Below are 57,137 nucleotides of genomic sequence, written 5' to 3'. Positions count from 1 at the left end.
TGACGCGGCCTGCGACCTCGTGACGGTGCCGGCCCGGCAGGGGCTGGAGGCGGTCGACATCCTGCGGCGCGGGGCAGGGGAGACGGTGGGGCCCGTACTGCACGACGACGGCTGCGACACCCTCGGCTTCCTGGTGCCGGCCGGCACGGCCGCCTGCTGGGACGTGCCGGGCAGCACCTGCACCGAGACGAACGGGCAGGGGCTGCGGCTGACCCCGGAGCCACCGGTGGAGGGCTCGGACTGGCTGCTGCCGCCCGGTGATGCCGACCTCGCGACCGACCCGGTGGTGCTGCGCCGGGCCCTGGGGGAGGCGGCCCGGCTGATCGAGGCCGCCGACAGCCGCCGGTGAAGCGCAGGCCCGCGGCACCTGCGAAAATGGACCGGTGGGCAGGTCCAGGAACAAAGGGCGCAGGTCGGCCGCCGTCGAGGCCGTGGTGGAAGCGGTCGACGGCGGGCTCGCACAGCTCATACCCGACCCGGAGCGCTCCCGGGCCTGGACGCTGCTGATCGACGGGGCGCCCCAGTCGCACGTCGACCTGGACGACCCGGCGTACCTCTCCTTCGAGTACCAGCGCCGCCTCGGCCATGTCATCGACCTCGTCGCCCCGCCCGGCAAGCCGGTGCAGGCCGTGCACCTCGGCGGCGGCGCCCTCACCCTCGCCCGCTACGTCGCCGCCACCCGCCCCCGCTCCACCCAGCAGGTCGTCGAGCGGGACGCCCGACTCGTCCAACTGGTCCGCCGCGAGCTGCCGTTGGACCCGAACGCCCGGATCCGGGTGCGGTCGGCGGACGCCCGCGAGGGGCTGGCCAAGGTGCCGGACGGCTGGGCCGACCTGGCCATCGCCGATGTCTTCAGCGGCGCCCGGACCCCCGCCCACCTCACCTCCACCGAGTTCCTGGACGAGGTCCGCCGAGCCCTGAAGCCCTCCGGCGTCTACGCCGCCAATCTCGCCGACGGCCCGCCGCTCGCCCATCTGCGTGGCCAGATCGCCACCGCCGCCGCCCGCTTCGCGGAACTCGCGCTGATCGCCGACCCGGCCGTACTGCGCGGCAAGCGATTCGGCAACGCCGTCCTGGTCGCCTCCGACCTCCCGCTCCCGCTCGCCGAACTCACCCGCCGTGCCGCCTCCGACCCGCACCCCGCCCGGGTCGAGCACGGCAGGCAGCTCCTCGACTTCACCGGCGGCGCCGTACCCGTGACGGACGAGGCAGCGGTGGCCTCCCCGGCCCCGCCACCCTCGGTGTTCCGTTAGCGCGGGCGGCTCAGTAGGTGCCGACCTCCACATGCGGCGGCCCGTCGTGCCAGGTGCAGAACACCGACACCCGGTCCGCGCCCCTGCTGAACTCCACCCGGATCCATGTCTCCGTCTTCCACACCTGCATCGACCAGCCCGTCCCCGGGGTCGCCGAGACGAGCGTGGCGCTTGCCGGTCCCAGGTCGAAGACCGCCCGGCCACCGTCGGTGTCGTAGCCCTTGACCCGACCGGGGGAGGTGGCCGTGGGGGAGGGGCTGGTGCCGGGGGCCGGTGTCCGGGAGGGGGTGGAGGCCGACGGCCCGGACGACGGGCTCTTCGACGGGGACGGCCGGGTGGCGGGCGGCGTATCCAGCGGCTTCGAGCCCTGCGCGGTCGCGTCGGCCGCCGTGATGGGCAGGGCGCGCGGCGGGTCGTACGCCGTCCCGGCCATCACCGTGTGCACGCCCCACCACGACAGCGTGACCGCCGCTCCCGTCGCGAGCAGCCACGCCAGTACGTGTACGAGTCCTCTGCGCATCGCGGGCCATACTGCCTCAGCGTGACCGCCGTGCGCACTTGCCCCGAGTTATCCACAGGCGCCGGACCGGGTTCCGCCGCATGGCGTACGGTGCGGCGCATGGCAAGTGTGCTCGTGGTCGAGGACGACCAGTTCGTACGCTCGGCGCTCATCCGGCATCTGACCGACGCCTCGCACACCGTGCGCAGCGTCGGTACGGCACTGGAGGCGCTGCGCGAGGTCGCCCATTTCCGTTTCGACCTGGTGATCCTGGACCTCGGACTGCCCGACCTGGACGGCTCCGAGGCGCTGAAGATGCTGCGCGGCATCACGGACGTACCCGTCATCATCGCCACCGCCAGGGACGACGAGACGGAGATCGTCCGGCTGCTGAACGCCGGGGCGGACGACTACCTGACCAAGCCGTTCTCGGTCGAGCACCTGTCCGCCCGCATCGCGGCCGTGCTGCGCCGGGCCCGCTCCAGCGGCGCGGAGGCCGCGCCGTCCGCCGTCATCCGTGTCGGCGGGCTGACCGTCGACCCGCTGCGCCGCCAGGCCGAGCTGGACGGCGTGCAGTTGGACCTCACCCGCAGGGAGTTCGACCTGCTGGCCTTCCTCGCCGGCCGCCCCGGTGTCGTCGTCCCGCGCAAGGAACTCCTCGCCGAGGTCTGGCAGCAGTCCTACGGCGACGACCAGACCATCGACGTCCATCTGTCCTGGCTCCGCCGGAAGTTGGGGGAGACGGCCGCCCGGCCCCGCTATCTGCACACCCTCAGGGGTGTCGGTGTGAAGTTGGAGCCGCCCGTGCCGGCCGACGGGGGAGGGGAACCGCCGCGATGAGATGGGCCCTGGTCAAGGTGTGCCTGGCGGTCACCACGATGGTCGTGGTCGCCTTCGCCGTTCCGCTCGGTCTCGTCGTCAAGGAGATGGCCCGCGACCGCGCCTTCTCCAACGCCGAGCGGGAGGCGGCCGCCGTCGCCCCCGCGCTGTCCATCACCACCGACCGGGACAAGCTGGAGCGGGTGGTGGCCTCCGCAGGAGCGGACTCCGGGATGGCCGTGCACCTGCCCGCCGGCGGCGCCCGCTCCGCGCTCGACCTCGGCCGGCAGCGCGCCGCCGACCGGGACATCCAGGCCGTACGGAAACTGGGCCGCGCCTCCACCACCTCGGTCGCCGGCGGCTCCACACTGCTGCAGCCGGTCGCGCTCAGCTCCGGTGCGATCGCGGTCGTCGAGGTGTATGTCCCCGAGTCCGAGACGAGCAACGGCGTCGGCACGGCCTGGGCGGTGCTCGCCGCCGTCGGCCTCGCGCTGATCGTCGGCTCGGTCGCCGTCGCCGACCGGCTCGGGGTGCGTATGGTGCGGCCCGCGCAGCGGCTGGTCGAGGGCGCGCACGAACTGGGCGAGGGCAAGCTGGGCGCCCGCGTGCCCGAGGACGGCCCGACCGAACTGAGACTCGCGGCGGTCGCGTTCAACTCCATGGCCGACCAGGTCGTCCAGCTCCTCGCGAACGAGAGAGAGCTGGCGGCCGACCTCTCGCACCGGCTGCGCACCCCGCTGACCGTGCTCCGGCTGAACGCCGCCTCCCTCGGCGCCGGGCCCGCCGCCGAGCAGACCCGGACCGCCGTCGCCCAGCTGGAGCGCGAGGTCGACACCATCATCCGCACCGCGCGCGAGGCCAAGCCGCAGACCGTGGCGGCCGGGCCCGGTGCCGGGTGCGACGCGGCCGAAGTGGTCCGCGAGCGCATGGAGTTCTGGTCCGCGCTCGCCGAGGACGAGGGCCGCAAGTGGCGGGTGGCCGGGGTCGAGCGACCGGTGCGCATACCCGTGGCCCGCGCCGACCTGGCAGCCGCCCTTGACGCGCTGCTCGGCAACGTCTTCCGGCACACCGCAGACGGCACCGCCTTCGCGCTCGACGTGCACAACGGCGAGGACGCGGTGATCGTGCTGGTCTCCGACGCGGGCCCCGGCATACCCGACCCCGAGGCGGCGATGGCCCGTGGCCGCGGCTCCGGCAGCGCGGGCTCGACCGGCCTCGGCCTCGACATCGTCCGCCGCCTCGCCGAGTCCACCGGCGGAGACGTCCGCATCGGCGCATCGGTACTGGGCGGAACCGAGGTACGGATCTGGTTCCAGCTGGACGGGCGCAAGCCGGGGGGCAGGGGGCACCGGGGGTCCGTACGCAGGAGACGGTCGGGCAAATTGGTCTCGACCTTTAACCGCCCCCGATCCCTTCCTTAAGCGCACCCTAAGGACTTCAACGGCCGTCCAGATCAGGCCGTTTGTCCGATTCTCGCTCGCTAGCGTGCTGCCGCACCTCACCCCCGTGATGAACGAAGGCAGGCACGCGCATGAGCACGCACCGGCGCAGGATCAGTGGCAGGAACAAGGCGATCGGTGGCCTGGTGGCCGCGGCCGTGGTCGGTGGTGGCGCGGTCCTGCTGACCGGCACCGCACACGCGGCCGGTGTCGGCGCCGCGTACACCAGGACCAGCGACTGGTCGACGGGCTACACCGCGCAGTACGTCGTCACCAACAACAGCGGTCAGACGGAGAAGACCTGGACGCTGGAGTTCGACCTCCCCGCGGGCGCGAAGCTCAGCTCGCTGTGGAACGGCGAGTCGAGCGTCAGCGGTCAGCACGTCACCGTGAAGCCCGCCAAGTGGGACACGGCGGGCCTCGCGCCGGGCAAGTCGGTCACCGTCGGCTTCGTGGTCAGCGGCACCGGCGCCCCGACGGGCTGCCGGATCGACGACGCACAGTGTTCCGCGGACGACGGCGCCACCCCCGAGCCGAGCGGCCGCCCGACCCGGACCCAGTCGCCGACCCCGACCGCCACCCCGACCAAGAGTGCGACCCCGACGCAGAGCGCCACCCCCAGCCAGAGCGCCACGCCCACCCCCACCGGCAGTACCGGCAGCGGCACCACCGCCTCCGCCGGTTTCGCGCCCTACGTCGACACCTCCCTCTACCCGGCCTTCGACCTGCCGGCCGCCGCGGACGCGACCGGCGTCAAGAACTTCAACCTCGCCTTCATCACCGACGGCGGCAGCTGCACCCCCAAGTGGGGCGGTGTCACGGACCTCACCGGCGACGGCGTGGCCGCCCAGATCGGCTCCCTGCGCGCCAAGGGCGGTGATGTCCGGGTCTCCTTCGGCGGTGCCTCCGGTTCGGAACTGGCCACCACCTGCTCCTCCGCCGACGCGCTGGCGGCGGCCTACGGCAAGGCCGTCGACGCCTTCAAGCTGACCAAGGTCGACTTCGACGTCGAGGGCGGCGCGCTGCCCGACACGGCCGCCAACACCCGCCGCGCCCAGGCCATCGCCAAGCTCCAGGCCCAGCACCCGAACCTGGACGTCTCCTTCACCCTCCCGGTGATGCCCGAGGGCCTGACCCAGGACGGCGTGAACCTCCTCTCCAACGCCAAGTCCAACGGCGTGAAGACCGACACCGTCAACATCATGGCGATGGACTACGGCGCCTCGTACAGCGGCGACATGGGCACCTATGCCGAGCAGGCCGCCACCGCCACGCAGGCCCAGGTCAAGAGCGTGCTGGGGCTGTCCGACTCCGCCGCCTGGAAGACGGTGGCGGTCACCCCGATGATCGGCGTCAACGACGTCGCCTCCGAGGTCTTCAAGGCCGACGACGCCACCCAGCTGGTGAACTTCGCCAAGTCCAAGGGCCTCGGCTGGCTCTCCATGTGGTCCGCGACCCGCGACAAGCAGTGCGACGGCGGCGCGAAGAACTCCGCCGACGCCACGTGCAGCTCGATCGTCCAGGACAGGTTCGCATTCTCGAAGGCGTTCGGGGCCTTCAACTGACCCGCCGGACACCGCGAGTCCGACACCAACTCGGCATGATCATGCCTATATAGTTCCGGCCCGGGTCGATCTTCGGCCCGGGCCGGCGCCGGTCGACACGATGACGCACGGCCCGTTTCGCACGCCATCACCCGGGCCGTCCAAGCCCGGGCGCATCACTTCGGGGGAATCGTGACATCCATCCGCCATGCCCTGGTCACCACCGTGCTCGCCTGCGCCGCGCTCACGCTGACCGCCTGCCAGCCTGAAGACACTGCCGACGCCGACGGCACCGTCACCCCTTCCGCCACCGCGAGCCACGCCGCCAAGGGCGGTGCCAAGAGCGACTGCCACACCCTCGCTCCGGGCCACAAGTACGTCCAGGTCGAGAGCGTCTCCGGCGCCATGAACACCCTCACCGTCAAGGACGCCACCCAGAACTGCAACCCCGACGAGGGCGCCTTCTACCAGGCGAACGGGAAGGAACACGAGTACACCGTCGCCTCCGACAGCACCCCCATCTACGTCCTGCACGTGAAGAAGAAGGGTCCGGCGAAGATGACCGCTGCCAACGGCGGCATCGAGCACGTCCGTGTCTGCGCCAACGGCACCGCACACGACACCGACACGGCCTCCGCCGACACCAGCGACTGCTATGGCGAGAACTTCTACGACGTGGCCGTGAACAGCAACGGCAAGGTCACCGAGATGACCGAGCTCTACGGCTCCTGACCGAAGGGGCGCGGCACTCCCCCGGGGGTGCCGCGCCCCTTCCCCCTAGTGGGCCTCCACCGCCGGCAGCGACCCCGTCCGTGCCACCTCGCTGTACCACCGCGCACTCGACTTCGGCGTCCGTTCCAGCGTGGCGTAGTCCACGTACACCGCCCCGAACCGCTTGCCGTAGCCGTACGCCCACTCGAAGTTGTCCAGCAGGGACCACAGGTAGTAGCCGCGGACGTCCGCGCCGTCGGTGAGGGCGCGGCGGACCGCCGAGAGGTGGCCGTGCAGGTAGGCGATGCGCTCGGGGTCGTGCACGCGGCCGTCGGGGTCGGGCTTGTCGTCGTAGGCCGCGCCGTTCTCCGTCACATACAGCGGCAGGCCGGGCGCCTCCCGCGTGTACCGCATGATCAGGTCGTACAGGCCCGTCGGGTCGATCGTCCAGCCCATCTCCGTGCGCTCGCCCGGGGTCTGGTGGAACAGCACGGTGTCGGCGCCCGGCCAGGGGGAGTGCTCGCTCGCGCCGTGGCCGTCCCGGCGCGGTCCCTTGAACTCGTCGGCGGCCGCCGAGACGAGCGTCGGGGTGTAGTAGTTCAGGCCCAGCGCGTCCAGCGGCACGTTGGCGGTGCGGACGTCGCCGTCGAGGACGTACGACCAGTCGGTGACCGAGGCCGTCGCCGAGAGGAGCGACTCGGGGTACGAGCCGTGCAGCATCGGGCCGTGGAAGATCCCGTTGGCCAGGTCGTCGATCCGGCGGGCCGCCGCCAGGTCGGCCGGGTCCTGCGAAAGGGGCCGCACCACCGAGGAGTTGAGGCTGACGGCGATCTGGTTGCGGGCCGGCATCGCCGAGCGCAGGGCCGCCGCGCCCAGGCCGTGGGCCAGGTTGAGGTGGTGGGCCGCGCGCAGGGTGGCCGCCGGGTCGGTACGGCCGGGGGCGTGCACGCCGGAGCCGTAGCCCAGGAAGGCGCTGCACCAGGGCTCGTTGAGGGTGATCCACTGCTCCACCCGGTCGCCCAGCGCCTCGCCGACCAGCTGTGCGTACTCGGCGAACCGGAAGGCGGTGTCCCGCTCCGGCCAGCCCCCCGCGTCCTCCAGCTCCTGCGGCAGATCCCAGTGGTAGAGGGTGATCGCCGGCTTGATGCCGTGCGCGAGGAGTTCGTCCACCAGGCGGCGGTAGAAGTCCAGGCCCACCTGGACGGCCGGTCCCCGGCCCGTCGGCTGCACCCGGGACCAGGAGACGGAGAAGCGGTAGGCGCTCAGGCCCAGCTCCGCCATCAGCGCCACGTCGTCGCGGTAGCGGTGGTAGTGGTCGACAGCGATGTCACCGGTCTCGCCGCCGGCCGTCCTGCCCGGCGTATGGCTGAAGGTGTCCCAGATCGAGGGGGTCCGGCCGCCCTCCCGCACCGCCCCCTCGATCTGGTAGGCGGAGGTCGCGGCGCCCCAGAGGAAGGCGTGCGGAAAGGTCACGGGGGAAGGGGAAACGGAGTCAGGCATGGAAGCGCTCCCATGAAGGTCGTAGGAGACCGAAGAAGGGGTGGGGAGGGGGGAAGAGGGGCCGGGACGGCGGTGGCCCGGCCCCTGGGAAGGGGAAGGTCAGCCCTTGATCGCGCCCTGCATGATCCCGCCCACGATCTGCTTGCCGAACAGCAGGAAGGCGATCAGCAGCGGCAGCGTGCCGAGCAGAGCGCCGGCCATGATCACCGCCTGGTCCGGGACATAGCCGGTGCCGAGGGAGTTCAGGGCCACCTGGACGGTCGGGTTCTGCTGGTTCAGGGCGATGATCGGCCACAGGAAGTCGTTCCAGGCGAACACGAAGGTCAGCAGGCCGAGAACCGCCATCGCGGGGCGTGCCGCGGGGAAGACGACGTGCCAGACGATCCGGAGGCTGCTCGCGCCGTCCACCCGGGCGGCCTCGATCAGCTCCGACGGCAGCGCCTGCACCAGGTACTGCCGCATGAAGAACGTACCGAAGGCGGTGACGAGACCCGGCAGGATCACCGTCTGCAGCTGGTTGGACCAGCCGAGGTCGGACATCCACAGGTACAGCGGGACGACGGCCAGTTGCGGCGGAATCATCATCGTGCCGATGGTCAGCAGCAACAGCAGGCCGGAGAAGCGGAACCGCAGCTTGGCGAAGGCGAAGCCGGCCAGCGTGGAGAACAGCACCGTGCTGACGGTGATCGTGCCCGCCACGATCAGCGAGTTGAACATCGCGGTGCCGAGTCCGGCCTGGTCCCAGGCGGTCTCAAGGTTCTTGAACAGGTTGCCGCCGAACCACAGCGGCGGCGGGGTCTCGTCCAGTCGGTGGGCGGTGCGCGAGGCCGCGATCGCCGTCCACACCAGCGGGGCCAGGGAGGCGAGGGCGAAAACGGTCAGCACGACATACGTCACCGGGCCCGCGTGCAGCTGCTTGCCCGCGCCCATCACCCGGCGACGGCCGGCCCTTGGAGGCTTCGTCGCGGGCAGCGTCAGTTCACTGGTCGTCATCGGGACTTCCTCAGCCGTCGGGTGAGCAGCAGGTTGACCGCGGCGATGAGCAGCAGGATCAGGAACATCGACCAGGCGATCGCGGACGCCTTGCCGAGATTGCCGATGATCCAGCCCTGGTCGTACATGTACAGACCGAGCGTCTGGTATTGGTGCTCGGAGCCGCCCTTGGACCCGCTGACCCCGCCGAACAGCAGCGGCTCACCGAACAGCTGGGTGGCGCCGATGGTGGAGACGACGATCGTGAACAGGATCGTGGGCCGCAGCTGCGGGATCGTCACATGCCAGAACTGCTGCCAGCGGTTGGCCCCGTCGATCGCCGCCGACTCGTACAGATCGCTCGGGATCGCCTGCATCGCGGCCAGGTAGATCAGCGCGTTGTACCCGGTCCACCGCCAGATCACGATCGACGACACCGCGAACTGTGAACCCCAGTCCGATTCACGCCAGTTGACCGCACCCACCCCGAAGAAGTGGAGGATCCAGTTGACCATGCCGCCGTCCCACGAGTACAGCAGCGTGAACACCAGGGTCGCGGCCGCCACCGAGGTGGCGTACGGGGTCAGCATCACGACCCGCCACACGGTCGAGCCGCGCAGCCGGTAGTTCAGCAGGTGGGCGAGGCCGAGCGCGGCCAGCAGCTGCGGAACCGTGGAGATCAGACCGATGGTGAACGTGTTCTCCAGGGCGTTCCAGAAGAAGTCCGAGGAGAGCAGGTTCCGGTAGTTGTCCAGGCCCGCCCAGGTCTGGTGGTCCAGGGCCGACAGCTGCACGTGGTGCAGCGAGTACCAGGCCGTGTAGAGCAGCGGGACCAGCGTGAAGGCCCCGAACAGGACGAAGAAGGGGGCGACGAACGCGTACGGCGACGCCTTCATGTCCCAGCGGTACAGCCGGCTGCGCCAGGAGTCGGCGCCCGCCGGCGCACCGCGACCGTGAGCGCCCCGGGCCGCGCCCGGCGGGGTGCCGGGCGCGGCGTCGGCGCTCGTCGCGGAGTGCGCGAGAGCCTGCTTGGAGCTGCTCACTGGCCGAGCACGTCCTTGATCTCCTTGGACGCGGCGTCCCAGCCCTGCGCGGGCGACTTGCCCTTCTGCTCGACCTGGAGGATGCCGATGTCGCTGATCGCGTTGTCGATCGGCTTGTCCTTGGGGCCGAGGGGCTGCGACGGGATGGTCTTCGCCGAGTCGGAGAAGATCTGGGTGAGCGGCGCGTCGGAGAAGTACGCCGTGGTGTCGGCCTGCGGCTTCAGGCTCGGGTACACCGACGGGATGGACGGGAAGCTGGCCTGCTTGGCGAAGACCTTCGCCTGCTGCTCGGGCGCGGTCAGCCACTTCGCCAGTGCGATGGCCTCCTTCTGGTGCCTGGTCGCGGTCGGCACGCCGAGGAAGGAGCCTCCCCAGTTGGACGGCGCCGGCGCCGACGCCACGTCCCATTTGCCCTTGCCGGAGTCACCGGACTTCTGCTCGATGTAGCCGATCATCCAGGCCGGGCAGGCGACGGAGGCGAAGGTGCCGTTGGCGAAGCCCTGGTCCCACGTCGGGTCGAACTGCTTCAGCTTCGCCGACATGGTGCTGGTCGCGACGCTCATGGCGGCGTCCCAGGCCTTCTTCACGCCCTCGGACTTGTCCCAGACGACGTTGCCGTCCTTGTCGTAGTACCGCTCGCTCGCACCGCCCAGCGCCGCGTTGTAGACGGAGGAGGCCGAGTCCACGAACTTGGTGCCCGTGGGCGCCTTCTTCATGTACTGCTTGCCCAGGTCGACGTACTTGCTCCAGTCGCCCTTCCACATCGCGGCGAGCTTGGTCCGGTCGGTCGGCAGCCCGGCCTTCTGGAACATGTCCTTGCGGTAGCAGATGGCCATCGGCCCGGTGTCGGTCCCGAGCCCGATGAGCTTGCCGTCCTTGGTAGTCGCCTGCGCGAGCTTCCAGTCCAGCCACTGCGACTTGTCGACGTCCTTGCCGATGTCGACGAACTTGTCCGCCTGCGTCTGCACGGCCTCGGTGATGTTGCCGATCTCGATGGCCTGGATGTCGTCGGTGCCGGAGCCGGCCTGGAGGCGGGTGAGCACCTTCGGCCAGTAGACGTCGGTACGAGTGGTGACGTTCTCCTTGATGTTGATGTCCGGATGGAGCTTCATGTACTCGTCGTAGAGGCCGGACTGCTTGTAGCCGAAGACACCGAAGGTCCCGATGGTCAGCGTGATCTTGCCCTTGCCACTGCCGTTGCCGCCGCCGTCCGAGTTGGACGAGCCGTCGTCCGAGTCGTTGGCGCAGCCGGCCAGCAGCCCTGTGGTCAGCGCGGCGACGGCCACGAAGGCCCCCAGCCTGTGGGACCGGCGGATGCTCGTGCGCATTGCGTCCTCCTGTTGCCTGACGTGCCGACCCCCCGGCCGACTGCATGGAATCGGGCCCGTTCGTACGCGCTGCGGCTCGGGCGGGGAACGTGCGGGACGTGTATGTGTCAGGTACTGTGGGAGCGCTCCCACGTGTGATGTGTTGAAGAGTCGTCGGTTCGGGGCGGGGTGTCAAGGGAGCCGACGACGGCAACCGCGTTCAGTTATCGGGCCGTTAACCGGACCCGCTCGGGGCCGGGCGGCGGCGACGGACGGGCCTGTTAGATTCCAGGCCAGCTGGGATGCTGGTGTCGAGAAAGGCGGAGCCCATGGCAGGCCACGGAGCGCGGAGCCGGAGCGGAGGGCGGCCCACGCTCGAGGAGGTTGCCGCCCGGGCCGGGGTCGGCCGGGGCACGGTCTCGCGCGTGATCAACGGCTCGCCCCGGGTCAGTGACACGACCCGCGCAGCGGTCCAGGCGGCGGTCGCCGAGCTCGGCTACGTCCCCAACACCGCGGCCCGCGCCCTTGCGGCCAACCGCACCGACGCCATCGCGCTGGTCGTCCCCGAGCCCGAGACCCGCTTCTTCGCGGAGCCGTACTTCTCGGACATGCTGCGCGGTGTCGGCAGCGAACTCTCCGACACGGAGATGCAGTTGCTGCTGATCTTCGCGGGCAGCGACCGGGAGCGGGAGCGCCTCGCCCAGTACCTGGCGGCCCACCGCGTCGACGGCGTCCTGCTGGTCTCGGTCCACGCCGACGACCCCCTCCCGGACCTGCTGGCCCAGCTGGAGATCCCGGCGGTGATCAGCGGTCCGCGTTCGGCCGCGGAGACGCTCACCTCGGTGGACTCGGACAACTACGGCGGTGCCCGCTCGGCCGTGGAGCACCTGCTGGCCCGGGGCCGTAACAGGATCGCCCACATCACCGGCCGCCTCGACGTCTACGGCGCCCAGCGCCGCGTCGACGGCTACCGCGACGCCCTGCTGGACGCGGGCCGGAAGCCGGACGAACTCCTCATCGAACCCGGCGACTTCACCGAGGAGGGTGGTCGCCGGGCCATGACGACGCTGCTGGAGCGGTACCCCGATCTGGACGCCGTCTTCGCCGGCTCCGACGTCACGGCGGCGGGCGCCCGGCAGGTGCTGCGCGAGGCGGGCCGCCGGATCCCCGACGACGTGGCCCTGGTCGGGTACGACGACTCGGCCATCGCCCGCCACATGGACCCGCCGCTGACCAGCGTCCGCCAGCCCATCGTGGAGATGGGCCGCGCGATGATCGACCTGCTGCTCGCCGAGATCGCCGACCGTCGCCCGGCCGTGTCCCGGGGGCTGGAGCGGCGGCATGCGGTACTGCGTACGGAACTGGTGGTGCGGGCGTCGTCGTAGAGCCGTACGGCGGCGTCACCGGACGTGGGCCCGCGCGCCGGTGCCTGTCAGTCCGGGAGGGTGAGCCGCCAGCGGGTCTCGCCGTCCTGGGCCTCCCCCGTCGGGGACAGTCCGGCGGCGGTGGCGACGGCGGCCGAGGCGCGGTGGTCCGGGTGGATGTGCGCGACGAGCGTGCGAACTCCTTGATCCCGCAGCCATTCCACGAGCCCCCGGGCTGCCTCGACGGCGTATCCGTTGCCCTGCCAGAGGGTGCCGACGACCCAGGCGATCTCGGCGTGGTCCCGGTGCGGGCCGGTGACGGTGGCCTGGACGGTGCCGACCAGGCGGCCCGCCTCCCGTCGGCGCAGCACCCAGTTGCACCAGGAGACGGTCGGGTCGGGGGAGCCGGCGGTGAGGCGTTCGTAGCGGGTGCGCAGGGCTTCGGGAGTGGCGGGGGAGCCGCCGATGAAGGTGTGCAGGGCGGGGTCGGCGAGGGCGGCGGCCATCTCCGTGGCATGACCGGGTCGGAGGGGGAGGAGATCCAGGCGGGCGGTGGTGATCGGCTCAGGGCGCACGCGGTGAGGGTACGGCGGCGGGCGCGGGTCAGGTACATGGACGGGTACGGGCTGGCCGCGGTGCGCGGGGAAGTGGGGGAAACGGGGGAAAACGAAATCAGCCGGTGACCCGTCTCTCGACGGAGTCACCGGCTGATTACTCAGGGTGAGTGACGGGACTCGAACCCGCGGCATCCTGGACCACAACCAGGTGCTCTACCAGCTGAGCTACACCCACCACGACCGGCGGTGAACTTGTCGTTTCCCCGACCGGCCGAGAAGAAGTCTACAGGGTCCGAAGGGGTGCTCGCGCACAGGTTTTCGCGCAGGTCCCCGAGCGGACCCTGCGGACCCTACTGAGCAGGCAGGACGTGCTTGGCCGCGATCGATTTGGCGGTGTCGGAATCCGGGCCGGGCTGCGGGACGAAGATGGCCTCGCGGTAGTAGCGCAGTTCGGCGATCGACTCGCGGATGTCGGCGAGGGCGCGGTGGTTGCCGTTCTTCTCCGGGCTGTTGAAGTACGCCCGCGGGTACCAGCGCCGCGCCAGTTCCTTGATGCTGGAGACGTCCACGATCCGGTAGTGGAGGTAGTCCTCCAGGGTCGGCATGTCCCGCACCAGGAAACCGCGGTCGGTGCCGACCGAATTGCCGCACAGCGGCGCCTTGCCGGGCTCCTTCACATGCTCCCGGACGTAGGCGAGGACCTGCTCCTCGGCGTCGGCCAGCGTGGTGCCGCCGGCCAGCTCGTCCAGCAGTCCGGACGCGGTGTGCATCTGACGCACCACCTCCGGCATCGTCTCCAGCGCCGAGTCCGGCGGGCGGATGACGATGTCCACCCCCTCGCCGAGTACGTTCAGCTCGGAGTCGGTGACGAGGGCGGCTACCTCGATGAGAGCGTCGTCGGACAGCGAGAGGCCGGTCATCTCGCAGTCGATCCACACCATGCGATCGTTCATGCGACCACCCTAAAGCTGGCGTCGGCATTTGGGTGCCCCGCGTCGGTGCCGTGCTCGCGGCCCGAGCACGGAAAGAGGGGAGCGGGTGTGGACCCGCCCCCCCCTCTGTTCGCCGTGCTCAGTCGCCGCTGTGTGCCTCGCTCAGCTGCCGCTGCGTGGCCCCGGCAGCAGGCTCACCGCGCCCGCGGCCTGGCGGCGGCTCTGCATCGGCACCGCGCTCTCCCGCTCCGGGTGCAGCAGGGCCGGTACGGGTCCCACCGGTCCGTGGCCGGGCAGGCCCGCCGGTGCGCTCGCCGGGCCGGAGTGGGACACCGGCGCCTCCGGGTCGCCCGGCCTTTCGCCCTGCGGCCGACGGGCCCGGTAGGCGGCCCGGTAGGCGGCGGGGGACGAGCCGAGCTGGCGCCGGAAGTGCCCGCGCAGCGCGACCGGTGAGCGGAAGCCGCAGCGGCCCGCCACCTCGTCCACGGAGTAGTCCGACGTCTCCAGCAGCCGCTGCGCCTGGAGCACCCGCTGTGTGATGAGCCACTGCAGCGGCGCGCTCCCGGTGAGCGAGCGGAACCGGCGGTCGAACGTACGGCGGCTCATGTAGGCGCGTGCCGCCAGCGTCTCCACGTCGAACTGCTCGTGGAGGTGTTCCAGCGCCCAGGCGACGACCTCGGCGAGCGGGTCGGCGCCGATCTCTTCTGGTAAAGACCTGTCGAGATAGCGCTCCTGACCGCCACTGCGGCGCGGCGGGACCACCAGGCGGCGGGCGAGCGCACCGGCCGCCTCGTTGCCGTGGTCCGTCCGCACGATGTGCAGACACAGGTCGATCCCCGCGGCCGTACCGGCCGAGGTCAGTACGTCGCCGTCGTCGACGAACAGTTCGCGCGGATCCACGTGCACCGACGGATAGCGCTTGGCCAGCGTCGGTGCGTACATCCAGTGTGTGGTCGCCGGACGGCTGTCCAGCAGGCCCGCCGCCGCGAGGACGAACGCGCCTGTGCACAGCCCGACGATGCGGGCCCCCTCCTCGTGCGCGCGGCGCAGTGCGTCGAGCGCTTCCTCCGGTGGCGGCGAGGTGATCGAGCGCCAGGCCGGTACGACGACCGTACCCGCGCGCGAGATCGCCTCGAGCCCATGCGGTGCGGTGAGTTCCAGGCCCCCCGTGGTCCGCAGCGGGCCTTCCTCGCCGGCGCACACCAGCAGTCGGTAGCGCGGCACGCCGGCGTCCTGGCGGTCGATCCCGAACACCGAAAGCGGTATGGAACTCTCGAAGATGGGGCCGCCGCTGAACAGCAGCACCGCGACGATCTCCTTGCGGCGTCGCCCGGACAGTTTCCGGGCTGCGGCTTCCGGCGCGGCGGTGGAGTCGTGGCTCATCCCTGCTAAGCCCCCCTCGGTGGTCGCGGCTCCTCGGTTGTGTCGCTCCTGCACGTTTCCCCTCGGTCCTGCACGAGTCCCCCGCCGTAAGACATCAAGATCGAATCTACTGGCTCCCGCGGTCTGTCGGTGGCCAGTTCCACACGCCGCAGATTGTCGACATGACAACTTGGCGTGAAGCATTCGATCACGAAGGGTTGCACTCGTGGAGCGTGCAGGGAAGTGCGCCTTGTCGCAGTGGCCAAACCGCGTAGGGTGCGCAGGGTCGCCCAGACCCTTTCCGTGCAGGTGGAACGGGGGTTGGGGGGTGGTTCAGACCCCTCCGCAGCGGTATCCGGAAGTTGGCCGAAAAGCAGCGTTCGAGGGTGCAAAAACCGGTCAGTCGACCGGTGTCTTCCTCTTGGTGTGACGTCCGCCTCTTTGCGCGGCGCAACGCTCGGAGCGCCGCAGCAGAACGCGGCAGGCCGCCGTGACGGCGGCCAGACCCAGGAAGGTGCCGGCGGCTCCGGCGAGCGAGGTGCCGTACCAGACGAGGACCACGGGTACGAGGACACAGCAGAAGGCCGCCCAGCGGATCACATCACTCGTCGTGTCCGAGGCGGGGTGCGGGTCGGGGGCGGATCGGGGTCCGGACATCTCGTACTCCCTGTGGCGGCGGCTCACCGGGTTCAACGCCTGTTCGATCGGTCGGTCACCGGCCGTGGCTCCGGGAATACCCCGGTGGCTCCGGGAATCCTGTGCAAACCGCCTGTACGGGGCAGCAACCATTGCGTTACGGGCGCTGCTCGTGCATGCTCCGGGGAACCCCTACGGACATCGGGGGGCCGCTTACAGAGCGTGTGCAGGAACTGGGCAGAGGAGGCGTGCCGCCGTACCCTTGGGGGTATGGGGTTGGGAAGACGTTTCCCGGACACAGCTCCGCTGCACGATGTCACCCCCCACCTAAAGGATCACAACGCCGAGACAGCCATGGCCGGTCACGAATTCTTCGAACCCGCGGACCGCAAGCGGCCGGTCGCCGATCCCACGGCGGCCGATCCCCTCGCGGCGCAAGAGCCACGCCCTTCCTGCGATCCCGCCTTCAAGCACGGCGTCGTCGTCGGCTTCGACGGCTCGACGTCCAGTGAGCGCGCCCTCGCCTACGCGATCGGCATGGCCCACCGCTCCCGCTCGGGCCTGATCATCGTCCACGTGGCCAACCGGCTGCCCACCACCGTGTGGGCCGGCTGCGAGCCGCCCGTCTTCGTCGACGTGCCGGACCACCGCACCGAGGTGCTCGGCCTGGAGCTGGCCTGCGCCGACTATCTGGCCGAGGTGCCCTGGATCCTGGTCGAGCGGGGCGGCGACATCTGCCACGAACTCGAAGAGGTCGGCAAGGAGTACGAGGCCGACGCGATCGTGGTCGGCTCGACGCACGGCATCGTCGGCCGGATCTTCGGCTCCGTGGCCGGGCGGCTGGCCAAGCGTGCCCAGCGGCCCGTGATCGTCGTTCCCTGAGCTTCCGACACCCCGTCAACTCCCTTTGTGCAGCGCGAAACTACTTGCGCGTAGAGGTGTTTGTGCCCTTGTGAAGGGCATATATCGGTCACCGCGCAACTGCACATGCATGAAGGGAGCCCGCCGTGGACAACGACGTCTCTGCGGGAAGCGGAACCACTACCGTGGTCGGCCGACTCGCCCTGGGTATCACCCTGTTGGCGTTCGGGCTCGGCACGACCGGCGTGATCGACGGCGTTCGGGCATCCGACGCCGTGTCACTGGCTCACTACGTGGGCGGCATAGCCCTTTACCTCGTCGGCCTGCTGGCCTTCCGGGACCGTGACACCGCCTCCGGCACGGGCTTCGTGGCCCTCGGCGCGCTGTGGTTCACCTGGGCCGTCGCAGGTCAGATGCCGGCCAACGCGGCCGGACTCTTCCTGCTGCTCTTCGCCCTCGTGGCTCTCTCGCTGACCCTTGCGGGCGGGGACGGTCTCGGGCAGGCCGTGTACGGGCTGCTGTTCCTGGCGATGCTGCTGCTCGCCGTCGGGCAGTTCGCCGACAGTTCCTCTCTCGCGAAGGCCGGCGGCTGGGCGGCCGTCGTCTCCGGTGCGGCGGCCTGGTATGCGGCGACGGCGGCGTTGGCTCACTGGCCGACGGCGCTTCCTGGGCGTGCTGCGGGCCGGGGGGTGACGGCCACCGGCTGAGTGTGAGCAGCACGGAAGGGACCCCCGCGTGTTTGGTGGCACACGTGGGGGTCCGTTCTGTTGTCCTGCCTGTGCAGGAGGCTCGTGGTTGCTCGCGCCCACGCGGCGGAGCCGCATGTCGATACAGCCCCGCGCCCCTCAGGGGCGCACTACTCCACCGTTACCGACTTGGCGAGGTTGCGCGGCTTGTCGATGTCCCGCCCGAGTGCCTTTGCCGTGTGGTACGCCAGCAGCTGGAGGGGGATGCCCATCAGGATCGGGTCCAGTTCGTCCTCGTTCTTCGGGACCACGATCGTCTGGTCGGCCTTCTCCTGGTGCCGGTGGGCCACCGCGAGGATCTTGCCGCTGCGGGCCTTGATCTCCTCCAGGGCCGCGCGGTTCTTCTCCAGGAGGTCGTCGTCGGGGACGATCGCGACCGTCGGGAGGGCCGGCTCGATGAGGGCCAGGGGGCCGTGCTTGAGCTCGGAGGCCGGGTAGGCCTCGGCGTGGATGTAGGAGACCTCCTTCAGCTTCAGGGAGGCCTCGCGGGCCACCGGGTAGCCCCGGACGCGGCCGACGAAGAGCATCGAGCGGGCCTCGGCGTACAGCTCGGCCAGCTTCTTGATCTCCTCCTCCTGCTGGAGGATCTCGGTGATCTGCTCCGGCAGCTTCCTGAGGCCCTCGATGATCCGCTTGCCGTCGCGGACCGAGAGGTCGCGGGTGCGGCCCAGGTGCAGCGCGAGCAGGGCGAAGGCGACCGTGGTGTTCGTGAAGCACTTCGTCGACACGACGCAGACCTCCGGGCCCGCGTGGACGTAGATCCCGGCGTCCGCCTCCCGCGCGATCGCCGAGCCGACGACGTTGACGACGCCGAAGACCCGGGCGCCCTTGCGCTTCAGCTCCTGGACGGCGGCGAGGACGTCGTACGTCTCACCGGACTGGGAGACCGCGACGTAGAGGGTGTCGGGGTCCACGACCGCGTTGCGGTAACGGAACTCGGAGGCCGGCTCGGCGTCGGCGGGGATGCGGGCCAGCTCCTCGATCATCTGGGCGCCGATCATGCCCGCGTGGTACGAGGTGCCGCAGCCGAGGATCTTCACGCGGCGGATCTGCCGGGCCTCGCGGGCGTCCAGGTTCAGGCCGCCGAGGTGCACGGTGGAGAAGCGGTCGTCGATGCGGCCGCGCAGCACGCGGTCCACGGCGTCGGCCTGCTCGTGGATCTCCTTGTGCATGTAGGTGTCGTGGCCGCCCATGTCGTAGGAGGCCGCCTCCCACTCCACGGTGGTCGGCTCGGCCGCGGTACGGGTGCCCTCGGTGGTGTAGGTGCGGAAGTCGTCGGCCTTGAGGGTGGCCATCTCGCCGTCGTCCAGCGTCACTATCTGCCGGGTGTGGGCGACCAGGGCGGCGATGTCCGAGGCGACGAACATCTCCTTCTCGCCGATGCCGAGGACCACCGGGGAGCCGTTTCGGGCCACCACGATGCGGTCGGAGAAGTCGGCGTGCATCACCGCGATGCCGTAGGTGCCCTCGACGACGCGGAGGGTCTCGCGGACCTTGTCCTCCAGCTTCTCGGCCTGCGAACGGGCGATCAGGTGGGTGAGCACCTCGGTGTCGGTCTCGGAGAGGAACTCGACGCCGTCCGCCTCCAGCTTGCGGCGCAGGTCGGCGGCGTTGTCGATGATGCCGTTGTGGACGACGGCGACCTTCTGGTCGGCCGACATGTGCGGGTGGGCGTTCACGTCGGAGGGGGCGCCGTGGGTGGCCCAGCGGGTGTGGGCGATTCCGGTGGTGCCCTTGAAGCGCGCCGGGACCTTTGCCTCCAGGTCGCGCACCCGGCCCTTGGCCTTGACCATCTTCAGGCCGGCCGTCTTCGGGGAGGTGACGACGATGCCCGCCGAGTCGTAGCCCCGGTACTCCAGGCGCTGCAGGCCCTCCAGGAGCAGGGGGGCCACGTCACGCTTCCCGATGTATCCGACAATTCCGCACATATATAGGTATTCCTCAGCCCGTAGTTCCCGGCAGGTTCTCAGCCGTAGACCATGCGGCGCAGCTGCCTGAGCGTCAGCTCCGGCGGCGCGACCGCCCGGTATTTCAGGTCCGCCTCGATCCGTTCGAAGATCGCCGTGTTCTGCAGGCCCTGGGCCTGCAGCTCGCGATGGCGGCGACGGACGTAGTCCTGCGTCGTCTCGTCGAAGTAGGCGAGCACGTCCTGCACCACCCGCAGCGCCTCGCCCCGGCTCAGGGGCGAGGACCGCGTCAGATGATCCACAAGTTCGTCGTGCACCCGGTAGATCCTGAGGTACCGGAGCCGGTTTCGCAAGAATCCTGCCCGATTCCGGGCACGTGGCTGTTGGCCGTCTTATGGCGTGCTGTTTACAAGCTGTCCATCCTGCGTCTTGTGCTGCGTCGCCCGGACGCACGAGTTTCAGACGTCATGGACATTCCTCGTATGGGAGTACCCGAGAAGCTGGCCGAGCGCATGAGCATGGCCGAGCAGCATGAGTACCTGCGCGCCAGATTCTCGCGGCGCACCATGATCAGAGGCGGCGCCGTCACCCTGGGCGCCGTCACGGGTGGCGCATTCATACCGGGTGCCACCGCCCAGGCCGCCGTGCCGACCCAGCGCACCGCCTCCGCCGCCGAGTCGGTCGACGGCGCGTACGTCGCCCCCTTCGGCCGCCACCTGGCCTGGGGCAACGACCCGCGCACCGAGATCACCGTCTCCTGGCAGGTCCCGGTCGCGGTGAAGGACCCGTTCATCCGCATCGGCGCCCACCCCTGCGACCTCTCCCGCAAGATCCCCGCCGAGGTCCGCGCCCTCTACACCCCGGCCGGCGTCGGCGCCAGCGGCGACCACACGCAGTACTACCTCCACGCCAAGCTCACCCACCTGCGCCCCGGCAAGACCTACTACTACGGCGTGGGCCACCAGGGCTTCGACCCGGCCGAGCCGCAGCTGCTGGGCACCCTGGGCACCTTCACCACCGCCCCCGCCCACAAGGCGCCGTTCACCTTCACGGCCTTCGGCGACCAGGGCGTCAGCTACCACGCCCTGGCCAACGACAGCCTGATCCTCGGCCAGAACCCGGCCTTCCACCTGCACGCCGGCGACATCGCCTACGGCGACCCGGCCGGCCAGGGCAAGACCACCGACACCGGGTTCGACTCGCGCACCTGGGACCAGTTCCTGTACCAGACCGAGTCGGTCGCCAAGCAGATCCCGTGGATGGTCTCGTTCGGCAACCACGACATGGAGGCCTGGTACTCGCCCAACGGCTACGGCGGCGAGGAGGCCCGCTGGACCCTGCCCGACAACGGTCCGGACAAGAAGAACCTCCCGGGCGTCTACTCCTTCGTCTACGGCAACACGGCGATCATCTCGCTGGACCCCAACGACGTCTCCTTCGAGATCCCGGCGAACCTGGGCATATCGGGTGGAACCCAGACGACATGGTTCGAGGGCCAGCTGAAGAAGTTCCGGGCCGCGAAGGACATCGACTTCATCGTCGTGTTCTTCCACCACTGCGCGTACTGCACCTCCACCGCGCACGCCTCGGAGGGGGGCGTGCGCCAGGAGTGGGTGCCGCTGTTCGACAAGTACCAGGTGGACCTGGTCATCAACGGCCACAACCACCAGTACGAGCGCACGGACGTCATCAAGGGCAACGAGGTCACCAAGAAGCTGCCGATCGGCGGCACGGCCTACCCCGAGACCGAGGGCGTCGTGTACGTCACGGCGGGTGCCGCGGGCCGCAGCCTGTACGCCTTCAGCGCCCCGGACTCGTACGAGGGTCACGAGCACGAGGTCGACTCCGTGGCCTCCTTCGTCAACCTCAAGGACGGCAAGCAGAACGAGACCGTCGCCTGGTCGCGCGTGCGCTACCTGAACTACTCCTTCCTGCGCGTGGACGTCACCCCCGCGCCGAAGGGGCAGTACACCACCCTGAACGTCCAGGGCATCGCCGAGACCGGTGACCGCATCGACCACTTCACGGTCGCGCGCAGGGCCAAGTAGGACGGCCTTCTGCGAGCAGGCGGTCCGTTACATGCGTCTGAGGACCGCCTGCTTGGCCAGCGTGAACTCCTCGTCCGTCAGCACCCCCGAGCGGTGCAGCTCGCCCAGCTCGCGCAGCCGCCGCAGCAGCGCGTCGTGGTCCTCCTCGGCCGCGGGCGCCTTCGTGAGCTGCGGCGGCCCGGGTCGTACGTCCGTCGCGGCGGCCGGGGCCGACGGGTGCGGCAGCCGGGCCTGTACGGCGGCCGCGACCAGGGCCATCAGCGGGTCCTTCTTGAACCCCCACAGCTCGACGGCGTTGGGATCGTACTTCGGCGGGGCGGTGACGGGCGCGCCGCGCACGGTGAAGCGCAGATGCCCGTTCTCCAGCCCGGCCGCCGGCTGCCACTCCACGGCGGTGATCTCCGTGACGGGGATCGAACGGGCTCCGGCGGCGGCCTTGGCGTCCTCCGTCTTCCAGTTCCACTCCAGCCGCACCTGCTCCCCGTCGAAGCTCGCCGTGCCGTCCCCGGCCGAGGCGGCGACCGGCACGGCCGGACCGGACAGCAGGTACTCGGCGACCGGGTCCGGTGAAACCCCGTCCAGCAGCAGGGCGTTGCGGACCTCGTCCGCGAAGTACTCGGCGACGCCGTACCGGTCGGACTCCACGGTCAGCTGGTAGGGGTCGTGGGGCTCGGCGAGCCGGCCGCCCGTCGCGTGCAGCAGCGGGTCGGCGCCGTCGCGCAGCCGCAGCCTCAGCCGCCCCGACTTCTTCCCCTGCTCGAAGGAGACACCGGCCAACGCACCCAGAGGTACGACGAGTTCACCCAGCGTCCTGCGCAGCACGCCGATGTTCTTGTCCCGGCCCGGGGTCAGCCTGACGGCATCCCCGTCGAAGGCCCAGGTGCCGTCCTTCTGGATGATTTCCGCCATGCGGGGATTGTTTCACCGGATCTGCGGGAGAGTGGTCTTTACCACTCCTGAAGGGAGCGCATGTGAGACGCAACCACAGCACGACTCCCCGACTGACCCGCATCCTCGGATCACTGCTGCTTCTGGCGGCGGCAGGCGTGTCCGCCGTCGGCGCCGCACCCGCAGCCCGGGCCGCGACGGCGACCCCGCTGGACCGGGTGGTCCCCGCGCCTGCCTCGGTCACGCCCGGCGGATCCCCCTACCGCATCACCCGCGCGACCCTCGTCCACGTCGACGGCTCGGCCGAGGTCCGCCGGATCGGCGAGTACCTCGCCGGCATCCTGCGGCCGTCCACCGGCTACCCGCTGCCGGTCACCGAGCACGGCACCGGCGGCATCCGGCTCCAGGTGGCCGAGGGCTCGTTCGGCGCCGAGGGCTATCGCCTGACCAGCACCCCCCTCGGTGTCTCCATCACCGCGAGCGCCCCCGCCGGCCTCTTCCACGGGGTCCAGACCCTGCGCCAGCTCCTTCCGGCGTCCATCGAGAAGAAGACCGTACAGACCGGCCCCTGGCGGATCGCCGGCGGCACCATCGAGGACAGCCCGCGCTACGGCTACCGCGGCGCCATGCTGGACGTCTCCCGGCACTTCTTCACGGTCGCCCAGGTCAAGCGCTACATCGACCAGTTGGCCCTCTACAAGATCAACACCCTGCACCTGCACCTCAGCGACGACCAGGGCTGGCGCATCGCCCTCGACTCCTGGCCGCGCCTGGCCACCTACGGCGGCTCCACCGAGGTCGGCGGCGGCCGGGGCGGCTACTTCACCAAGGCCGACTACCAGGACATCGTCGGCTACGCCGCCTCCCGCTATCTGGAGGTCGTCCCCGAGATCGACATGCCCGGCCACACCAACGCGGCCCTCGCCTCCTACGCGCAACTCAACTGCAACGGCACCGCGCCCCCGCTCTACACCGGCACGGAGGTCGGCTTCAGCTCGCTGTGCGTGCCCAACGAGGTGACGTACACCTTCGTGGACGACGTCATCCGCGAGCTGGCCGCCCTCACCCCCGGCCGCTATCTGCACATAGGGGGCGACGAGGCGCACTCCACCAGCCACGCCGACTACGTGACGTTCATGGACCGCGTCCAGCCGATCGTCGCCAAGTACGGCAAGACGGTCATCGGCTGGCACCAGCTGACCGGCGCCACCCCCGCCCCGGGCGCCCTCGCCCAGTACTGGGGCCTGGACGGCACCAGCGCGGCGGAGAAGGCCCAGGTGGCCAAGGCCGCCCAGAACGGCACCGGGCTGATCCTGTCCCCGGCCGACCGGATCTACCTCGACATGAAGTACACCCGGAACACCAGGCTGGGCCTGGACTGGGCGGGCCTGGTGGAGGTGCAGCGCTCCTACGACTGGAACCCGGGCAGCTATCTCCCCGGAGCACCCGAATCGGCCATCAAGGGCGTCGAGGCGCCGATGTGGTCCGAGACCCTCACCACGTCCGCCGACATCGAGTACATGGCCTTCCCGCGCCTGCCCGGAGCGGCCGAGCTCGGCTGGTCCCCGGCGGCCACGCACGACTGGGCACGCTACAAGGTGCGGCTGGCGGCCCAGGGCCCGCGCTGGGACGCACTCGGCATCACGTACTACAAGTCGCCCCAGGTGCCCTGGCCGACGAACTGACCCAAGACCGACGGGCACCCCGGGGGACCGTACTCCGGGGTGCCCGTCCGTCTCCCGAGGCGGGAACTCCCGGGATCCTTCGCGCGTTGCGGAGGACGACCTGATCGTTCGATGGGGAAACGACGGCGGTGCCGTCGTCGGGGGAGTGAGCAAACCCATGGCCATGGTGGGCCTGTTCTGGATCGCCGGGAGTGACGTGTACGTGGGCGCGAAGCCGTCCGGTCTGGCTCCTGGGGTACGCCTGACCCCCGAAGGCGTGGTGGCCCTCGGCGACAGACAGTCCGGCCTCTACCTGTGGGAGGACGTGCATGCCCTGACGGTGGCGGACGTCCCCGTGAAGTCCCTGAAGCGGCAGGCCGGCGCGGTCAAGGACCTCGCTCTGGGCATGGTGCTGGACGTGGCTCTGTCCGCGGGCGTCGGCCTGACGGGCGAGGACCCGCCGATGATGACGGTGTGCGTGGCTTCAACCGTCGGTGAGCACGAGTTGACGGCGTACGTCGCCGCAGCCGTCGGCTACTCCCAGACGGAGGTCGACCTCTCCCGCGCTCTCCTGTCCCGCCTCACGGAGGGCGCCGCGACGATGGCGACGACGTTGACGGCAATGTCGGAGTGGGGCCGCGCGTGGGAAGGCGGGTCGCCTCGAAGGGCGGAGCGGGAGGGGTTGTTGCAGGGGTGGGTGGGCTGACGCCCTGTAAGTCGTTCAGCTTGGTTCACCGCCATCTGTGGTCACAGGACCCCGCTGCCGCGATCCGCAGCAGATCTCAGCCTGACGGGCATCCCGGAGGACCGTACTCCGGGATGCCCGTCCGTCTGTCAGAACCCGGCGATGGGGTTCTGAAGGTTCCCGACCAGTTGGAGTGCGCCGGACGGGTCGGCGAGGTCCACCATCTGGCGGTTGTTGCGCAGCTGGAGCCGGTTGAGGCAGGACAGGGCGAACTCCGGGGCGAACATGTCGTACTGCCGGAACTTCTCGGCCAGCTCGGGCGCCGCCTCCTGGTACTCGCGGGTGACCTCCGCGACCGTGCGCCAGAAGTCGTCCTCCTCCAGGATTCCCTCGGTGGCCAGGTTCGCCGCGAGGAAGCGGAAGAAGCAGTCGAAGACATCGGTGAAGATCGACAGCAGCTTCTGGTCGTCCGGGATCTCGACGCGGATCCGCCGTACCTCCGGCGGCAGCACCGCGTCCGGGTCCATGACGACGATTTCCTCGGCGATGTCCTTGTAGATCGCCCGCTGCACGACCCCGTCCTTCAGGACCAGGATCACGTTCTCGCCGTGCGGCATGAAGACCAGGTCGTAGGCGTAGAAGCTGTGCAGCAGCGGGGTGAAGTACGCCCGCAGGTACTGCCGCAGCCACTCGGCGGGGGGCAGGCCCGAGCGCTCGATCAGCGCGCCCGTGAAGGAGGCGCCCTCGTGGTCCACGTGCAGCAGGGACGCCATGGTCGCGAGGGACTCGCCCTCCCGCAGCGACGGCACCGGGCTCTCCCGCCACAGCGCGGCCAGCATCTTGCGGTAGGGCGAGTAGCGGTCGGTGGCCTGCTCGTACTCCAGGTGCCGGTAGCCGACGGCCGCCCGCTCCCGGATGATCGTGAGGCCGGTCGACCTGAGCACCGGGTCGCCCTCGACGAGCTGGGCGAGCCAGTCGTTGATCGCCGGGGTCGCCTCCATGTAGGCGGCCGAAAGCCCCCGCATGAAGCCCATGTTGAGGACGGACAGGGCCGTCTTCACGTAGTGCTTGTGCGGGTCGGAGGTGTTGAAGAAGGTCCGTATGGACTGCTGGGCCAGGTACTCGTCGTCGCCCTCGCCGAGGCAGACGAGGTGCTGCCGGGCGACCTCGGCGGCGAAGGTGACGGAGAGCTTGTTCCACCACTGCCAGGGGTGGACGGGCATGAGCAGATAGTCGGCGGGGTCCAGGCCCTGGCCGGTGAGCATGGCGCGGAAACGGTTCAGCGTCTTCTCGCCCAGCTCCTCCCGCAGGAAGGACTCGTACGCGATCCCGACCCCCGCCGTGAACGCCGCCCGCGAGCGGTGCGCGGCCAGCCACACCAGCCGGACGGGGCTCGCGGTCTCCGGCGCGTACGACAGGTACTCGTGGATGCCGAACCCGAGCCGCCCGTTGTTGGCGACGAAACACGGGTGGCCCTCGGTCATCCCGGTCTCGATCGCCTGGAAGCCGCCCTCGGCCAGCTCGGCGACCGGGATCTGCGGCTTGGTGAGCTTGTAGCAGGTGCCGGAGAGGGTGGAGGAGATCTCCTCCAGATAGACGGGCAGGATCTCGTCGCTCAGCCCCAGCGCCTGCTTCAGCTCGATGAAGAAGTCCAGGGCAGCGAGCGGGAGTTCGACACCGGCGCGGTGCCGGGTGATGGACTCGGCCTCGACCTGCCAGTGGTCCAGGCCCCGCAGGGTGGCCGCGAACCGGTAGGCGGTGAGCCCGTCGTCGCTGCGCACGACGTACCGGTCGCCGTCCTGCTCGGGCGTGATCAGCCGCTCGTGGGCGAACTCGGCGAGTGCCTTGCGCACCAGGAGGCGGTTGGCGGTGTCCCAGCGCTCGGGGGACAGATGGGCCACGGCGTCGGCGAGGCTCATGCGGACACCCCCGTCGCCGCGACGAACTGCTCCCGTGTGCAGAAGCTCAGCAGGGCCTTCTTCTCCGGCTTCTGTATCTCCCGTTCGGGCACGAACCCGACGGCCTCGTTCAGGGCGTGCACGGCCTTGTTGCGTACGTCCGGTTCGACGACGACCCGGGAGGCGGCCGGGTCCTCGAAGAGGTGCGCCATCACGGCGGTGATGACGGCCTGGGTGAACCCGTGCACGGGGGTGTCGGTGGCCGGGGTCAGGAAGTGCATGCCGACGTCCCCGGGCTCGGGCTCGTACAGGCCGACCAGCTCGCGGTGGGCGGGATCGTACTTCTCCATCAGGAAGGCGGGCTCACCGTCCCGCAGCCCGAGGAGGGCGTGGTGGTGCTCGTCGGCCGCGATCTCCATGTAGGCGCGCTCGACGTCCTCCAGCTTCGCGTCCTGCATCATCCAGAAGGCCGCCTTCGGGTGGGTGACCCAGGCATGCAGCAGCTCGGCGTCCTTCAGGGGGTCGAGCGGGCGGAAGGCGAAGGTCATACGCGTGCTGGTCATACGGCGAACTCCTGGAACGCGATGGTCTTCTCGACCGGGTAGTACTCCGTGCCCAGCAGCTCGCGGATGATGTACGCGTTCCGGTACGCGCCCATGCCCAGGTCGGGGCTGGTGATGCTGTGGGTGTGGACGCCGGCGTTCTGCAGGAAGACGCCGCGGCCCGTGGTGTCGATGGCGTAGTTGCGGGCGAGGTCGAAGTTGCCCTGGGAGTCGTAGCGCAGGCGGTCGCGGACCGGCTTGAGGAACTCCGGCTCGCTGTAGCGGTAGCCGGTGGCCAGGATCAGGCCCTCGCTGCTCAGCTCGTAGTCCTTCTCCTGCTCCTCCTGGCGCAGGCCGAGGGTGTATGTGCCGTTCTCGTAACCGGCGTCGACCAGCGCGGAGTTGGTGAGCAGGCGGGTGGGGACCGGGCCGCCGAGGTTCTTCTGGTACAGCAGGTCGAAGATCTCGTTGATGAGGTCGCCGTCGATGCCCTTGAACAGGCCCTTCTGCTGGGCCGTGAGGCGGTAGCGGGTGGCCTCGGGGAGCGTGTGGTAATAGTCGATGTACTCCGGGGAGGTCATCTCCAGCGTGAGCTTGGTGTACTCGAGCGGGAAGAAGCGCGGGGAGCGGGTGACCCAGTTCAGCTGGTAGCCGTGGACGTCGATCTCGCTGAGCAGGTCGTAGTAGATCTCGGCCGCCGACTGGCCGCTGCCGACCAGGGTGATCGACTTCTTGCGCTGCAACTCGGCCTTGTGCCGGAGATAGCGGGAGTTGTGGATGAAGTCGCCGCCGAGGCCCCGGCAGGCGTCCGGGATGTGCGGCGGGGTGCCGGTGCCGAGGACGAGGTGCCGGGCACGAAACGTTTCGCCGGTGTGGGTGTGGACGACGTAGCGGTCGTCCTCGTACGTCACCTCGGTGACCGTGGTGCTGAAGCGGACGCTGCTGAGTCCGTTCGCCGCCCAGCGGCAGTAGTCGTCGTACTCGACCCGCAGCGGGTAGAAGTTCTCGCGGATGTAGAACGAGTACAGTCTGCCCTTCTCCTTCAGGTAGTTGAGGAAGGAGTACGGCGAGGTCGGGTCGGCCAGCGTGACCAGGTCCGACAGGAACGGGGTCTGGAGGTGGGCGCCGTCCAGGAACATGCCCGCGTGCCACTCGAAGTCGGGCTTGGAGTCGAGGAAGACGCCGTCCAGTTCGGCGATCGGCTCGGTGAGACAGGCGAGCCCGAGGTTGAAGGGGCCGAGCCCGATCCCCACGAAGTCGTAGGTCTTGCTGTGGGCTTCAGGACGCGCGGTCAAGGGACTCTCCCAGGTACTGCTCGGCGTGGCCGGCGATCAGATCGAGGACGGCGGCGATGTCGGCCGGCGTCGTCTCGGGGTTGAGCAGGGTGAACTTCAGGTAGTGGCGGCCGCCGACCTTGGTGCCCGCGACCACGGCGTCGCCGGAGGCGAACAGGGCCTTGCGGGCGTACAGGTTGGCGCGGTCGGTCTCGGCCGGGTCGGTGACGGCCGCCGGGATGTAGCGGAAGACGAGGGTGGAGAGCGAAGGCTCCACGACGACGTCGTAACGGGGGTCGGCGGCGAGCAGCTTCCAGCCCTCCTGGGCCAGCTCGCATACCTGGTCGAAGAGCTCGCCGATGCCGTCGGCGCCCATCACCCGCAGCGTCATCCACAGTTTGAGCGCGTCGAAGCGGCGGGTGGTCTGCAGGGACTTGTCGACCTGGTTGGGGATGCGTTCCTGCACCATGCGGCGCGGGTTCAGGTACTCCGCGTGGTAGGTGGCGTGGCGCAGAGTGGCCGCGTCCCGGACCAGCACGGCGGACGAACTCACCGGCTGGAAGAAGGACTTGTGGTAGTCGACGGTGACCGAGTCGGCGCGCTCGATGCCGTCGATGCGGTCCCGGTGTTTCACGGAGGCGAGCAGCCCGCAGCCGTAGGCGGCGTCCACGTGCATCCAGACGCCGTACTGCCCGCACAGCTCGGCGATCTCGGGCAGCGGGTCGATCGAGCCGAAGTCGGTGGTGCCGGCGGTGGCGACGACGGCCATGGGGACGAGGCCGTCCTTCTTGCAGCGCTCCAGCTCACGGGCGAGCGCGAGGGTCTGCATGCGCTTGTCGTGGTCGACGGGGACGGTGACGACCGCGTCCGGGCCGAGACCCAGCAGTTTCGCGGACTTCTTCACGCTGAAGTGGCTGACTTCGGAGGCGAAGATCCGCAGCTCGGCGAGGTCGTCGCTCTTGGCTTCCTCCCGGGCCAGCAGCAGGGCCTGGAGGTTGGACTGGGTGCCGCCGGAGGTGAACACGCCGTCGGCGGCGGGGCCGAGGCCGATCCGGTCGGCGGTCCAGTCGATGAGCTTGCGCTCGATCAGGGTGCCGCCGGCCGACTGGTCCCAGGTGTCCAGCGAGGAGTTGACCGCGGAGAGCACGGCCTCGCCGAGCACCGCCGGGATGACCACCGGGCAGTTGAGGTGGGCCAGGTAGCGGGGGTGGTGGAAGTAGACCGCGTCCCGGAGGTAGAGGTCCTCCAGCTCGTCCAGGACCGCGGCGGTGTCGCCCAGCGGGCGGTCCAGGTCGACCGCGTCGATGCGGGGGGCGAGGGCGTCGACGGTGACGCCGGTGAACGGACGGTCGGTGGTGGCGAGTTTGGCCGCCACCCGCTCGACTCCTTCGGTCACGGAGCGGCGGTAGTGCTCCGCGGTGAGGCCATTGAGCAGGTGCGAGCGCATGTGGGGGTCCTCCGAGGGGACTGTCCGTGCGAGAATGAACTTAGGTTAGCCTAACCTAAGTTTCAGGGGCCGGGGCATGCCTCTCCCGTGACCGGCATCACTTCAGGGGGAGTTACTCGGCGGCGCGGAGCTGTTCCTCCGTCATGCCCCGCCGCCAGTACCCGACAAAGGTGACCCGCCGCCGGTCGATCCCGCGCTCACCGACGAAGTGCCGGCGCAACTCCTTCACCCGGCCGGACTCACCGGCGATCCAGACGTACGGCCGCTCGGCGGCAGGCAGTTGAGCGGCCCGTACGGCGTCGACGGCCATGGGGGACCCGTCGTGCCGTACGAGCCAGGTGATCTCCGCGTCCGCCTCGGTCGCCACGTCCTGGAGGTCACCGGCATGCGGCACCTCCAGCCAGGCCCGGGCACGCGTGCCCGCCGGCAGGGACTCCAGGATGGCGGTGGCGGCCGGTACGGCGGTCTCGTCGCCCCACAGGACGACCAGATCAGTGCCCTCGGGCGGCCGGAACCGGATGGCGCGGTTGTCGGCGACCGCCGGGCCGAGCAGCAGGACACGGTCACCGGCGGCGGCCCGGGAGGCCCAGCGGGAGGCGGGGCCGGCGGGGGTGTGCAGGGCGAAGTCGATGTCGATCTCATCGGGATCGCGCCGCAGGGCCCGGAGCGTGTACGACCGCATCACGGCCCGTATGCCGTCCGGCAGTTCACGCCACCCTTGCCACCACCCGTCCCCCAGCTCCAGAGGGACGACGGGTTCGGCCTGCCCCGGATGCGGCAGGAAGAGCGACAGGGACTGATCCCGCCCGTCGGAGTGAAAGGCGTGCAGGTCGGCACCGGAGAAGGTGACCCGGACCAGAGACGGCCCGAGCCGCCTCGTCCGTACGACCTGAAGAGAAAAGAAACGGAACGGGGCGGCTACGGCGGTAGTCATATGGGCTCCTGAATTCACGTCAGGTTTTGGGCATGGGGGCGTCCGGCCTGCCTGGGGGCGCGGGGAACTGCGCGACCAGCCACGTGTGGCCCGCAGTCGCCCACGATGAGAACCACCCCTCCGAACCGGCGCCTAACTGACCTTCTTCGCCTTCTCCAAGGCCTCCGCCAGACTCGTCAGCAACGGCACACACTTGTCGTAGGACAGGATCGGCTCGGGCGACCGCCCGACAACCTGCCCGGCCTTCACCGCAGGCAACTTCTTCCACGTGGCCTTGCTGATGTCAGCGGGCTGGATCGCCGAGGACCGGTCGTCCATCATGATGATGTCGGCCTTGTACTTGTCGACGTTCTCCCAGCTCAGCGACTCGTACCAGCCACCACCCTGCTTCTTCGCGCTCTCCGGGGGCTCCACGAAGTTCACGCCGAGGGCCTTGAAGTACTCCAGGTCGATGGAGAGGTTGGTGCCGGAGACGTAGAAGAGCTGGTCGCTGGCGGAACCGGCCATCACCTTGATCTCGGGCTTCGCCTTCGCGGCGGCGCGCAGCCGGGCGGCCGCGTCCTCGAACCGCTTCTTCGCGTCCGTCACCTTGGCGGCCTTCAGGTCGGCGCCGAGGGACTCGGCGAGATCCCACATGCGCTGCAGGGGCTGGGTGAGCTGACGGTCGTAGACGGAGATGCCGACGCTGGGCGCCAGCTGGGCGATCTTCTTCTTCGACTCCTCGGGGACATACCAGAGGGTGCCGGCGTTGTCGAACATCGTCGTGATGAGCACGTCGGGCGCGAGCGCCGCGTACTTCTCGATGCTGAACTGGCCCCAGGTGTTGCCGAGGACCGTCACCTTGCTGATGTCCATGTCGCCGGCCTGGACATCGGCCTTGCCGGCGGTGGTCTTCGTGGGGCCGAAGACACCCTTGACCTGGATGCCGTAGTCGTACAGGGCCGCGCCGACACCGGTGAAGGCGACGATGTTCGCGGGGACCTTGTCCAGCTTCACGGCCGTACCGCGGTCGTCCTTGAAGCTCCAGGGGCCGGACTTGCCGCTGTCGGCCGCCTTCCCGGAGTCCGTGCCTATCCCCTTGTCGTCCCCGCAGGCGGCGAGCGCGGCACCGAGTCCGAGGGCGCCGCCCGCGGCGAGCAGGCCGCGGCGAGTGAGGTGGGTGGCACGGGTATGGGACATGGGTATGACTGCTTTCGAACGGGGCGGAGCGCCCGCCGGACAAGGTCGAAGGTAGGTTAGCCTAACCTCAGCTGGTGTCCAGGGGTTGGGGCGCGTACGCCACGGTCGAGAGCGAAGCGCGGCGCCGGTCTTCAGGGTCTTCGGCACGTCTCGAAGACCGGCGCCGCGCGCTGTCTCAGCGCACTTCGATGGTGGCCTTCCACGGCGCGATGGCACGGGGACACACGTGCCCGGGGTCGGCGTGGCACTGCCGCACGGCGGAGACGGTGCTGGTGCCCGGGCTGTCCGCATGCAGGACCGCGTATGCGTCACCGGCCGGTCTCGTGCCGCCGACAGTCCGGCCCAGGACCCGGGCATTGGTGGCAGTCGGCATGCTCCAGGTGTACGTCAGGCCCCGCTCGCGGTAGGCCGTCAGCCGGACCTCGCTGTCCTCACCGACCGACCGGACCACGCTGCGGCCGTCGTCGGAGTTGGTGAGGACGAGATGGTCGGCCAGAGCGGAGTGCGGTGCGGCCGAAGCAGTCGTGGTGACCATCGTGGCGGTCACCGCCAGCCCCAGCATCAGTCCGGTCGCATACTTCGCGGCTTTCACGGTTACCTCCACAGGCAGATGACGGACGCGCTGATCAACGTCCTGCACGCCCGTCACGCAATGCCCTGCCCGCAGAACCACCTGATTCGCCGAACCCGGCCGCGAGCGCCTGCGGGCCGAGCCCCGCGCGGCACACGCGTGGGGCCGGTCCTTTTCCGGAGTTCAGCTCACCAGCCCCAACTCCCGAGCGATCAGCATCCGCTGGACCTCGCTCGTGCCCTCGCCGATCTCCAGGATCTTGGAGTCGCGCCACATGCGGGCCACCGGGTACTCGTTCATGAAGCCGTAGCCGCCGTGGATCTGGGTGGCCTCGCGGGCGTTGTCCACGGCGACCGTGGAGGAGTAGAGCTTGGCCAGGGCCGCCTCCTTCTTGAAGGGCTCGCCCGCGACCAGGCGGCTGGCCGCGTCACGCCAGGCGAGGCGGGCCGTGTGGGCCTTCATCTCCATGTCGGCGATCTTGAACTGGATGGCCTGGTTGGCGCCGATGGGCTTGCCGAAGGCGTGGCGTTCCTTGGCGTACTTGACCGACTCGTCCACACAGCCCTGCGCGAGGCCGGTCGCCAGCGCCGCGATGGCGATGCGGCCCTCGTCGAGGATGCGCAGGAACTGGGCGTAGCCCCGGCCCTCCTCGCCGAGGAGGTTGGCAGCGGGCACCCGGACGTCCTGGAAGGACAGCTCACGGGTGTCGGAGGCGTTCCAGCCGACCTTCGAGTAGGGCGCGGCGACCGTGAAGCCGGGGGTGCCGGAGGGGACGATGATCGCCGAGATCTGCGGCCTGCCGTCCGGCTTCCGGCCGGTGACCGCCGTGACCGTCACCAGACCCGTGATGTCCGTGCCCGAGTTGGTGATGAAGCACTTCGTGCCGTTGATGACCCATTCGCCGGTGGCAGAGTCCAGGCGGGCCGTGGTGCGGGTGGCCCCGGCGTCGCTGCCGCCGTCCGGTTCCGTCAGGCCGAACGCGCCGAGCATCTCGCCGGAGCACAGGCGCGGGAGCCACTCGCGCTTCTGCTCCTCGGTGCCGAACAGGTGCAGGGGCATGGCGCCCAGCGAGACACCGGCCTCCAGCGTGATGGCCACGGACGAGTCCACCCGGGCCAGTTCCTCCAGGGCGATGCCGAGGGCCAGGTAGTCGCCGCCCATGCCGCCGTACTCCTCCGGGAACGGCAGCCCGAACAGGCCCATGCGGCCCATCTCGCGGACGATCTCGTACGGGAACTCGTGCCGCTCGTAGAAGTCGCCGATCTTGGGCGCCACGACATCGTGCGCGAACTCCTCCACCGTACGGCGGAGTTCCTCCAGCTCGGGGCTGAGGCGGTGGTCCATGCTGATCACTGGTCCTTGTGGGAGAGAGCGCGGACGGTACGGGACGGGCTCGGGCGGCCCAGCTGTTCGGCCATCCACACGCTGGTGGCGGTCAGACGGCCGAGGTCGACCCCGGTCTCGATGCCGAGGCCGTGCAGCATCCATACGAGGTCTTCGGTGGCGAGGTTGCCGGTGGCGGACTTGGCGTACGGGCAGCCGCCGAGGCCTCCGGCGGAGGCGTCGACGGTGGTCACGCCGTGTTCCAGGGCCGCGTAGGTGTTCGCGAGCGCCTGGCCGTAGGTGTCGTGGAAGTGCACGCCGATCGTGTTCGTCGGCACGCCCTCCTCGTTCAGCAGGGCGAGCAGTCCGAGGACGTGGCCCGGAGTGGCGACGCCGATGGTGTCGCCGAGGCTCAGCTCGTCGCAGCCCATGTCGCGCAGGGCCGTGCAGACGCGGGCCACCTGGTGGAGGGGGACCGCTCCTTCCCAGGGATCGCCGAAGCACATCGAGACATAGCCGCGTACGTGCACGCCCGCGTCCTTCGCCTGCCGCACCACCGGGGCGAACACGGCCAGCGACTCGTCCAGCGTGCGGTTGAGGTTGGCCTTCGCGAAGGACTCCGTGGCGCTGGCGAACACCGCGATACGGCGGGCGCCGAGCGCCAGCGCCCGGTCCAGGCCCCGCTGGTTGGGCACCAGCACGGGCAGTTCCACGTCGAGATCGCCGACCTGGGGGAACAACTGCTCGGCGTCGGCGAGCTGGGGCACCCACTTGGGATGCACGAAGCTCGTCGCCTCGATCGTGGTCAGGCCCGCGTCGGCCAGGCGGCGGATGAACTCCGCCTTCACCTCGGTCGGGACTTCCGCCTTCTCGTTCTGCAGGCCGTCGCGCGCGCCGACCTCGTAGATGCGCACCCGTGCGGGCAGGTCCTGGGCCGGTACGGCCATGGGCAGTCCCCCGGCGCTCATTCCGCCACCTCCTTGGGTGCGATGACGGCCAGCACCTGGTCCATGGCGACCGTCGTGCCCGGGGTCACGTCCAGTTCGGCGACCGTGCCGGCGTGCGGGGCGGAGATGACGTGCTCCATCTTCATCGCCTCGACCACCAACAGGCTCTGGCCTGCCGCGACCTCGTCGCCGACGGCCACCTTGACGACGGTCACCGTGCCCGGCATGGGGGCGGTGAGGGAGTCGGCGCCCGCGTGCGCGGCCCCGGTGAGGGAGGCGGCCACCGGGTCGTGGTCGCGCACCTGCCAGGTGTCGCCGTCCCGGCCGATCCAGTCACCGGCCCGGTGGAAGGTGTGCCGGACGCCGTCCAGGGTGACGCAGACCCGGTCCTCGGTGACGGTGTGGGCGCCGCGCGGGGTGTACGTGACCGGATCGGTCACCCGCAGGTCGAAGGCGGGCTGCTTCGGAGTCCCGCCCAGGCGCCAGCCGCTCGGCACCGAGAAGGGGTCCACCCAGTCCCGGGTGCGCGGCCGCAGCGCCTCCAGCCGGACGGCCGCCGCCGCCTCGTACACCTCCTCCGGTACGTCGGTGGAGACCAGCTCGTCCACCACCCGCTCCACCAGCCCGGTGTCCAACTCGCCCGACACCACCGCCGGATGGGCCAGCAGCCGCCGCAGGAACCCCGCGTTGGTCTGCACGCCCAGCGTGACCGTCTCGGCGAGGGCCGACCGGAGCTTGCGCAGTGCCGTCTCGCGGTCGGGGCCGTACGCGATCACCTTGGACAGCATCGGGTCGTACAGGCTGCCCACCTCGGTGCCCTCGCTGAGCCCGGAGTCGGTGCGGATGCCGTCGTCCTGCGGCTCGTTCAGCAGGAGCACCGTGCCGCCGGAGGGCAGGAAGCCGCGGGCGGGGTCTTCGGCGCAGATGCGGGCCTCGACCGCGTGCCCGGTGAGCCGGACGTCCTCCTGCGCGAAGCCCAGCCGCTCCCCGGCCGCCACCCGCAGCTGCCATTCGACCAGGTCGAGCCCGGTGATCAGCTCGGTGACCGGGTGCTCCACCTGGAGACGGGTGTTCATCTCCATGAAGTAGTACGTCGAGGGGTCCCCGCCCGGCACAATGAACTCCACCGTGCCCGCGCCCCGGTACCCGCACGAGCGTGCCGCCTGTACGGCCGCCTCGCCCATCGCGGCCCGGGTCTCCTCGTCGAGGAGCACGCTGGGCGCCTCCTCGATGATCTTCTGGTGCCGTCGCTGGAGCGAGCACTCGCGCTCGCCGAGGTGGACCACGCCCCCGTGGCCGTCCGCCAGCACCTGGATCTCGATGTGCCGGGGCCGGTCGACCCACCGCTCCACCAGCAGGGTGTCGTCCCCGAAGGAGGCGCGGGCCTCGCGGCGGGCGGCCGCGATCTCCTCCTCCAGCCCGGTCACGTCCCGCACCAGGCGCATGCCCTTGCCGCCGCCGCCGGCGCTCGGCTTCAGCAGCACCGGCGTCCCGATCTCCCGGGCCGCGTCGGCGAGTTGGGTGTCGGTCAGCCCGCTGCCGCTCGACCCGGGCACCACCGGCACCCCGGCCGCCTTCACCGTCTCCTTGGCGCGGATCTTGTCGCCCATCAGGGCGATCGCGTCCGCCGGCGGGCCGATGAACACCAGCCCCGCCTCCTCGCAGGCGCGCGCGAAGCCCGCGTTCTCGGCGAGGAAGCCGTACCCGGGGTGGACGGCCTGGGCGCCGGTGCGGGCGGCGGCCTCGAGCAGCCGCTCCACCGACAGATAGCTCTCGGCGGCCGGTGCCGGACCGATCCGTACCGCCGTGTCGGCCTCCCGTACGTGCCGCGCGTCCGCGTCGGCGTCGGAGAAGACCGCCACCGAGCGCACGCCCAGCGAGCGGAGCGTACGGATGACGCGTACGGCGATCTCGCCCCGGTTGGCCACCAGCACTGTGTCGAACACGGTTCCCCTCCTCACATCCGGAAGACGCCGAACTGGGGGTCTCCCAGCGGCGCGTTGGCGCAGGCCGTCAGGGCGAGTCCCAGCACCTGACGGGTTTCCAGCGGGTCGATCACGCCGTCGTCCCAGAGGCGGGCGGTGGCGTAGTAGGCATTGCCCTGGTGCTCGTACTGCGCGCGGATCGGCGCCTTGAAGGCCTCTTCCTCCTCGCCCGGCCACTGCTCGCCACGCGCCTCCAGCTGGTCGCGCTTGACGGTCGCGAGGACGGAGGCGGCCTGCTCGCCGCCCATGACGGAGATCTTGGCGTTGGGCCACATCCACAGGAAGCGGGGGGAGTAGGCCCGGCCGCACATCGAGTAGTTGCCCGCGCCGTAGGAGCCGCCCACGACGACGGTCAGCTTGGGCACCCGGGTGCAGGCCACGGCCGTCACCATCTTGGCGCCGTGCTTGGCGATGCCGCCCGCCTCGTAGTCCCTGCCGACCATGAAGCCGGAGATGTTCTGGAGGAAGACGAGCGGGATGCCGCGCTGGTCGCACAGCTCGATGAAGTGGGCGCCCTTCTGGGCGGACTCGGAGAACAGGATGCCGTTGTTGGCGACGATCCCGACCGGGTGGCCGTGGATGCGGGCGAAGCCGGTGATCAGGGTCTGCCCGAACTCCGCCTTGAACTCGGCGAAACGCGAGCCGTCCACCACGCGCGCGATGATCTCGCGGACGTCGTAGGGGGTACGGGAGTCCACGGGGACCGCGCCGTAGAGCCCGAACGGATCCACCTTCGGTTCCGCGACCGGCGTGACCTCCCAGGGGAGGGACTGCCGGGCGGGCAGGGTGGCGACGATGTTGCGCACGATCCTGAGGGCGTGCGCGTCGTCCTCGGCGAGGTGGTCGGTGACACCGGAGATCCGGGAGTGGACCTCGCCGCCGCCCAGCTCCTCGGCGGTGACGACCTCGCCGGTCGCCGCCTTCACCAGGGGCGGGCCGCCCAGGAAGATCGTGCCCTGGTTGCGGACGATCACGGCCTCGTCGCTCATCGCCGGGACGTACGCGCCGCCGGCCGTGCACGAGCCGAGGACGGCCGCGATCTGCGGGATCCCGGCGCCGGACATCCGGGCCTGGTTGTAGAAGATCCGCCCGAAGTGCTCGCGGTCCGGGAACACCTCGTCCTGCATCGGCAGGAAGGCGCCGCCGGAGTCCACGAGGTAGACGCACGGCAGCCGGTTGTCCAGGGCCACCTCCTGCGCGCGCAGGTGCTTCTTCACCGTCATCGGGTAGTACGTGCCGCCCTTGACGGTGGCGTCGTTGGCGACGATCACGCACTCGCGGCCGCTGACCCGCCCGATCCCGGCGATCACCCCGGCGGCCGGGGCCTGCCCGTCGTACATCCCGTCGGCCGCGAGGGGAGCCAGCTCCAGGAACGGCGACCCGGGGTCGAGCAGGGTGTCCACCCGGTCCCTCGGCAGCAGCTTGCCGCGCGCGGTGTGCCGGGCGCGGGCCTTCTCGCCGCCGCCGAGGGCGGCCGCGGCGAGCTTGGCGCGCAGCTGGGCGACCAGCTCGCGGTGGGCTTCCTCATTGGCCCGCCAGGCCTCCGACGCGGGATCTGCCGCGCTCGTCAGCTCCGGTGCCTCGTGCATCCTGCGGTCCCCTCACCCAGTGGTCGTACTGTTAATGAGCGTTAACCATTTCCATCAGGTTAACGACCGCTAACCTCGCTGTCTAGAATTACTGGCATGGTCACCAGAGCCGACGCCCCCACCCGCCGCGAGCAGATCCTCAAGGAGGCCGCCCGGCTGTTCGCCGAGCGCGGTTTCCACGGTGTCGGCGTGGACGAGATAGGTGCCGCGGTCGGCATCAGCGGCCCCGGCCTGTACCGGCACTTCCCGGGCAAGGACGCGATGCTCGCAGAGCTGCTGGTGGGCATCAGTGGCCAGCTGCTGACCGGGGCCAAGCGGCGCCTGGCGGAGGCCGACGGGCAGACCGGTGCCTCGGCGGTGCTGGACTCGCTCATCGAGGGGCACATCGACTTCGCCCTGGACGACCGCCCCCTGATCACCCTGCACGACCGCGAGCTGGACCGCCTGCGCGACAGCGACCGCAAGCTGGTGCGGCAGCTGCAGCGGCAGTACGTCGAGCTGTGGGTGGAGGTGGTGCGGGAGGTCTATCCGGCGCTGACGGAGCCGACGGCGCGGTCCGCGGTCCACTCGGTCTTCGGGCTGCTCAACTCCACCCCCCACCTCGGCCGTGCGGGCACCCTGCCGGGGCGCGGGGCCACGGCCGCGCTGCTGCACCGGATGGCGCGGGGGGCGTTCGCGGCGGCGGGCACCCCCTCGGAGTGACGAGCGTTACGGCCGGACCCCTCTGGACGAGGTTTCGTACTGGCCGGTACGGTTGCCTCTGAGCAAGCGCTTAGACATGCCGATGTCATGCCGAGGTACGTGGAGGTGGGCGGCGTGCGCCGTACGGTGTTCAACGAGGATCACGAGGCGTTCCGGGAGACCCTTCGCGCCTTCATCGAGGCCGAGGTCGTACCGGTGTACGACGAGTGGTTCGAGGCCGGCCAGGCGCCGCGCGACTTCTACTACAAGATCGCGGAGCTGGGTCTCTTCGGCATCCGGGTCGAGGAGGAGTACGGCGGCGCGGGCATCGACTCGTACAAGTTCGAGGCCGTGATGTACGAGGAGACGGCCCGCGCGGGCGTCCACTTCGGCGGCTCCGGCGTGCACGTGCTGCTCGGCCTGCCCTACATCAAGCTGCTCGCCACCGACGAGCAGAAGAAGCGCTACCTGCCGAAGTTCGTCTCCGGCGAGGAGATGTGGGCCATCGCGATGACCGAGCCGGGTACCGGCTCCGACCTCGCGGGCATGAAGACCACCGCCAAGCTCTCCGAGGACGGCACGCACTACGTCCTCAACGGTGCCAAGACCTTCATCACCGGCGGCGTGCACGCCGACCGCATGATCGTCTGCGCCCGCACCTCCGCGCCCACCGCCGAGGACCGCCGCCACGGCATCTCCCTCTTCGTCGTGGACACCAAGGCCGAGGGCTACTCGGTCGGCCGCAAGCTCGACAAGCTCGGCCTGAAGACCTCCGACACCGCCGAGCTGGCCTTCGTGGACGTCAAGGTGCCCGTCGAGGACCTCCTCGGCGAGGAGAACAAGGGCTTCTACTACCTCGGCCACAACCTCGCCTCCGAGCGCTGGGGCATCGCCTTCGGTGCCTACGCGCAGGCCAAGGCCGCCGTCCGGTTCGCCAAGCAGTACGTCCAGGACCGCGTCGTCTTCGGCCAGCCCGTCGCCGCCTTCCAGAACACCAAGTTCGAGCTGGCCGCCTGCCAGGCCGAGGTGGACGCGGCCGAGGCCGTGGTCGACCGCGCGACGGAGGCCCTCGACGCCGGCGAGCTGACCCCCGCCGAGGCCGCCAGCGCCAAGCTGTTCACCACCGAGGTCGCCCACCGCGTGATCGACCGCTGCCTCCAGCTGCACGGCGGCTACGGCTTCATGAACGAGTACCCGATCGCCCGCCTGTACGCGGACAACCGCGTCAACCGCATCTACGGCGGCACCAGCGAGATCATGAAGTCGATCATCGCCAAGGACATGGGTCTGTAAGGTCTCCGCAATCACTGGCCGGTACAACTAACGCCATGAGCCAGGCACTTCAGGACCTCCTCGATCTCCTCGACCTCGAGCAGATCGAGGAGGACATCTTCCGCGGCCGGTCCCGCTCCGCCGTCGTCCCGCGCGTCTTCGGCGGGCAGGTCGCGGCGCAGGCGCTGGTCGCCGCCGGGCGCACGGTCCCCGCGGACCGGCCCGCCCACTCCCTGCACGCGTACTTCCTGCGCCTGGGCGACCCCGGCGCGCCGATCGTCTACAGCGTCGACCGCATCCGCGACGGCCGGTCCTTCACCACCCGCCGCGTGGTCGCCGTCCAGCACGGCAAGCCGATCTTCCACCTCTCGGCGTCCTTCCAGACGTACGAGGAGGGCCTGGACCACCAGACCCCCATGCCGCCCGCCCCGGACCCGGAGACCCTGCCCACCTCCCAGGAGCGGCTGCGCGGCTATGACCACCTCGCCCCCGAGGTCGTGGAGCGATTCCTGGAGGCCCGCGAGGCGATCGACCTGCGCTACGTCGACGAGCCGCCGTACGGGAGGTTCGGCGAACCGCGCGAGCCGCACAGCCAGGTGTGGTTCCGTACCAACGGCAAGCTGGACGACGACCCCCTGCTCCATGTCGTCCTTGCCACCTACGTCTCCGACATGACCCTCCTCGACTCCGTGCTGCTCGCGCACGGGCGCGGCGGCTGGGCCGTAGGGGACGTCGTAGGGGCGTCGCTGGACCACGCGATGTGGTTCCACCGGCCCTTCCGCGCGGACGAGTGGCTGCTGTACGACCAGGAGTCGCCGTCCGCGCACGGCGGCCGGGGCCTCGGCCAGGCGCGGATCCACACCCAGGACGGGCGGCTCGCCATCTCCGTCATCCAGGAGGGCGTGGTCCGCGTCCCGCGGTGATCCGCGCAGAGCTGTTGAACGCGAACACATCACCGCCGTACAGGAGTTGACCACCCGGCAGCGGGCCGCCTTCCGGGCCCCGCGCCGGGTGCGTCCGGACCCCGCTCCGGGGCCCGTGCGGCGGATCGTTGCTCGAAATGACGAGTGACGCATGGGGTACTAGGCTCTTTGAGTGAAAGCCGCAGCGCACGGCATGCCCGGCCGACGAGGCTCCGTACCCCTCGGACCTCAGCCGCAGCACCCGAAGTCGCAACCGCGTACGGGTGGGCTGCAGGTGTCGGCACCGGTGGCACACGTCGTGCCGTTCAATCCACTGCGGTGACACCTGAAGACCGCGCCGCATTGTCCCCCCTTGGCCCCTTGGCCGCGGCGACGGCCATCCACCTCGCGCTCTCCCCAGGAGCTGCGAGAGATGATGGAGATGGAAGGTATATCCCATGCGATCACAGCGCACGAGGCGTCTTGTCGCGATGTCCGCAGCAGGTCTGCTGCTGGCCGGCGGAGCCGCGATCGGCGCGGCGGGCACCGCCTCGGCGAGCTCGTCCCACGACGACCACGGCTCCTACAGCAGGGACTGCGGAGACGACGACCACGGCCACCACAGCTGGTGGAACGACGACGACTCCGGCTACGGCCGTCACCACGACGACAACGGTGACCACGGTGGCTACGGCGACAACGGCGACCATGGTGGCTACGGCGGCAACGGCGACCATGGTGGCTACGGCGGCAACGGCGATCACGGCGACAACGGCGGCCACGGCGGCGGAGACCACGGAGGTTACTGACCCGACCACAACCTGAGCGTGTTGTTCGGCCCCGCCGGCGGGGCCGAACAACACGCTCGTCGTCGCGACAGGCCCTAGGCCAGACCCACGTCCGCCAGCAGATACGCCGTCATCGGGTCGTAGTAGCGGGGGCTGAGCACGTGGTCGTCGAGCGGCACCGCCACCTGGAGGGTGCCCTCGGACTCGGCGAGGAACAGCGCCGGATCGTTGCAGTCGGCGTATCCGACGGAGTCGAGGCCGTGCTGTGCGGCGTACCCGGCCCAGCCGTGGTCGGCGACCACCAGGTCCGGCAGCGGACGCCCCTCGCGCTCAAGTCCCGTCAGAATCGCCCGCATCGGCTCGCCGGAGTGGGTGTGCCACAGCGTCGCCCCGTGCTCCAGGACGGCCACGTCCGCGAACTGCATCACGTACCCCTCGTCCGTCTGCAGTCCGTCCGGGATGACGACGATCTCGCAGCCGGCGGCGCGCAGCGCCGCGGCGGTGGCCCGGTGCACGTCCAGCAGACCGCCCGGGTGGCCGGTCGCGAACAGCACCCGCTGCCCGCCGTCGGCCGCCTTGCGCAGCCGGCGCGCGAGGCGCTCCAGCGCGTCCACCGTCAGTTCGGGGTCGATGGTGTCCTGCCCGTACCGGTACTCGGGATCGTCGTTGACGCCCACCCGCTCGGCCATGACCGCGAGCACGTCCTGCTCGTCCGACCAGCGGTCGCCCAGCTCCAGACCGAACCAGTAGTTGCGGTCGCCGTTGGCCAGCTTGCGGTAGTGGGAGAGGTTGTTCTCACGGGGCGTGGCGACGTCCCCCGCGATACGGGTCCTCACCAGGTGGTCGACTAGCTGGGCGCGGCTGGGTGTCCCGGATATCGGCATGCCTTCCATTGTGAGGCAGCCGGCGGTGCGCGGCGTCGGCATATCGCCCCCTGGGACACGGGTCACTCAGCGCTGCCGCAGCGCGAACCACAGCTCCATCCGTACGTCCGGATCGTCCAGGTCGGCGTCCAACAGCGCGGCGCAGCGGGCGATTCGCTGCCGCACGGTGTTGCGGTGCACCTCCAGCGCCACCGCCGTACGGTCCCAACTGCCGTGCAGGGACAGCCAGGTCCGCAGGGTGTCGGCGAGCGCGGCCCGGTCCGCGAGCGGTGCGAGCAGCGCGCGGGCGTGCGCCTGGGCGTCCGCCGGGGGCACCAGGTCCTCAAGGCCCGGCCGCGCCCCGTGCCGGACCAGAGCGGTGCGGGTGGCGCGGGCGCGGGCCAGGGCGCGGGCCGCCTGGGTGTCGGCGGCGGGCCACTCCCGCGGGCCGGCGGCCGCGCTGACCCCGAGGGTCCAGCCCGGCTGCGGGTCCGGCTCCCGCCCGGCGGGCACCAGCACCCGTACGACGTCCCGGGCGAGGTCGACCAGCGGCGACCCCAGCGCGGCCCCCAGCGCGGAGGCGGCCACGGCGTCCGGCACCTGGGCCTCCGGCCGGGCGTGCACGACGACCCACTGCCCGGCCCCCAGCAGCGGTGCCACCTCGTCCGGCGCCGAGCCGAGCAACAGCCGTACGAGCGCGGAGGAGCGTGCCGCTCCGCTCCCGCTCTGGTGCTCGCCGGTGAGCAACGACAGCAGCACGGCGGCAACGGAGGCGATGGTGTGCCCCCCGGGCTCCCGCTGAGGCGTGGCCACCGCGAGAACGAACCCTTCCCCGGCACCGAGGGCGTAGGCGGCGAGGTGCGTGTCACCGAGGGTGTCGGCGGCGGAGGAGGGGATGGGGCGGGTGGCGGTGGTGGGCCGTGCTCCGGCGGCTGGGGAGGTTGGTCGTCCGGCTCCTGCGAGGGTGGTTTTGCCGGTGAGGGAGGGAGAAGGAGCGGCGCGGTCGGCTCGGGGCTGGTCCGCCGACGAGCCGGAGCCTGCTCCCGCGCCGGCGTGCGTCACGCCACCCGCGGGGGCACCTGCCGGGCTGCCCGTGCCGCGGCTCGCCGAGGCACCCGTGCCGCTGTCCGCGGGACCGCCGGCGTCGCTCCGGTCGGCCCGGGGGTGGACCGGACCGCTGCCGGTGCCCGTGCCGCTGTCCGCGGGACCGTCGGCGTCGCTCCGGTCGGCCCGAGGGTGGACCGGACCCCCGGCGTCGCTCCGGTCGGCCCGGGGGTGGACCGGACCGCTGCCGGTGCCCGTGCCGCTGTCCGCGGGACCGTCGGCGTCGCTCCGGTTGGCCCGGGGGTGGACCGGACCGCTGCCGGTGCCCGTGCCGCTGTCCGCGGGATCCCCGGCGTCACTCCGGTCGGCCCGGGGGCGGACCGGACCGTCGCCGGTGCTCGTGCCGCTGTTCGCGGGGCCGTCGGCGTCACTCCGGTCGGCCCGAGGGTGGACCGGACCCCCGGCGCCGCTCCGGTCGGCCCGGGGGCCGGACTTCGGTGTGCGGTCGGCGGCCGTCATCGTCCGGCCCGTCGGGCGTACCACCTCCGCCAGCCCCGCCAGTGCCTCCCGGACCCCCGGCGCCGGCCCCCGGCCCCCTGTCGCGATCTCGGTGCCGTCGGGGCCGTAGAGGGCCGCGTGTCCGTTCAGGCGCTGGGCCAGCTGGCGCAGGACCGAGGGGACCGGGTCCGGGCGGGAGGCCGCCGCTGCGAGGCTCTGCTGGGCCTCCGTGACGCGGCGCAGCTCGGCCAGGCGGGCCTGCGCCATCAGCTGCCAGACCGCGCGGGCCACCCCGGAGAAGGTCGTCCGGGGCGGGACCTCCAGGAGCGGAAGGCCGTACGCGTCGCACGCGGCGACCAGGGCGCGCGGGACCGTGTCATGCACGGGAGCCAGGCCGAAGCCGAGGGCCGCGCCGCCCGCCGCCACGATCCGCGAGACGTAGTCGTCGAAGTACGTCCCCGAGCCCGCCGCCTCCGGGACGTGCACCCCGGCGGTCAGCAGCAGCTCGCCGCCGAGCAGGTACGGGTACGGGTCGGCCATCTCCGAGGTGTGCGCCCAGTGGATCACGATGTCCGGGTCCGAGGGGCCCGCGATCTGCCGCAGGGCCAGGTCCTCGCGGGCCAGCAGGGCCGACAGCGGGATCGGTGGGGTCGGTGGGACTGCTGGGGCGACCGTCTCCGGCATGGTGTGCGTTCCTTCCACCCCGTACCGCTTCGAATGGATGAAACGTACACTTCGCAGTCGCTTTCCGGCCACCTAGTGTCAAGTCAGCACGGCAGCCGCGGGTACGGGCGGATGTCCCCGCGATCCGCTGCCGTCGCTCCTCTTCTCAGGAAACCCCACGTCTCTGCACGACACGCCACCGACAGTGCGCGAAGGAGGGCCCCGCATGGCCGTCGACTACACAGTGATCGTCGTCTATCTGGCCGGCATGCTGGCCATGGGCTGGTGGGGCATGCGCCGCGCCAGGTCGAAGAGCGAGTTCCTGGTGGCCGGCCGCCGCCTCGGGCCCGCCATGTACTCCGGCACGATGGCCGCGATCGTCCTCGGCGGCGCGTCCACCATCGGCGGCGTCGGACTCGGCTACCAGTACGGGCTCTCCGGCGCCTGGATGGTCTTCACCATCGGCCTCGGCCTGCTCGCCCTGAGCGTCTTCTTCTCGGCCCGCATCGCCCGCCTGAAGGTCTACACGGTCTCCGAGATGCTGGACCTGCGCTACGGCGGCCGGGCGGGCGTGATCTCGGGCGTGGTCATGTGGGCGTACACCCTCATGCTCGCGGTGACGTCCACCATCGCCTACGCCACCATCTTCGACGTCCTCTTCGACATGAACCGCACCGTCGCGATCATCCTCGGCGGCTCGATCGTCGTCGCGTACTCGACCCTCGGCGGCATGTGGTCCATCACGCTCACCGACATGGTGCAGTTCGTGGTCAAGACGATCGGCGTGCTCCTGCTCCTGCTGCCCATCGCGGTCGTCAAGGCGGGCGGCTTCTCCGAGATGAAGGCCAAGCTGCCGACCTCGTACTTCGACCCGCTGGGCATCGGCGGCGAGACGATCTTCACGTACGTGCTGATCTACACCTTCGGCATGCTCATCGGCCAGGACATCTGGCAGCGTGTGTTCACCGCCCGCAGCGACCGGACCGCGAAGTGGGGCGGCACGGTGGCCGGAACCTACTGCCTGGCCTACGCCCTCGCCGGCGCCGTCATCGGCACCGCGGCCAAGGTCCTCTACCCCAAGCTCGGCAGCCCGGACGACGCCTTCGCCACCATCGTCAAGGACGAACTCCCCGTCGGCGTGCGCGGCCTGGTGCTGGCCGCCGCCCTGGCCGCCGTGATGTCCACCTCCTCCGGCGCGCTGATCGCCTGCGCCACGGTCGCCAACAACGACATCTGGTCCCGGCTGCGGGGCGCGGCGCGCCGAGGCGGCGAGGAGCACGACGAGGTCAGGGGCAACCGTGCCTTCATCCTGATCATGGGTGTCGCGGTGATCGGCACGGCGATCGCGCTGAACAACGTCGTGGAGGCGCTGACGGTGGCGTACAACCTCCTCGTCGGCGGCCTGCTCGTGCCCATCCTCGGCGGGCTGCTGTGGAAGCGCGGCACCGTGCAGGGCGCCCTCGCCTCCGTGATCGTCGGCGGTCTCGCCGTGATCGGCCTGATGGCGGGCTACGGCATCCTCGCCAACGAGCCCGTCTACTACGGCCTGCTCGCCTCCCTCGCCGCCTACGTGGCCGTCTCCCTGGCGACCAGGCCCACCGACGAGGCCGTCCTGACCGCCTGGCGCGAGCGCCTCGCGGGACGCTCCCCCGAACTCGTGTCCGAACCTGTCCCGGCTCACCAGTAGAGTCGTATGGAAAGCAGTACATGCGCGATGAAGCGCAAGAAAGAAGGCATTTCATCATGAGCAGCAACGAGACGCCCCGCGGCCCCGTCGACTCCTCCCGCATCCCGCGGTACGCCGGACCCGCGACCTTCGCCCGGTTGCCCCGCCTGGACGAGGTCGGCACCGCCGACGTCGCCGTCGTGGGCGTGCCGTTCGACTCCGGCGTCTCGTACCGGCCGGGCGCCCGCTTCGGCGGCAACGCCATCCGCGAGGCGTCCCGGCTGCTGCGCCCGTACAACCCGGCGCAGGACGCGTCTCCCTTCGCCCTCGCCCAGGTCGCGGACGGCGGCGACATCGCCGTGAACCCGTTCAACATCAACGAGGCCGTGGAGACCATCGAGGCGGCGGCCGACGACCTCCTCGGCACCGGCGCCCGTCTGATGACGCTGGGCGGCGACCACACCATCGCCCTCCCGCTGCTGCGCTCGATGGCGAAGAAGCACGGCCCGGTGGCGCTGCTCCACTTCGACGCGCACCTCGACACCTGGGACACCTACTTCGGCGCCGAGTACACGCACGGCACCCCGTTCCGCCGCGCGGTGGAGGAGGGCATCCTCGACACCGAGGCGCTCTCCCACGTCGGCACCCGCGGCCCGCTGTACGGCAAGCAGGACCTGACCGACGACGAGAAGATGGGCTTCGGCATCGTCACCTCCGCGGACATCTACCGCCGCGGCGCCGACGAGGTCGCCGACCAGCTGCGCCAGCGCATCGGCGACCGCCCGCTGTACATCTCCATCGACATCGACTGCCTCGACCCGGCCCACGCGCCCGGCACCGGCACGCCGGAGGCGGGCGGCATGACCTCCCGCGAGCTGCTGGAGATCCTGCGCGGGCTGGCATCGTGCAACCTGGTCTCGGCGGACGTCGTCGAGGTCGCTCCCGCGTACGACCACGCGGAGATCACCTCGGTGGCGGCCTCCCACACGGCCTACGAACTGACCACCATCATGAGCCGCCAGATCGCGGCCGCCCGCAACGCCTAACTCTCCTTAGGGGACCGAGAGCAGTGACTCACGACCACGACCTGGTACTCCGCCCGACGGCGGCACAGATCTCGACCGCGCTGAACCCGCCCCCGGGGCGCAACGGCGGAGACCTGGTCGTGGAAACCCTGGCCGGGCTCGGCGCGACGACCGTCTTCGGCCTGCCCGGCCAGCACGCCCTCGGCATGTTCGACGCCCTGCGCCGCTCCTCCCTGCGCTACATCGGCCTGCGGGTGGAGAACAACGCGGGCTTCGCGGCCGACGCGTACGGCAGGATCACCGGCGAGGCGGCCCCGCTGCTGCTCTCGACGGGCCCGGGCGCGCTGACCTCGCTGGCCGCACTGCAGGAGGCCGCCGCCGCCTCCGCCCCGGTCCTGGCGATCAGCAGCCAGATCCCGACGGCGGGCCTGGGCGGCGGCCGCCACGGCTACCTGCACGAACTCCCCGACCAGGCAGCCTCGTTCAGGGGGGTGGTCAAGTCGGTCCACACCGTCCGCACCCAGTCCCAGATCCCCTCCGCCATCGCCGCCGCCTGGAAGTCGGCACTGACGGCTCCGCACGGCCCGGTGTGGGTGGAGATCCCGCAGGACGTGCTGCTCTCTCCGACCGTGCTGCCGATGGTGACGGCACCGGACGCGACCCCGGAGGACCTGGCCCCGCGCCCCGAACTGACGGCGGTGGCGGCACACTTGCTGTCGCACGCGGCGCGCCCGGCGATCATCGCGGGCGGCGGGGTCGTACGCTCGGACGCTTCGGGGAAGCTGAAGGCGCTGGCCGAGAAGCTCGACGCCCCCGTCGTCACGACCTTCGGCGGCAAGGGCGCGTTCCCCTGGACGCACCCCCTGTCCCTCCAGTCCTGGCTGGAGGACCGCCACACCACGGACTTCCTGGAGGACGCGGACGTCCTTCTGGTGGTCGGCTCGGGCCTGGGTGAACTGTCCTCCAACTACCACACGTTCAAGCCCCGCGGCCGGGTCATCCAGATCGAGGCGGACCTCGGCAAGCTGGAGTCCAACCACCCGGCGCTGGGCATCCACGCGGACGCCCGCCTGGCGCTCCAGGCGCTGCTGGAGACGGTGGAGGAGCGCACGGACGAGTCGGCGCCGCAGCGGGTGCGAGAGCTTCTCGCGAAGGTAGCGGATCGCATAGCCGCCCAGGAACTCACCCTGGAACAGGAGATGTTGTTCTCCGTCCGCCGTGCGCTCCCCGCCGGTTCCCCGTCCTTCTGGGACATGACGATCCTGGCGTACTGGGCGTGGTCGGCCTTCGACCCCCGGGGCGCGAACACCATGCACTCCGCGCAGGGCGCGGGCGGCCTGGGCTACGGCTTCCCGGCCGCGCTCGGCGCAGCCGCCGCGGACCCGACCCGCCCGGTCCTGGCGGTGTCCGGCGACGGCGGCGCCCTGTACTCGATCGCCGAACTGGCGACGGCCCGCCAGTACGACCTCCCCGTCACCTGGCTGATCATCGACGACGGCGGCTACGGCATCCTCCGCGAGTACATGACGGACGCCTTCGGCCAGCCGACGGCGACGGAGCTGACGCGTCCGGACTATGTGGCCCTGGCCGAGTCCTTCGGCGTGCCGGGCGTCCGGACGACGCCGGAGACCTTGGAGGAGGACCTGACGAAGGCCCTGGCCTCCCCGGGCCCGTCGGTGGTCGTACTCCCGGCGGTGCTGCGGATGTTCGCGCCCACGCATCTGGGTACGAGCTGATCACTCGTCCGGCTGCCTGCCACCTCGGATGGACGGTATGTTCCCTGAGGCCACAGCCGTACCAGGCCGGACTGATGTCAGAGGCGACGATTACTCTGAGCACTGAGAGGAGGACAGCATGCTGCTCAGGTTCCGTGTCGCGAACGTGCGGTCCTTGCACGAAGAGCAGGAGCTGTCCTTCGTGGCGCCCGAGGGTGAGCCCGGCGGTGAACGCGGCGCGGCTCGAGAGGTGAAGCTCGCGGGCGGCAAGTCCATCGCCGTGTTCCCGCTGGCAGGCATCTTCGGGGCCAACGCCTCCGGCAAGTCGAACGTACTGGCTGCGCTGGTCGACATGCGCAACGCCGTGATCAATTCCTACGCCCGCTGGGCCGCGTACGACGGTACTCGGCGCCACGTCTTCGCACTGGACCCGGAGGCGGAGGCCGAGCCCAGTTTCTTCGAGGTCGACTTCGTACTCGACGGCGTTCGCTGGACCTACGGCTTCGAGCTGGGGCGGACCCGCGTCGAAGCCGAATGGCTGCACAGTTACCCGCGCGGTCACCGCCAGGTGTGGCTCGACCGGGACGCTTCGCGGGCAGAGGTGTACGAGTGGCCGGGCAACCGGGTCAAAGACCGTGCGCAACTTGCTCGGCGTACCCGTCCGAACGCACTACTGCTCTCCACTGCGGGGACGGACAATCACCCGCAGCTGTCCCCCCTCTTCCATTGGTTCCGCCGCAATCTCTGGCTGATCAATCCGGAGGACGAACGGGCACAGCGCGAGGCGTTCACCAGGCAGGAGCTTTCCGGAGCCCGGGCACGTCGCATCGAAGAACTATTGCGCGTGGCCGACCTCGGCATCACCGGAACCGAAGTGGTCGACGACGGCAAGGGCCGGGCGACGGTGAAGCTGGTCCACAGCTCGGCCACGGGCGAGGTCGCCTTCGACTGGCAGACGGAGTCGTTGGGAACCCGGTCCTGGTTCGCCCTCCTCGGCCCATTGCTGCTCGCCCTCGACGAGGGCGCGGTGCTCCTGGTCGACGAACTGGATGCCAGCCTGCACCCACGCTTCGCCGCCGAAGTCGTTCGGCTCTTTCACGACCCGTTGGCCAATCCGCACGGCGCACAGCTGCTCTTCACCTCGCACGACCCGTCAGTGCTCACCACACCGAGTGGTGGGCGGCTGCTGGAACCCGACCAGGTGTGGCTGACAGAAAAGGACAAGGACGGAGCCACGGAGCTCTATCCGTTGACCGCGGCATCCCCCGGGGAGGACGAGGACTTGATGAGGTCGTACCTGGCAGGAGCCTTCGGAGCAGTCCCGTCTCTCTTGGAGGGACAGATCGCCCGGCGCCTGCTGGCCGACCAGGAGCACGCCGAGACCGAGGTGGAGCAGGGCTGATGGCGAAGACGAGGGGCAAGGACTCGCTGGGGCCGGCGCAGCGTCGCGGGCGGCGCAAGAGGGTCGTCCACGTCTTCACCGAGGGGTTGGTCACCGAACCCTCGTACATAGAGATCATCAAGCAGCATGGCGTTCCGGCAGACCCGGCCATGACCGTGGAGGTGCGCATCGCGAACGCCTCCGCCCCAGGTTCCCAGCGCAAGCCGCTCAAGCTGGTCGAGGCGGCGGTCAGACTCATGCGGGACGAGCAGCGGCAGGCGAAGCGCAGCGGGCTGGAGAAGAAGTACCTCCCACAGGTCTGGTGCCTCTTCGACCGGGATGAGCACGAGGGCATCGAGACCGCGCTGAAGCAGGCACGCGAAGGAGACGTCCGGGTCGCCTTCTCCCACCCCTGCTTCGAGGTCTGGCGCCTGCTGCACCACAAGCCGGTGACCGGTACGTTCGGCGGGGTCTGCGGTCAGGTGACGACGAGGCTGCCGTTCGCGAGAACGCCGAAGGACGCGGCGAACATCAAACTGGTACTGCCGCACCAGATCACCGGGGGCTACCAGGACGCGAGGAAGCGCGCGCTCCAGATGAACGGGCAACACGGCGATCACGTGGCCCTCGTGAATCGTGACCCGTACACCGATGTGTACGAATTCGTGGAGCAAGGGCTCGGAATAGCCTCGTACTGACCGCCTCGGTGAGTTGCTGTTCTGGGCGGGCGTGAATCCCGACCGACACCGGTAAGCGGATTTCGGTATGGACCGCGGCGGCCGTAGGGTTCCTACGTCACTCAGGTCGTAGGGAGTCGTACGTGGCCAAGCTCACGCTCGCGCAGCTGGAGCGGCATCTGTTCGCCGCCGCTGACATCCTCCGGGGGACGATGGACGCCTCGGAGTACAAGGACTACATCTTCGGTCTGCTCTTCCTGAAGCGGGCCAATGACGAGTTCGAGGCGGCGCGGGAGCAGATCAAGGAGTACGCGGCCAAAGAGCTGGGGCTCGCGGACGAGATGCTGGCCGGCTTCCTGGAGCAGGAGTCCGAGTACAGCCAGCGCGATGTGCTGTTTGTGCCGAGGAACGCCCGCTGGAAGTGGATCTCGTCGGCCACCCACAACATCACCGAGGACAGACTGCGTCCGGCCCTGCAGGCGCTGGAAGGCCAGAACGCCAAGCTCAAGGGCCTCTTCGACCACCTCGACTTCAACCGTATCGGTGGCTCCGGCGCGGCTGCGGGCGCGGCGAAACTCGCCGACCAGCGGCTGAAACTGCTCATCGCGCACTTCGGTCGCATCCGGCTGCGTACGGACGACTTCGAGTTCCCGGACCTGATCGGTGCCGCTTACGAGTACCTGATCAAGGAATTCGCGGACTCGGCGGGCCGCAAGGGCGGCGAGTTCTACACCCCGCGCGCCGTGGTCCGCATGATGGTCGAGCTGCTCGGCCCCAAGCAGGGCATGCGGATCTACGACCCCTGCGTCGGCTCGGGCGGCATGCTCATCCACGCCAAGGAATACGTGGAGGAGCACGGCGGCGACACGTCGGACATGTTCTTCGCAGGTCAGGACGCCAACAGCGGCTCATGGATCATGTCGACGATGAACATGGTCCTGCACGGGGTGCGGCGCTTCGACCTGCACACTGGGGACACGCTGGCCGAGCCGGCGCATGTGCCGAAGTCGGACGCGGACCGTTTCGACGGAGTGCTCAGCAATCCGCCGTTCTCCATGGACTACGTGCTCAGCGACCTTGCGTTCGGCACGCAGCGCACGACGTACGGAACGACGAGTGAGCGCGGCAAGGCCGACCTGATGTTCCTCCAGCACATGCTGTGGGAGACCAGGCTGGACGGTGGCCCGAGTCGGCACGGCGGCATGGTGATCACGGTCATGCCGCACGGTGTGCTGTTCCGGGGCGGCGGCGAACAGGAGATCCGGGCGAAGCTCATCGAGGAGGACGCGATCGAGGCGGTCATCGGCCTCGCCCCGAACCTCTTCTACGGCACGGGCATCCCGGCCTGCATCCTGGTCCTGCGCCCACCGGGCAGGAAGAAGGAAGTGGACCCGAGGCGCGAGCACAAGGTGCTGTTCATCAACGCCGACCGCGAATTCCACGCGGAACGCGCGCAGAACGTGCTGCTGCCCGAGCACGCCGAAAAGATCACCTCCACCTTCCGTACGTACGCGAAGGTGCCGGGCTTCTCGCGGGCCGTACCCCTTGAGGAGCTGCGCACCAACGACTACAACCTCAACATCCGCCGCTACGTGGACAACACGCCGCCGCCGGAGCCGCAGGACGTTCGGGCGCACCTGGTGGGCGGCGTACCGCGCGAGGAGATCGAGGCGAAGAAGGAGCTGCTCGACTCGTACGAGATCAAGCTGACCGATCTGTTCGCGGAGCGGGACCCCGTGGACGAAAAGTACGTGGACTTTCTGCCGGAGGGGCAGCGGCCGGACGCGGCAAGGCTGGCGGAGCTGGCCGGGCCGAGCGAGGACGCGCTGCGGACGGCGTTCGACAAGTGGTGGGCGGCGGAGGCGCGGCAGCTGGAGGCGGTGGCGGCGACACCGGAACGCCTCGCGGACCTGACGCCCTCGGAGCGCAAGGCAGCGCTGATGGCCGTGCGGGGGTCGCTGATCGAGTCGTTCGTGGAGCAGTTGGGCGGCGTCGGCCTGCTGGATCGGTACGCGCTGGCGGGAGCGGTGGCCGGCTGGTGGTACGAGGCCAAGTACGACCTGCTCGCACTGTCGGAGAACGGGTTCGCGGGTGTCGTGGACGGCTGGGTCGAGAACGTCGAGACGATGCTGGCGCCTGAGCAGGACCCGAAGTCGAAGAAGCTGCGGAAGCGGACTGCGGCTGAGCGGCGGCAGGCGTACGACCACAAGGTGGTCGCGGCCATCGCCCCTGACTTCCTGGAGGAGCTGGCGGCGGCGGACGCGCGGAAGGCGGAGCTGGACGCGCGGTGGAAGGAACTGAACGCGGAGCCGGAGACCTCGGAAGAGGGTGACGGTGATGAACGTGACGAGGACGCCGTCACACGCGAGGAAGTCGCTCTGAGCGTAGAGCAGTTGGCGGAGCTGACCTCAGTGAAGAAGGAACGCGCGAAGGTGGGCGCGCTGATCAAGCGGCTTGAGGCGGACTTTTGGTTCGAGCGGGCGCCTGGTGAGCAGCCCAAGCTGGGCGAGGAGCCGCCGAGACTGTTCCGGGAGCGGGAGGCGTTGGGGCCGGAGGGGGAGCGGCGGGTGGTGCTGGATTTGCTGCGCAATGACCTTCTCGGGAAGCTGGACGGGCATGTGGTACGTCGGAGGCGGGAGTTGGCCGAGGCGTATGGGGTGTGGGAGGGCAAGTACGCGGTGTCGTTGCGGGAGATCAGGGCGGGGCGGGAGAAGGCGGCGGCGACGCTGGATGGGTTCCTGAAGGAGCTTGGCTATGCCAGCTGAGCGCGGGCGACCCCAGTACCAGCGTCTGGACAGCCTGGCTGACGTGGTTGGGGGCGTGGCCTTGGGCGGCAGTGTCTCAAGTGGCTTGAGTGTTGAACTGCCGTATCTACGAGTGGCCAATGTCCAGGATGGCTACATCTCTACGGACGACGTCAAGACCGTGCGTGTCCCGGCGCATTCGATCGAGCGCTTCCGTCTGCAGCAGGGCGACGTACTGCTGACCGAGGGGGGCGACTTCGACAAGTTGGGGCGCGGCGCGGTTTGGGACGGGCGAATTGACCCGTGCCTTCACCAGAATCACGTGTTCAGAGTTCGTTGCTTCGAATCTCGACTGCTCCCGGACTTCCTCGCCTTGTACTTGGCATCCCCCACGGGGCGTTCCTACTTTTTGCGGATTGCAAAGCAGACAACCAATCTTGCAACCATCAGCTCATCGCAGTTGAAGGCCATGCCGGTGCCGTATCTTCCGTTGCCGGAGCAACAGCGAATCGTTGAAATTTTCGCGGCCGCAGATGCGATGGAGCGAGGCCTCAAGAAGTCGATTGCTAAGTCTCGTGATATCCGTAGAGGTATGGCCCTAGAGGAACTTTCTCCCATTACCGCAACTGCTCCAGTCGGGGGCTGGATGCGCTTGCCGCTAAGAGAGGTAGTTCCATTCGTTGAATACGGCATCTCTGAGGCCTTGAACAATGACCCGCGAGGAATTCCTGTCCTTCGTATGAATAACCTCCGGGATGGGAAGCCGGATCTGGCGGATCTCCGGTACTGCCCTGTTCCTGTGCCTGGTCGCATAGAACTTCGTCGCGGTGACGTATTGTTCAATCGGACCAACAGTATCGATCACGTGGGGAAGGCTGGGATTTGGGGGAGCGAGCTTTCACGTGCGACATTCGCCTCCTATCTTGTTCGGCTGAAGCCGGATACTGAGAGGTTGCTGCCAGAGTATCTTGTGGAATGGTTGATGCATCCCGTGGTCAGGCAGCGAGTGAGGTCGATCTCTACCGTCGCTGTTCAGCAAGTTAATGTGAATCCCACACGTCTGCAGGAACTTGAGATCGACTTCCCTGTGGATCTAGCTGAGCAACGTAGAATTGTCGCGACGCTCTCGGCTTGTGATGAGGCGGTCGCTCGTGAGGGGTGGGAACTTGCCAAGCTGCGGACGCTCCAGCAAGGCATCTCAGTGAATCTTCTTCCTTCGTGAATAGCGGCACCGGGGTGACTGCCAGCCGCCCCGGTGCCGCTATCTAGATATTTAGATCCACTTGAATGATTGGCCTGGGAGGGTGTGTCTCACTCTCAGACGGATTTTCACTGGCGGCGGGCGGTCCGTTGAGAGCCCCAACGGCCAGTGCAACCAAGATGAATTTCCAGAGCCGGAATCTTTCGATGTCTGGATCTGACAATTTCGGACCTCTCTCTGCGGGTGAGAGAAAGGTTATTTCGATGAGGGTGCCGCGGCGATGGGCGAACCAGCCAACCTTCTTAAACTCGGCAAGAAGGATGGCTGGAGTGGGGCTGGCATCCTTGATCCGGGACTGCTACGGACGCTAGGCCACGCCGCCAGTGCCAGTGCCAGTGCCAGTGCCGGCGCCCGGTGCTGCTGGGAGTGGGCTGCGGCGCTCAGGCGAGGAACCCACTGCTCTTGATTGCTGTGACGAAGGATGACCATCCGGCCGTCGGGAAGACCAGCGCAGGGCCATGCGGAACCTTGGAGTCCCGGACGGGGACGCCTGATGGGTGGTCGTCCAGTACCTCGATGCAGCTGCCTGACTCGTTGCCGCTATGCGACGACTTGCGCCAGCCGCTCGCTACGGATGCATCCGGGATGATGTGCTCAGTCATTGTGTCCGTATTCCTTCGCAATCGCCCTCAAGAGTGCAACCGACTCGTTCTGTGGTACCGCGTCGCCCAGTGCGAGATCGTAGACGCCTTGGAGCCGCTGGACCACGGCAGGGGAGTCGTGCACCTTGCCGATGGACATGCCCTCGCTGTACGCGGCAGGGGGCTGGTCCTCGAACCACCACAATGACAGCATGCTCTGCATGAGCGGGTGAACACCCAAGCTCAACGGCAGGACGTGAGCACGTACTCGCTCGCTCTCGACCAAGCGGACGATGTGCATGAGCTGTTCAGTCATGGCTTCCCGGCCGCCGACCGGGCGACGTAGCGCTGCCTCGTCCAACAGTGTCCATACTACGGGCACCACCGGATCGGCAAGGATCTTCGCGCGCTCAAGCCGTGTGACGACGTGCCTGTCACGCTCCTCAGCACTCCGGGGAGGGAATGTCGTGCCCAGAACCGCACGCGCGTACCTTTCCGTCTGAAGAATGCCAGGGATGAAGCTCAGCGCGAACTCGCGGATGACCACTGCCTGTTGTTCGAGTTGGCGTGCCGCTTCGAAGTAGTCGGCAATCGTTCCGTCTTCCTGCGGCAGGAAGCTGCTTAGCACATCACCCGTGTTCAGAGCCTTGTCCAAGCGCCGCGCATCCTCCTTGGACGGGACACGCCTCCCCGCCTCGATATGGGCGATGTGTGAGCGCGTCATGAATGCCATGTCGGCCAGTTGCTGCTGCGTCAACCCCGCGGCCTCGCGCTGCTGCCTGAGCCACTCACCGTACGTGTTGCTCATGGCTAACTCCCTTGCGACAGACGCCTGGTCACACGCCACCCTCTGGCGAGCCTAGCCCGACCCGTCCCACGCTGTGAGCAGATCGCTACACAAAGCGATACCCCCGCGACCGTGCGACCGGTCCGGGGGCGTGGCCATCAAT

50 protein-coding genes and 1 tRNA gene (1 of these 51 running past the window's edge) are annotated in these 57,137 nt (G+C 69.8%); 23 read left to right on the top strand and 28 right to left on the bottom strand.

Annotated features, from left to right (window positions below):
• Both AQI88_RS20210 and AQI88_RS20205 read left to right on the top strand, forming a co-directional pair.
• Positions 1-349, top strand: partial view of a hypothetical protein gene (locus AQI88_RS20210; RefSeq protein ID WP_079057706.1) — the 3' portion only. The gene continues 86 nt to the left of window position 1, outside the view; the window shows 349 of its 435 coding nt (coding positions 87-435); the start codon falls outside the window, past its left edge; the stop codon is at positions 347-349.
• Positions 350-383: 34 nt separating this feature from the next.
• Positions 384-1,253: a spermidine synthase gene (locus tag AQI88_RS20205; protein WP_067001103.1), complete on the top strand. Its 870-nt coding sequence runs from the start codon at positions 384-386 to the stop codon at positions 1,251-1,253.
• A gap of 10 nt (positions 1,254-1,263) precedes the next feature.
• Here the strand turns inward: AQI88_RS20205 and AQI88_RS20200 are convergent, their stop codons facing one another.
• Positions 1,264-1,773, bottom strand: coding sequence for a hypothetical protein (locus AQI88_RS20200; protein ID WP_067001100.1), 510 nt, complete (start codon positions 1,771-1,773; stop codon positions 1,264-1,266).
• Between the two features lie 99 nt (positions 1,774-1,872).
• Between AQI88_RS20200 and AQI88_RS20195 the strand changes: the two genes are divergently transcribed.
• The 4 genes from AQI88_RS20195 (at position 1,873) to AQI88_RS20180 (ending at position 6,286) form a co-directional block, all read left to right on the top strand.
• Positions 1,873-2,592: a response regulator transcription factor gene (locus AQI88_RS20195; protein WP_067001097.1), complete on the top strand. Its 720-nt coding sequence runs from the start codon at positions 1,873-1,875 to the stop codon at positions 2,590-2,592.
• Positions 2,589-3,992, top strand: coding sequence for a sensor histidine kinase (locus AQI88_RS20190; protein ID WP_067001093.1), 1,404 nt, complete (start codon positions 2,589-2,591; stop codon positions 3,990-3,992). Before AQI88_RS20195 ends, AQI88_RS20190 begins: the two co-directional genes overlap by 4 nt.
• Before the next feature lie 110 nt (positions 3,993-4,102).
• On the top strand, positions 4,103-5,575 hold the full coding sequence (locus AQI88_RS20185; protein WP_067001090.1) for a glycoside hydrolase family 18 protein: 1,473 nt from the start codon (positions 4,103-4,105) through the stop codon (positions 5,573-5,575).
• 171 nt (positions 5,576-5,746) lie between these two features.
• Positions 5,747-6,286 (top strand): hypothetical protein, encoded by a 540-nt coding sequence (locus AQI88_RS20180; protein WP_067001087.1) that lies wholly within the window; start codon positions 5,747-5,749, stop codon positions 6,284-6,286.
• A 45-nt stretch (positions 6,287-6,331) separates the two neighbouring features.
• Here the strand turns inward: AQI88_RS20180 and AQI88_RS20175 are convergent, their stop codons facing one another.
• The 4 genes from AQI88_RS20175 to AQI88_RS20160 form a co-directional block, all read right to left on the bottom strand.
• A complete protein-coding gene (locus tag AQI88_RS20175; RefSeq protein WP_067001084.1) occupies positions 6,332-7,765 on the bottom strand; it encodes a GH1 family beta-glucosidase in 1,434 nt (477 codons plus the stop codon).
• 99 nt (positions 7,766-7,864) lie between these two features.
• Positions 7,865-8,758, bottom strand: coding sequence for a carbohydrate ABC transporter permease (locus AQI88_RS20170; RefSeq protein ID WP_208615841.1), 894 nt, complete (start codon positions 8,756-8,758; stop codon positions 7,865-7,867).
• Complete coding sequence (locus tag AQI88_RS20165; RefSeq protein WP_067001080.1) at positions 8,755-9,780, bottom strand: carbohydrate ABC transporter permease; 1,026 nt, start codon at positions 9,778-9,780, stop codon at positions 8,755-8,757. Before AQI88_RS20165 ends, AQI88_RS20170 begins: the two co-directional genes overlap by 4 nt.
• Entirely contained in the window at positions 9,777-11,108 is a 1,332-nt protein-coding gene (locus tag AQI88_RS20160) for an ABC transporter substrate-binding protein (RefSeq protein ID WP_067001078.1), read from the bottom strand. Before AQI88_RS20160 ends, AQI88_RS20165 begins: the two co-directional genes overlap by 4 nt.
• A 308-nt stretch (positions 11,109-11,416) precedes the next feature.
• Here AQI88_RS20160 and AQI88_RS20155 point away from each other — a divergent pair, with 308 nt between their 5' ends.
• On the top strand, positions 11,417-12,472 hold the full coding sequence (locus AQI88_RS20155) for a LacI family DNA-binding transcriptional regulator (protein ID WP_067001075.1): 1,056 nt from the start codon (positions 11,417-11,419) through the stop codon (positions 12,470-12,472).
• Positions 12,473-12,519: 47 nt separating this feature from the next.
• Here AQI88_RS20155 and AQI88_RS20150 read toward each other — a convergent pair whose 3' ends face one another.
• The 5 genes from AQI88_RS20150 to AQI88_RS20130 all read right to left on the bottom strand — a co-directional run bounded on the left by AQI88_RS20150 (position 12,520) and on the right by AQI88_RS20130 (position 15,959).
• The gene (locus tag AQI88_RS20150; RefSeq protein ID WP_067001072.1) at positions 12,520-13,026 is read right to left on the bottom strand and encodes a GNAT family N-acetyltransferase; all 507 of its coding nucleotides are present in this window, start codon (positions 13,024-13,026) and stop codon (positions 12,520-12,522) included.
• A gap of 144 nt (positions 13,027-13,170) precedes the next feature.
• A tRNA-His gene (locus AQI88_RS20145) sits at positions 13,171-13,243 on the bottom strand.
• Between the two features lie 115 nt (positions 13,244-13,358).
• Entirely contained in the window at positions 13,359-13,961 is a 603-nt protein-coding gene (gene orn, locus AQI88_RS20140; protein ID WP_067001069.1) for an oligoribonuclease, read from the bottom strand.
• 141 nt (positions 13,962-14,102) lie between these two features.
• Entirely contained in the window at positions 14,103-15,323 is a 1,221-nt protein-coding gene (locus tag AQI88_RS20135; RefSeq protein WP_067001066.1) for a helix-turn-helix domain-containing protein, read from the bottom strand.
• A gap of 378 nt (positions 15,324-15,701) precedes the next feature.
• On the bottom strand, positions 15,702-15,959 hold the full coding sequence (locus tag AQI88_RS20130) for a hypothetical protein (protein WP_067001063.1): 258 nt from the start codon (positions 15,957-15,959) through the stop codon (positions 15,702-15,704).
• 333 nt (positions 15,960-16,292) lie between these two features.
• On the opposite strand from AQI88_RS20130, the gene AQI88_RS20125 reads away from it, so the two are divergent.
• Positions 16,293-16,820 carry a universal stress protein gene (locus AQI88_RS20125; RefSeq protein ID WP_067001060.1) on the top strand — a complete coding sequence of 176 codons (528 nt, stop codon included), beginning with the start codon at positions 16,293-16,295 and terminating at the stop codon, positions 16,818-16,820.
• A gap of 125 nt (positions 16,821-16,945) precedes the next feature.
• Entirely contained in the window at positions 16,946-17,506 is a 561-nt protein-coding gene (locus AQI88_RS20120) for a GPR1/FUN34/YaaH family transporter (protein ID WP_067001057.1), read from the top strand.
• A 149-nt stretch (positions 17,507-17,655) separates the two neighbouring features.
• On the opposite strand, the gene glmS is transcribed toward AQI88_RS20120, so the two are convergent.
• Together glmS and AQI88_RS20110 are read right to left on the bottom strand one after the other, a co-directional pair.
• Positions 17,656-19,473, bottom strand: coding sequence for a glutamine--fructose-6-phosphate transaminase (isomerizing) (gene glmS / locus AQI88_RS20115; RefSeq protein WP_067001055.1), 1,818 nt, complete (start codon positions 19,471-19,473; stop codon positions 17,656-17,658).
• Positions 19,474-19,511: 38 nt separating this feature from the next.
• On the bottom strand, positions 19,512-19,769 hold the full coding sequence (locus tag AQI88_RS20110) for a hypothetical protein (RefSeq protein WP_067001052.1): 258 nt from the start codon (positions 19,767-19,769) through the stop codon (positions 19,512-19,514).
• A gap of 165 nt (positions 19,770-19,934) precedes the next feature.
• Between AQI88_RS20110 and AQI88_RS20105 the strand changes: the two genes are divergently transcribed.
• Positions 19,935-21,500 carry a purple acid phosphatase family protein gene (locus AQI88_RS20105; RefSeq protein ID WP_067001049.1) on the top strand — a complete coding sequence of 522 codons (1,566 nt, stop codon included), beginning with the start codon at positions 19,935-19,937 and terminating at the stop codon, positions 21,498-21,500.
• 27 nt (positions 21,501-21,527) lie between these two features.
• Here the strand turns inward: AQI88_RS20105 and AQI88_RS20100 are convergent, their stop codons facing one another.
• On the bottom strand, positions 21,528-22,409 hold the full coding sequence (locus AQI88_RS20100) for a DUF4429 domain-containing protein (protein WP_067001046.1): 882 nt from the start codon (positions 22,407-22,409) through the stop codon (positions 21,528-21,530).
• Between the two features lie 62 nt (positions 22,410-22,471).
• Here AQI88_RS20100 and AQI88_RS20095 point away from each other — a divergent pair, with 62 nt between their 5' ends.
• On the top strand, positions 22,472-24,073 hold the full coding sequence (locus AQI88_RS20095) for a beta-N-acetylhexosaminidase (protein ID WP_067001043.1): 1,602 nt from the start codon (positions 22,472-22,474) through the stop codon (positions 24,071-24,073).
• Positions 24,074-24,230: 157 nt separating this feature from the next.
• Positions 24,231-24,758 carry a hypothetical protein gene (locus tag AQI88_RS20090; protein WP_067001039.1) on the top strand — a complete coding sequence of 176 codons (528 nt, stop codon included), beginning with the start codon at positions 24,231-24,233 and terminating at the stop codon, positions 24,756-24,758.
• A gap of 128 nt (positions 24,759-24,886) precedes the next feature.
• On the opposite strand, the gene AQI88_RS20085 is transcribed toward AQI88_RS20090, so the two are convergent.
• The 11 genes from AQI88_RS20085 to AQI88_RS20035 all read right to left on the bottom strand — a co-directional run bounded on the left by AQI88_RS20085 (position 24,887) and on the right by AQI88_RS20035 (position 38,426).
• Positions 24,887-26,656 (bottom strand): IucA/IucC family protein, encoded by a 1,770-nt coding sequence (locus AQI88_RS20085; protein WP_067001030.1) that lies wholly within the window; start codon positions 26,654-26,656, stop codon positions 24,887-24,889.
• Positions 26,653-27,198, bottom strand: coding sequence for a GNAT family N-acetyltransferase (locus tag AQI88_RS20080; protein WP_067001027.1), 546 nt, complete (start codon positions 27,196-27,198; stop codon positions 26,653-26,655). Before AQI88_RS20080 ends, AQI88_RS20085 begins: the two co-directional genes overlap by 4 nt.
• Complete coding sequence (locus AQI88_RS20075; protein ID WP_067001024.1) at positions 27,195-28,472, bottom strand: lysine N(6)-hydroxylase/L-ornithine N(5)-oxygenase family protein; 1,278 nt, start codon at positions 28,470-28,472, stop codon at positions 27,195-27,197. Before AQI88_RS20075 ends, AQI88_RS20080 begins: the two co-directional genes overlap by 4 nt.
• Complete coding sequence (gene desA / locus AQI88_RS20070) at positions 28,456-29,898, bottom strand: lysine decarboxylase DesA (protein WP_067001021.1); 1,443 nt, start codon at positions 29,896-29,898, stop codon at positions 28,456-28,458. Before desA ends, AQI88_RS20075 begins: the two co-directional genes overlap by 17 nt.
• Positions 29,899-30,010: 112 nt before the next feature.
• A complete protein-coding gene (locus tag AQI88_RS20065; protein WP_067001018.1) occupies positions 30,011-30,832 on the bottom strand; it encodes a siderophore-interacting protein in 822 nt (273 codons plus the stop codon).
• A gap of 132 nt (positions 30,833-30,964) precedes the next feature.
• Positions 30,965-32,011 (bottom strand): ABC transporter substrate-binding protein, encoded by a 1,047-nt coding sequence (locus tag AQI88_RS20060; protein WP_067001015.1) that lies wholly within the window; start codon positions 32,009-32,011, stop codon positions 30,965-30,967.
• A gap of 175 nt (positions 32,012-32,186) precedes the next feature.
• Positions 32,187-32,603, bottom strand: a complete 417-nt coding sequence (locus AQI88_RS20055; RefSeq protein WP_067001013.1) for a hypothetical protein — start codon at positions 32,601-32,603, stop codon at positions 32,187-32,189.
• Positions 32,604-32,765: 162 nt separating this feature from the next.
• The gene (locus AQI88_RS20050) at positions 32,766-33,926 is read right to left on the bottom strand and encodes an acyl-CoA dehydrogenase family protein (RefSeq protein ID WP_067001712.1); all 1,161 of its coding nucleotides are present in this window, start codon (positions 33,924-33,926) and stop codon (positions 32,766-32,768) included.
• A 5-nt stretch (positions 33,927-33,931) separates the two neighbouring features.
• Positions 33,932-34,873: a hydroxymethylglutaryl-CoA lyase gene (locus tag AQI88_RS20045; protein WP_067001011.1), complete on the bottom strand. Its 942-nt coding sequence runs from the start codon at positions 34,871-34,873 to the stop codon at positions 33,932-33,934.
• A complete protein-coding gene (locus AQI88_RS20040; protein ID WP_067001009.1) occupies positions 34,870-36,798 on the bottom strand; it encodes an acetyl/propionyl/methylcrotonyl-CoA carboxylase subunit alpha in 1,929 nt (642 codons plus the stop codon). Before AQI88_RS20040 ends, AQI88_RS20045 begins: the two co-directional genes overlap by 4 nt.
• Before the next feature lie 11 nt (positions 36,799-36,809).
• Positions 36,810-38,426 carry a carboxyl transferase domain-containing protein gene (locus tag AQI88_RS20035; protein WP_067001006.1) on the bottom strand — a complete coding sequence of 539 codons (1,617 nt, stop codon included), beginning with the start codon at positions 38,424-38,426 and terminating at the stop codon, positions 36,810-36,812.
• A 96-nt stretch (positions 38,427-38,522) separates the two neighbouring features.
• Between AQI88_RS20035 and AQI88_RS20030 the strand changes: the two genes are divergently transcribed.
• The 4 genes from AQI88_RS20030 to AQI88_RS45995 all read left to right on the top strand — a co-directional run bounded on the left by AQI88_RS20030 (position 38,523) and on the right by AQI88_RS45995 (position 42,090).
• Complete coding sequence (locus tag AQI88_RS20030; protein ID WP_067001003.1) at positions 38,523-39,128, top strand: SACE_7040 family transcriptional regulator; 606 nt, start codon at positions 38,523-38,525, stop codon at positions 39,126-39,128.
• A gap of 114 nt (positions 39,129-39,242) precedes the next feature.
• Positions 39,243-40,400, top strand: a complete 1,158-nt coding sequence (locus tag AQI88_RS20025; RefSeq protein WP_067001709.1) for an acyl-CoA dehydrogenase family protein — start codon at positions 39,243-39,245, stop codon at positions 40,398-40,400.
• A 35-nt stretch (positions 40,401-40,435) separates the two neighbouring features.
• On the top strand, positions 40,436-41,302 hold the full coding sequence (gene tesB, locus AQI88_RS20020) for an acyl-CoA thioesterase II (protein ID WP_067001000.1): 867 nt from the start codon (positions 40,436-40,438) through the stop codon (positions 41,300-41,302).
• Positions 41,303-41,772: 470 nt separating this feature from the next.
• Positions 41,773-42,090, top strand: a complete 318-nt coding sequence (locus AQI88_RS45995; protein WP_067000997.1) for a hypothetical protein — start codon at positions 41,773-41,775, stop codon at positions 42,088-42,090.
• 74 nt (positions 42,091-42,164) lie between these two features.
• On the opposite strand, the gene AQI88_RS20010 is transcribed toward AQI88_RS45995, so the two are convergent.
• Positions 42,165-42,953 carry a phosphatase gene (locus tag AQI88_RS20010; RefSeq protein WP_067000994.1) on the bottom strand — a complete coding sequence of 263 codons (789 nt, stop codon included), beginning with the start codon at positions 42,951-42,953 and terminating at the stop codon, positions 42,165-42,167.
• A gap of 66 nt (positions 42,954-43,019) precedes the next feature.
• Entirely contained in the window at positions 43,020-45,158 is a 2,139-nt protein-coding gene (locus AQI88_RS20005; protein WP_067000992.1) for a PucR family transcriptional regulator ligand-binding domain-containing protein, read from the bottom strand.
• Positions 45,159-45,363: 205 nt separating this feature from the next.
• On the opposite strand from AQI88_RS20005, the gene AQI88_RS20000 reads away from it, so the two are divergent.
• From AQI88_RS20000 to AQI88_RS43285, 7 genes are all read left to right on the top strand, one after another.
• On the top strand, positions 45,364-46,824 hold the full coding sequence (locus AQI88_RS20000; RefSeq protein WP_067000989.1) for a sodium:solute symporter family protein: 1,461 nt from the start codon (positions 45,364-45,366) through the stop codon (positions 46,822-46,824).
• A 56-nt stretch (positions 46,825-46,880) separates the two neighbouring features.
• Entirely contained in the window at positions 46,881-47,849 is a 969-nt protein-coding gene (speB, locus tag AQI88_RS19995) for an agmatinase (RefSeq protein WP_067000986.1), read from the top strand.
• 23 nt (positions 47,850-47,872) lie between these two features.
• Positions 47,873-49,564: a thiamine pyrophosphate-binding protein gene (locus AQI88_RS19990; protein ID WP_067000983.1), complete on the top strand. Its 1,692-nt coding sequence runs from the start codon at positions 47,873-47,875 to the stop codon at positions 49,562-49,564.
• A 118-nt stretch (positions 49,565-49,682) separates the two neighbouring features.
• Positions 49,683-50,945, top strand: coding sequence for an AAA family ATPase (locus AQI88_RS19985; RefSeq protein WP_067000980.1), 1,263 nt, complete (start codon positions 49,683-49,685; stop codon positions 50,943-50,945).
• Positions 50,945-51,622 carry an RloB family protein gene (locus AQI88_RS19980; RefSeq protein WP_067000977.1) on the top strand — a complete coding sequence of 226 codons (678 nt, stop codon included), beginning with the start codon at positions 50,945-50,947 and terminating at the stop codon, positions 51,620-51,622. The genes AQI88_RS19985 and AQI88_RS19980 overlap by 1 nt, the downstream gene beginning before the upstream one ends.
• A gap of 122 nt (positions 51,623-51,744) precedes the next feature.
• Complete coding sequence (locus AQI88_RS19975; RefSeq protein ID WP_067000974.1) at positions 51,745-54,366, top strand: type I restriction-modification system subunit M; 2,622 nt, start codon at positions 51,745-51,747, stop codon at positions 54,364-54,366.
• Entirely contained in the window at positions 54,356-55,567 is a 1,212-nt protein-coding gene (locus AQI88_RS43285) for a restriction endonuclease subunit S (protein WP_079057682.1), read from the top strand. Before AQI88_RS19975 ends, AQI88_RS43285 begins: the two co-directional genes overlap by 11 nt.
• A 419-nt stretch (positions 55,568-55,986) precedes the next feature.
• Here AQI88_RS43285 and AQI88_RS43280 read toward each other — a convergent pair whose 3' ends face one another.
• Together AQI88_RS43280 and AQI88_RS19970 are read right to left on the bottom strand one after the other, a co-directional pair.
• A complete protein-coding gene (locus AQI88_RS43280) occupies positions 55,987-56,208 on the bottom strand; it encodes a DUF397 domain-containing protein (protein ID WP_079057681.1) in 222 nt (73 codons plus the stop codon).
• On the bottom strand, positions 56,201-56,995 hold the full coding sequence (locus AQI88_RS19970; RefSeq protein WP_067000971.1) for a helix-turn-helix domain-containing protein: 795 nt from the start codon (positions 56,993-56,995) through the stop codon (positions 56,201-56,203). Before AQI88_RS19970 ends, AQI88_RS43280 begins: the two co-directional genes overlap by 8 nt.
• Positions 56,996-57,137: the final 142 nt, after the last annotated feature.

The organism is Streptomyces cellostaticus, from assembly GCF_001513965.1.
GTDB classification, from domain to species: Bacteria; Actinomycetota; Actinomycetes; order Streptomycetales; family Streptomycetaceae; genus Streptomyces; species Streptomyces cellostaticus.
Note: the sequence above shows the minus strand (reverse complement) of the source record. Positions and strands in the feature narration are given on the sequence as shown.

Bases quoted from the DNA above. Each gene is read 5' to 3' on its own strand.
- AQI88_RS20200 (WP_067001100.1), bottom strand. From the start codon at position 1,773: ATGCGCAGAGGACTCGTACACGTACTGGCGTGGCTGCTCGCGACGGGA.
- AQI88_RS20195 (WP_067001097.1), top strand. From the start codon at position 1,873: ATGGCAAGTGTGCTCGTGGTCGAGGACGACCAGTTCGTACGCTCGGCG.
- AQI88_RS20190 (WP_067001093.1), top strand. From the start codon at position 2,589: ATGAGATGGGCCCTGGTCAAGGTGTGCCTGGCGGTCACCACGATGGTC.
- AQI88_RS20185 (WP_067001090.1), top strand. From the start codon at position 4,103: ATGAGCACGCACCGGCGCAGGATCAGTGGCAGGAACAAGGCGATCGGT.
- AQI88_RS20175 (WP_067001084.1), bottom strand. From the start codon at position 7,765: ATGCCTGACTCCGTTTCCCCTTCCCCCGTGACCTTTCCGCACGCCTTC.
- AQI88_RS20170 (WP_208615841.1), bottom strand. From the start codon at position 8,758: ATGACGACCAGTGAACTGACGCTGCCCGCGACGAAGCCTCCAAGGGCC.
- AQI88_RS20160 (WP_067001078.1), bottom strand. From the start codon at position 11,108: ATGCGCACGAGCATCCGCCGGTCCCACAGGCTGGGGGCCTTCGTGGCC.
- AQI88_RS20155 (WP_067001075.1), top strand. From the start codon at position 11,417: ATGGCAGGCCACGGAGCGCGGAGCCGGAGCGGAGGGCGGCCCACGCTC.
- orn (WP_067001069.1), bottom strand. From the start codon at position 13,961: ATGAACGATCGCATGGTGTGGATCGACTGCGAGATGACCGGCCTCTCG.
- AQI88_RS20135 (WP_067001066.1), bottom strand. From the start codon at position 15,323: ATGAGCCACGACTCCACCGCCGCGCCGGAAGCCGCAGCCCGGAAACTG.
- AQI88_RS20130 (WP_067001063.1), bottom strand. From the start codon at position 15,959: ATGTCCGGACCCCGATCCGCCCCCGACCCGCACCCCGCCTCGGACACG.
- AQI88_RS20125 (WP_067001060.1), top strand. From the start codon at position 16,293: ATGGCCGGTCACGAATTCTTCGAACCCGCGGACCGCAAGCGGCCGGTC.
- glmS (WP_067001055.1), bottom strand. From the start codon at position 19,473: ATGTGCGGAATTGTCGGATACATCGGGAAGCGTGACGTGGCCCCCCTG.
- AQI88_RS20105 (WP_067001049.1), top strand. From the start codon at position 19,935: ATGGGAGTACCCGAGAAGCTGGCCGAGCGCATGAGCATGGCCGAGCAG.
- AQI88_RS20100 (WP_067001046.1), bottom strand. From the start codon at position 22,409: ATGGCGGAAATCATCCAGAAGGACGGCACCTGGGCCTTCGACGGGGAT.
- AQI88_RS20090 (WP_067001039.1), top strand. From the start codon at position 24,231: ATGGCCATGGTGGGCCTGTTCTGGATCGCCGGGAGTGACGTGTACGTG.
- AQI88_RS20085 (WP_067001030.1), bottom strand. From the start codon at position 26,656: ATGAGCCTCGCCGACGCCGTGGCCCATCTGTCCCCCGAGCGCTGGGAC.
- AQI88_RS20080 (WP_067001027.1), bottom strand. From the start codon at position 27,198: ATGACCAGCACGCGTATGACCTTCGCCTTCCGCCCGCTCGACCCCCTG.
- desA (WP_067001021.1), bottom strand. From the start codon at position 29,898: ATGCGCTCGCACCTGCTCAATGGCCTCACCGCGGAGCACTACCGCCGC.
- AQI88_RS20065 (WP_067001018.1), bottom strand. From the start codon at position 30,832: ATGACTACCGCCGTAGCCGCCCCGTTCCGTTTCTTTTCTCTTCAGGTC.
- AQI88_RS20060 (WP_067001015.1), bottom strand. From the start codon at position 32,011: ATGTCCCATACCCGTGCCACCCACCTCACTCGCCGCGGCCTGCTCGCC.
- AQI88_RS20050 (WP_067001712.1), bottom strand. From the start codon at position 33,926: ATGGACCACCGCCTCAGCCCCGAGCTGGAGGAACTCCGCCGTACGGTG.
- AQI88_RS20045 (WP_067001011.1), bottom strand. From the start codon at position 34,873: ATGAGCGCCGGGGGACTGCCCATGGCCGTACCGGCCCAGGACCTGCCC.
- AQI88_RS20035 (WP_067001006.1), bottom strand. From the start codon at position 38,426: ATGCACGAGGCACCGGAGCTGACGAGCGCGGCAGATCCCGCGTCGGAG.
- AQI88_RS20030 (WP_067001003.1), top strand. From the start codon at position 38,523: ATGGTCACCAGAGCCGACGCCCCCACCCGCCGCGAGCAGATCCTCAAG.
- tesB (WP_067001000.1), top strand. From the start codon at position 40,436: ATGAGCCAGGCACTTCAGGACCTCCTCGATCTCCTCGACCTCGAGCAG.
- AQI88_RS45995 (WP_067000997.1), top strand. From the start codon at position 41,773: ATGTCCGCAGCAGGTCTGCTGCTGGCCGGCGGAGCCGCGATCGGCGCG.
- AQI88_RS20010 (WP_067000994.1), bottom strand. From the start codon at position 42,953: ATGCCGATATCCGGGACACCCAGCCGCGCCCAGCTAGTCGACCACCTG.
- AQI88_RS20005 (WP_067000992.1), bottom strand. From the start codon at position 45,158: ATGCCGGAGACGGTCGCCCCAGCAGTCCCACCGACCCCACCGATCCCG.
- AQI88_RS20000 (WP_067000989.1), top strand. From the start codon at position 45,364: ATGGCCGTCGACTACACAGTGATCGTCGTCTATCTGGCCGGCATGCTG.
- speB (WP_067000986.1), top strand. From the start codon at position 46,881: ATGAGCAGCAACGAGACGCCCCGCGGCCCCGTCGACTCCTCCCGCATC.
- AQI88_RS19985 (WP_067000980.1), top strand. From the start codon at position 49,683: ATGCTGCTCAGGTTCCGTGTCGCGAACGTGCGGTCCTTGCACGAAGAG.
- AQI88_RS19980 (WP_067000977.1), top strand. From the start codon at position 50,945: ATGGCGAAGACGAGGGGCAAGGACTCGCTGGGGCCGGCGCAGCGTCGC.
- AQI88_RS43285 (WP_079057682.1), top strand. From the start codon at position 54,356: ATGCCAGCTGAGCGCGGGCGACCCCAGTACCAGCGTCTGGACAGCCTG.
- AQI88_RS43280 (WP_079057681.1), bottom strand. From the start codon at position 56,208: ATGACTGAGCACATCATCCCGGATGCATCCGTAGCGAGCGGCTGGCGC.
- AQI88_RS19970 (WP_067000971.1), bottom strand. From the start codon at position 56,995: ATGAGCAACACGTACGGTGAGTGGCTCAGGCAGCAGCGCGAGGCCGCG.